The 56,375-nt window shown below is 73.1% G+C and carries 50 protein-coding genes and 3 pseudogenes; 28 read left to right on the forward strand and 25 right to left on the reverse strand.

What is annotated here, in order from left to right; translation table 11 throughout:
- Positions 1–1,017: 1,017 nt before the first annotated feature.
- Both ACFZAU_RS37470 and ACFZAU_RS37475 read right to left on the reverse strand, forming a co-directional pair.
- Positions 1,018–3,819, reverse strand: a complete 2,802-nt coding sequence (locus ACFZAU_RS37470) for a helix-turn-helix transcriptional regulator (RefSeq protein WP_500555918.1) — start codon at positions 3,817–3,819, stop codon at positions 1,018–1,020.
- Between the two features lie 485 nt (positions 3,820–4,304).
- Positions 4,305–5,153 (reverse strand): helix-turn-helix transcriptional regulator, encoded by an 849-nt coding sequence (locus tag ACFZAU_RS37475; RefSeq protein ID WP_500555919.1) that lies wholly within the window; start codon positions 5,151–5,153, stop codon positions 4,305–4,307.
- Positions 5,154–5,247: 94 nt separating this feature from the next.
- Here ACFZAU_RS37475 and ACFZAU_RS37480 point away from each other — a divergent pair, with 94 nt between their 5' ends.
- The 3 genes and pseudogenes from ACFZAU_RS37480 (at position 5,248) to ACFZAU_RS37490 (ending at position 8,374) form a co-directional block, all read left to right on the forward strand.
- Positions 5,248–6,924, forward strand: a complete 1,677-nt coding sequence (locus ACFZAU_RS37480; protein WP_500555920.1) for an AMP-binding protein — start codon at positions 5,248–5,250, stop codon at positions 6,922–6,924.
- Positions 6,921–7,643 (forward strand): annotated as a pseudogene (locus ACFZAU_RS37485) (AMP-binding protein); the annotation flags it as partial. The gene ACFZAU_RS37480 and the pseudogene ACFZAU_RS37485, both read left to right, overlap by 4 nt.
- 467 nt (positions 7,644–8,110) lie before the next feature.
- Positions 8,111–8,374 (forward strand): hypothetical protein, encoded by a 264-nt coding sequence (locus tag ACFZAU_RS37490; RefSeq protein WP_500555921.1) that lies wholly within the window; start codon positions 8,111–8,113, stop codon positions 8,372–8,374.
- 667 nt (positions 8,375–9,041) lie between these two features.
- Here ACFZAU_RS37490 and ACFZAU_RS37495 read toward each other — a convergent pair.
- The gene (locus tag ACFZAU_RS37495) at positions 9,042–9,587 is read right to left on the reverse strand and encodes a hypothetical protein (protein WP_500555922.1); all 546 of its coding nucleotides are present in this window, start codon (positions 9,585–9,587) and stop codon (positions 9,042–9,044) included.
- Between the two features lie 236 nt (positions 9,588–9,823).
- Positions 9,824–11,239 carry a recombinase family protein gene (locus tag ACFZAU_RS37500; RefSeq protein WP_500555923.1) on the reverse strand — a complete coding sequence of 472 codons (1,416 nt, stop codon included), beginning with the start codon at positions 11,237–11,239 and terminating at the stop codon, positions 9,824–9,826.
- A gap of 33 nt (positions 11,240–11,272) precedes the next feature.
- Here ACFZAU_RS37500 and ACFZAU_RS37505 point away from each other — a divergent pair.
- Positions 11,273–11,555 (forward strand): annotated as a pseudogene (locus ACFZAU_RS37505) (AMP-binding protein); the annotation flags it as partial.
- 78 nt (positions 11,556–11,633) lie between these two features.
- On the opposite strand, the gene ACFZAU_RS37510 reads toward ACFZAU_RS37505, so the two are convergent.
- A complete protein-coding gene (locus tag ACFZAU_RS37510) occupies positions 11,634–12,155 on the reverse strand; it encodes an AAA family ATPase (RefSeq protein WP_500555924.1) in 522 nt (173 codons plus the stop codon).
- 71 nt (positions 12,156–12,226) lie between these two features.
- Between ACFZAU_RS37510 and ACFZAU_RS37515 the strand changes: the two genes are divergently transcribed.
- Both ACFZAU_RS37515 and ACFZAU_RS37520 read left to right on the forward strand, forming a co-directional pair.
- Positions 12,227–12,751 (forward strand): hypothetical protein, encoded by a 525-nt coding sequence (locus tag ACFZAU_RS37515; RefSeq protein WP_500460424.1) that lies wholly within the window; start codon positions 12,227–12,229, stop codon positions 12,749–12,751.
- Between the two features lie 225 nt (positions 12,752–12,976).
- On the forward strand, positions 12,977–14,068 hold the full coding sequence (locus ACFZAU_RS37520) for a ricin-type beta-trefoil lectin domain protein (protein ID WP_500555925.1): 1,092 nt from the start codon (positions 12,977–12,979) through the stop codon (positions 14,066–14,068).
- Positions 14,069–14,099: 31 nt separating this feature from the next.
- On the opposite strand, the gene ACFZAU_RS37525 is transcribed toward ACFZAU_RS37520, so the two are convergent.
- Complete coding sequence (locus tag ACFZAU_RS37525) at positions 14,100–14,726, reverse strand: LppU/SCO3897 family protein (protein ID WP_500555926.1); 627 nt, start codon at positions 14,724–14,726, stop codon at positions 14,100–14,102.
- Positions 14,727–15,119: 393 nt separating this feature from the next.
- Between ACFZAU_RS37525 and gcl the strand changes: the two genes are divergently transcribed.
- On the forward strand, positions 15,120–16,907 hold the full coding sequence (gene gcl, locus ACFZAU_RS37530) for a glyoxylate carboligase (RefSeq protein ID WP_500555927.1): 1,788 nt from the start codon (positions 15,120–15,122) through the stop codon (positions 16,905–16,907).
- A gap of 112 nt (positions 16,908–17,019) precedes the next feature.
- Here the strand turns inward: gcl and ACFZAU_RS37535 are convergent, their stop codons facing one another.
- The 4 genes from ACFZAU_RS37535 to ACFZAU_RS37550 form a co-directional block, all read right to left on the reverse strand.
- Positions 17,020–17,565 (reverse strand): EF-hand domain-containing protein, encoded by a 546-nt coding sequence (locus ACFZAU_RS37535; protein WP_500555928.1) that lies wholly within the window; start codon positions 17,563–17,565, stop codon positions 17,020–17,022.
- 127 nt (positions 17,566–17,692) lie between these two features.
- Positions 17,693–18,421 (reverse strand): hypothetical protein, encoded by a 729-nt coding sequence (locus ACFZAU_RS37540; protein WP_500555929.1) that lies wholly within the window; start codon positions 18,419–18,421, stop codon positions 17,693–17,695.
- Positions 18,422–18,759: 338 nt separating this feature from the next.
- Entirely contained in the window at positions 18,760–19,659 is a 900-nt protein-coding gene (locus ACFZAU_RS37545; protein ID WP_500555930.1) for a 2-hydroxy-3-oxopropionate reductase, read from the reverse strand.
- A 15-nt stretch (positions 19,660–19,674) separates the two neighbouring features.
- Entirely contained in the window at positions 19,675–20,505 is an 831-nt protein-coding gene (locus tag ACFZAU_RS37550; protein WP_500555931.1) for a TIM barrel protein, read from the reverse strand.
- Positions 20,506–20,624: 119 nt separating this feature from the next.
- Here ACFZAU_RS37550 and ACFZAU_RS37555 point away from each other — a divergent pair, with 119 nt between their 5' ends.
- From ACFZAU_RS37555 to ACFZAU_RS37590, 8 genes are all read left to right on the forward strand, one after another.
- The gene (locus ACFZAU_RS37555) at positions 20,625–20,876 is read left to right on the forward strand and encodes a YkoF family thiamine-binding protein (RefSeq protein ID WP_499601523.1); all 252 of its coding nucleotides are present in this window, start codon (positions 20,625–20,627) and stop codon (positions 20,874–20,876) included.
- Entirely contained in the window at positions 20,873–21,253 is a 381-nt protein-coding gene (locus ACFZAU_RS37560; RefSeq protein ID WP_499601521.1) for a helix-turn-helix domain-containing protein, read from the forward strand. Before ACFZAU_RS37555 ends, ACFZAU_RS37560 begins: the two co-directional genes overlap by 4 nt.
- A gap of 130 nt (positions 21,254–21,383) precedes the next feature.
- Positions 21,384–21,896: a 2-oxo-4-hydroxy-4-carboxy-5-ureidoimidazoline decarboxylase gene (gene uraD, locus ACFZAU_RS37565; RefSeq protein WP_500555932.1), complete on the forward strand. Its 513-nt coding sequence runs from the start codon at positions 21,384–21,386 to the stop codon at positions 21,894–21,896.
- Positions 21,893–22,285: a hydroxyisourate hydrolase gene (gene uraH, locus ACFZAU_RS37570; RefSeq protein WP_500555933.1), complete on the forward strand. Its 393-nt coding sequence runs from the start codon at positions 21,893–21,895 to the stop codon at positions 22,283–22,285. The genes uraD and uraH overlap by 4 nt, the downstream gene beginning before the upstream one ends.
- Positions 22,286–22,292: 7 nt before the next feature.
- Complete coding sequence (pucL, locus tag ACFZAU_RS37575; RefSeq protein WP_500555934.1) at positions 22,293–23,180, forward strand: factor-independent urate hydroxylase; 888 nt, start codon at positions 22,293–22,295, stop codon at positions 23,178–23,180.
- An 11-nt stretch (positions 23,181–23,191) separates the two neighbouring features.
- The gene (locus ACFZAU_RS37580) at positions 23,192–24,577 is read left to right on the forward strand and encodes an 8-oxoguanine deaminase (RefSeq protein WP_500555935.1); all 1,386 of its coding nucleotides are present in this window, start codon (positions 23,192–23,194) and stop codon (positions 24,575–24,577) included.
- Between the two features lie 276 nt (positions 24,578–24,853).
- Positions 24,854–26,296, forward strand: coding sequence for a hypothetical protein (locus ACFZAU_RS37585; RefSeq protein ID WP_500555936.1), 1,443 nt, complete (start codon positions 24,854–24,856; stop codon positions 26,294–26,296).
- Positions 26,293–27,438, forward strand: a complete 1,146-nt coding sequence (locus tag ACFZAU_RS37590) for an ARPP-2 domain-containing protein (RefSeq protein WP_500555937.1) — start codon at positions 26,293–26,295, stop codon at positions 27,436–27,438. The genes ACFZAU_RS37585 and ACFZAU_RS37590 overlap by 4 nt, the downstream gene beginning before the upstream one ends.
- A 3-nt stretch (positions 27,439–27,441) precedes the next feature.
- Here the strand turns inward: ACFZAU_RS37590 and ACFZAU_RS37595 are convergent, their stop codons facing one another.
- Entirely contained in the window at positions 27,442–28,431 is a 990-nt protein-coding gene (locus ACFZAU_RS37595) for a hypothetical protein (protein ID WP_500555938.1), read from the reverse strand.
- Between the two features lie 279 nt (positions 28,432–28,710).
- Here ACFZAU_RS37595 and ACFZAU_RS37600 point away from each other — a divergent pair, with 279 nt between their 5' ends.
- Complete coding sequence (locus ACFZAU_RS37600) at positions 28,711–29,802, forward strand: LacI family DNA-binding transcriptional regulator (RefSeq protein ID WP_500555939.1); 1,092 nt, start codon at positions 28,711–28,713, stop codon at positions 29,800–29,802.
- A gap of 41 nt (positions 29,803–29,843) precedes the next feature.
- Here the strand turns inward: ACFZAU_RS37600 and ACFZAU_RS37605 are convergent, their stop codons facing one another.
- Entirely contained in the window at positions 29,844–30,935 is a 1,092-nt protein-coding gene (locus tag ACFZAU_RS37605; RefSeq protein WP_500555940.1) for a PP2C family protein-serine/threonine phosphatase, read from the reverse strand.
- A 187-nt stretch (positions 30,936–31,122) separates the two neighbouring features.
- Between ACFZAU_RS37605 and ACFZAU_RS37610 the strand changes: the two genes are divergently transcribed.
- On the forward strand, positions 31,123–31,443 hold the full coding sequence (locus tag ACFZAU_RS37610) for a nuclear transport factor 2 family protein (RefSeq protein ID WP_499601505.1): 321 nt from the start codon (positions 31,123–31,125) through the stop codon (positions 31,441–31,443).
- A 31-nt stretch (positions 31,444–31,474) separates the two neighbouring features.
- On the opposite strand, the gene ACFZAU_RS37615 is transcribed toward ACFZAU_RS37610, so the two are convergent.
- The 4 genes from ACFZAU_RS37615 to ACFZAU_RS37630 all read right to left on the reverse strand — a co-directional run bounded on the left by ACFZAU_RS37615 (position 31,475) and on the right by ACFZAU_RS37630 (position 35,228).
- Complete coding sequence (locus tag ACFZAU_RS37615) at positions 31,475–32,080, reverse strand: class I SAM-dependent methyltransferase (protein WP_500555941.1); 606 nt, start codon at positions 32,078–32,080, stop codon at positions 31,475–31,477.
- Entirely contained in the window at positions 32,070–32,681 is a 612-nt protein-coding gene (locus ACFZAU_RS37620) for a 3'-5' exonuclease (protein ID WP_500555942.1), read from the reverse strand. The genes ACFZAU_RS37615 and ACFZAU_RS37620 overlap by 11 nt, the downstream gene beginning before the upstream one ends.
- Positions 32,682–32,788: 107 nt before the next feature.
- Positions 32,789–34,411, reverse strand: a complete 1,623-nt coding sequence (gene aceB, locus ACFZAU_RS37625) for a malate synthase A (protein ID WP_499601501.1) — start codon at positions 34,409–34,411, stop codon at positions 32,789–32,791.
- 172 nt (positions 34,412–34,583) lie between these two features.
- Positions 34,584–35,228: a nucleotidyltransferase family protein gene (locus tag ACFZAU_RS37630; protein ID WP_500555943.1), complete on the reverse strand. Its 645-nt coding sequence runs from the start codon at positions 35,226–35,228 to the stop codon at positions 34,584–34,586.
- A gap of 44 nt (positions 35,229–35,272) precedes the next feature.
- Between ACFZAU_RS37630 and ACFZAU_RS37635 the strand changes: the two genes are divergently transcribed.
- Both ACFZAU_RS37635 and ACFZAU_RS37640 read left to right on the forward strand, forming a co-directional pair.
- A complete protein-coding gene (locus ACFZAU_RS37635) occupies positions 35,273–35,926 on the forward strand; it encodes a histidine phosphatase family protein (RefSeq protein WP_500555944.1) in 654 nt (217 codons plus the stop codon).
- 149 nt (positions 35,927–36,075) lie between these two features.
- The gene (locus ACFZAU_RS37640; protein ID WP_500555945.1) at positions 36,076–36,411 is read left to right on the forward strand and encodes a DUF5955 family protein; all 336 of its coding nucleotides are present in this window, start codon (positions 36,076–36,078) and stop codon (positions 36,409–36,411) included.
- Positions 36,412–36,433: 22 nt separating this feature from the next.
- Here the strand turns inward: ACFZAU_RS37640 and ACFZAU_RS37645 are convergent, their stop codons facing one another.
- Positions 36,434–37,315 (reverse strand): LLM class F420-dependent oxidoreductase, encoded by an 882-nt coding sequence (locus tag ACFZAU_RS37645; RefSeq protein WP_500555946.1) that lies wholly within the window; start codon positions 37,313–37,315, stop codon positions 36,434–36,436.
- A 782-nt stretch (positions 37,316–38,097) separates the two neighbouring features.
- Positions 38,098–38,862, reverse strand: a complete 765-nt coding sequence (locus ACFZAU_RS37650) for an IclR family transcriptional regulator (protein ID WP_499601491.1) — start codon at positions 38,860–38,862, stop codon at positions 38,098–38,100.
- 260 nt (positions 38,863–39,122) lie between these two features.
- On the opposite strand from ACFZAU_RS37650, the gene allB reads away from it, so the two are divergent.
- Entirely contained in the window at positions 39,123–40,484 is a 1,362-nt protein-coding gene (gene allB / locus ACFZAU_RS37655) for an allantoinase AllB (protein ID WP_500555947.1), read from the forward strand.
- Positions 40,481–41,590, forward strand: coding sequence for an allantoicase (gene alc, locus ACFZAU_RS37660; protein WP_500460455.1), 1,110 nt, complete (start codon positions 40,481–40,483; stop codon positions 41,588–41,590). The genes allB and alc overlap by 4 nt, the downstream gene beginning before the upstream one ends.
- Here the strand turns inward: alc and ACFZAU_RS37665 are convergent.
- From ACFZAU_RS37665 to ACFZAU_RS37690, 6 genes and pseudogenes are all read right to left on the reverse strand, one after another.
- Positions 41,494–42,025 (reverse strand): annotated as a pseudogene (locus tag ACFZAU_RS37665) (Imm21 family immunity protein). The gene alc and the pseudogene ACFZAU_RS37665 sit on opposite strands and share 97 nt — an antisense overlap.
- A gap of 112 nt (positions 42,026–42,137) precedes the next feature.
- A complete protein-coding gene (locus tag ACFZAU_RS37670; protein WP_500555948.1) occupies positions 42,138–44,093 on the reverse strand; it encodes an RICIN domain-containing protein in 1,956 nt (651 codons plus the stop codon).
- Between the two features lie 44 nt (positions 44,094–44,137).
- Positions 44,138–45,496, reverse strand: a complete 1,359-nt coding sequence (locus tag ACFZAU_RS37675) for a GH1 family beta-glucosidase (RefSeq protein WP_499601484.1) — start codon at positions 45,494–45,496, stop codon at positions 44,138–44,140.
- Between the two features lie 41 nt (positions 45,497–45,537).
- Complete coding sequence (locus ACFZAU_RS37680; protein WP_499601483.1) at positions 45,538–46,398, reverse strand: carbohydrate ABC transporter permease; 861 nt, start codon at positions 46,396–46,398, stop codon at positions 45,538–45,540.
- Positions 46,391–47,401, reverse strand: coding sequence for a carbohydrate ABC transporter permease (locus ACFZAU_RS37685; protein WP_499601994.1), 1,011 nt, complete (start codon positions 47,399–47,401; stop codon positions 46,391–46,393). Before ACFZAU_RS37685 ends, ACFZAU_RS37680 begins: the two co-directional genes overlap by 8 nt.
- A 14-nt stretch (positions 47,402–47,415) precedes the next feature.
- Positions 47,416–48,732: an ABC transporter substrate-binding protein gene (locus tag ACFZAU_RS37690; protein WP_500555949.1), complete on the reverse strand. Its 1,317-nt coding sequence runs from the start codon at positions 48,730–48,732 to the stop codon at positions 47,416–47,418.
- A 139-nt stretch (positions 48,733–48,871) separates the two neighbouring features.
- Here ACFZAU_RS37690 and ACFZAU_RS37695 point away from each other — a divergent pair, with 139 nt between their 5' ends.
- Both ACFZAU_RS37695 and ACFZAU_RS37700 read left to right on the forward strand, forming a co-directional pair.
- The gene (locus ACFZAU_RS37695) at positions 48,872–50,143 is read left to right on the forward strand and encodes an ROK family transcriptional regulator (protein ID WP_500555950.1); all 1,272 of its coding nucleotides are present in this window, start codon (positions 48,872–48,874) and stop codon (positions 50,141–50,143) included.
- 34 nt (positions 50,144–50,177) lie between these two features.
- Positions 50,178–50,990, forward strand: a complete 813-nt coding sequence (locus tag ACFZAU_RS37700) for an AIM24 family protein (protein ID WP_500460463.1) — start codon at positions 50,178–50,180, stop codon at positions 50,988–50,990.
- Between the two features lie 141 nt (positions 50,991–51,131).
- On the opposite strand, the gene ACFZAU_RS37705 is transcribed toward ACFZAU_RS37700, so the two are convergent.
- The gene (locus ACFZAU_RS37705) at positions 51,132–51,734 is read right to left on the reverse strand and encodes a TetR/AcrR family transcriptional regulator (protein WP_500555951.1); all 603 of its coding nucleotides are present in this window, start codon (positions 51,732–51,734) and stop codon (positions 51,132–51,134) included.
- Between the two features lie 168 nt (positions 51,735–51,902).
- Between ACFZAU_RS37705 and ACFZAU_RS37710 the strand changes: the two genes are divergently transcribed.
- From ACFZAU_RS37710 to ACFZAU_RS37730, 5 genes are all read left to right on the forward strand, one after another.
- Positions 51,903–52,385, forward strand: coding sequence for a peroxiredoxin (locus tag ACFZAU_RS37710; RefSeq protein ID WP_500555952.1), 483 nt, complete (start codon positions 51,903–51,905; stop codon positions 52,383–52,385).
- 248 nt (positions 52,386–52,633) lie between these two features.
- Positions 52,634–53,662, forward strand: a complete 1,029-nt coding sequence (tdh, locus tag ACFZAU_RS37715; protein ID WP_499601474.1) for an L-threonine 3-dehydrogenase — start codon at positions 52,634–52,636, stop codon at positions 53,660–53,662.
- Positions 53,663–53,729: 67 nt separating this feature from the next.
- The gene (locus ACFZAU_RS37720) at positions 53,730–54,923 is read left to right on the forward strand and encodes a glycine C-acetyltransferase (RefSeq protein WP_500555953.1); all 1,194 of its coding nucleotides are present in this window, start codon (positions 53,730–53,732) and stop codon (positions 54,921–54,923) included.
- 4 nt (positions 54,924–54,927) lie between these two features.
- The gene (locus ACFZAU_RS37725) at positions 54,928–55,851 is read left to right on the forward strand and encodes a LysR family transcriptional regulator (RefSeq protein WP_500555954.1); all 924 of its coding nucleotides are present in this window, start codon (positions 54,928–54,930) and stop codon (positions 55,849–55,851) included.
- Positions 55,852–55,935: 84 nt separating this feature from the next.
- Positions 55,936–56,367: a guanyl-specific ribonuclease gene (locus ACFZAU_RS37730; protein ID WP_500555955.1), complete on the forward strand. Its 432-nt coding sequence runs from the start codon at positions 55,936–55,938 to the stop codon at positions 56,365–56,367.
- The last annotated feature ends 8 nt before the right edge of the window (positions 56,368–56,375 follow it).

Genomic DNA, 56,375 nt, shown 5'->3' on the forward strand with positions numbered 1-56,375 from the left:
GTCCTCGGAGACCAGTTCCGCCTACCCCTACGACTTCGCGGTGCTGAAGGTGACCAACCCCGACTCCGGCACCTCGCTGGAGGAGACGGTCGGGGGGGGGGGGGGGGGGGGGGGGGGGGCGGCCCCCCCCCCCCCCCCCCCCCCCCCCCCCCCCGGCTCGGCCTGACCCGCCGGGTCAGGAGTTCGTCCGGACCGGGCCCTGCGCGCGCACCCGGCCGGCGGTGGGCTTCCTCACGCGGGGGTGAGCCCTGACGCGGGCCCCTCAGGATGCCGGTGGGGGGAACGCACGGGTCGCCGGTGGGGGCGGCGCTGCATCCCGCGCGTGACGGCACGGTCCGGGCCGGCGTCTTCGCCGGCGACCGCTGACGAGGGGCGAGTTGGCGCACGTGCACTCGAGGGACGGGGCAACCTGCTTGCTCTGTGCGGGACCCAGGCTAGGGACGCGGCCCGGGCACCCCAATGAGGGAAAGCCCCTGAGCCGGTTGCGTAGGGAAACCCCTCGGTCACATCCCGTGCCCGCCCGCGAGCCGATGCCGACCCTGCAGTGGGCCCGGGCCGGGGCCGGACCGCGTTCGTCTGCGGGCTGTGGCGCCGGCTGGGCGGCGGAGGATGTGCGCCCCGGAGGTGTGTGGTGCGGGCTCGCGGCTGGTGGCGTGCTCGGGGAGGGGTGCGGTCCTGGGTGGTGGGGTCCGGCTCCGGCGGGCGCCTGAGCCCGCGCGCCGTCCGCGGGTCCGACGACACGGCCGGTCCGGGCTGCCTCGACGGTTCCGTCCGCCGGTGTGGGGCGTGGCGGACGCGGGGTGCGTTCTCCGGCGGTGAGTTCGCTGTTGCCTCCGTGGTCCTTGATGCCGTGCGGTCGGTGGCGCTTTCCGGGACGGGTCTGGGTGCCCGGTGTGCTGCCGGGGCCGGTCCGTCCGGTTCGGCGGGTGCTTGAGTGGGCGTGCCGGGGGCGCGTCCGCCCGCCGGCGTGGGGCAGGGGGGACGCGGAGTCCGGGTCCCGGGGGCGCTTCCGGCGGCTCAGCCGGCGCGGCGGCCCGCCGCGAGGCGGACGATGTCGACGCGCGAGCGGATGCCTAGCTTGCGGTAGACCCGGGTCAGGGTCGCCTCGACCGTCTTGACGCTGATGAAGAGCGTGGCGGCGATCTCCCGGTTGGTGGCGCCCTCCAGGACGAGCGCGGCCACCTGGCGTTCCATCGAGGCCAGCCCGTCCAGCTCCGGCGCCGCCGCCGCGGGGGGCGCCGGGGCCGGGCCCACCAGTTCCAGCCAGGGCAGGGCCTTGGAGCGCCGGAACAGCCGGGCGGCCTCGTCCAGTGCCGCGCGAGCCGCGCCGCGGTTGCGCCGGTCCGCCTCGACCTGGGCCAGCGCGAAGACGGCGCGGGCCTCCTCCAGGCCGTAGCCGAGCGCCGCGAGCCGCTGCCGGGCCCCGGTCAGCACCGCCACCGCGCCGTCGCTGTCGCCGCGGGCGGCGAGCAACATCCCCTCGGCGCGCTCCAGGACGGCCAGGATGCTCTGCCGTCCCAGCCGCAGGGCGTGCCGGCGCGTCTCGTCGACGACCTCCCGCGCCTCCCCGAGCGCGCCGGTCAGGACCAGCGCCTCGGCGAGGTCGCCCTGCCAGCGGCCGCGCGCGGGCTCCGTCACGCCCATCTCGCGTTCCAGCGCGCGCACCCGGCGCAGCGCGTCCACCGCGCCCTGCGGGTCGGCGCCGACCAGCCGCGCGTGCCCGAGCGCGTACAACGCCCGTGTCATGTACGGCATGTCGCTGTCGGCCTCGGCCCGTCGCACCGCGTTCCCGGCCAGCGACAGCGCGCGTTCCACCGTGCCGCCGGCCGCCTCGGTCAGGGCCGCGATCTGCAGCGCGAAGCCCTCGCCGATGCCGATGTCCTCGGCCAGCCGCAGGCTCTCGCGGGCCAGGTCGAGCGCCGTGCCGCAGCGCCCGGAGCGCAGCTCGATCTCGGCGAGGCTGCGCACCGAGTAGACCTCGGTCTCCACCGCGCCCCGCTGCCGTGCCTCACCGGCAAGCCACGTCAACGCGGTGCGTGCCTCGTCGAGCTGATCCTTCATCAGCAGGTAGCGGGAGCGGATGTAGACCGGGCCGTTGTGGTTCATGGCCACGTGCGGGTCCTGCGGTTCCGCGGAGGCCAGGGCAAGGGTCGCGGGCGCGTCGGGGTGGCCCATGGTCGTCTCGTTGAGCGCCTTGAAGGACAGCGCCAGCAACTCGGTGCGCCGGTCACCGGCCTGCGCGGCGAGCGCCGCCGAGCGGGCGGCCTCGGCGCGCGCCTCGTGCATCTGGCCGTCCACCAGGGCCCGCCAGGCGAGCTGGTAGCGCACCAGGCCCTGCAGCCGTGGGTCGTCGCCGGCGTCCGCCAGGGCCTGCGGGAAGACGTCGTCGACCTCGGAGAGGGCCTGCCCCACCGAGTCGATCACCACGCTCCACGCCCGCACCCGGTCCGCCGGGATCGTGGCGTGGGCCAGCACCTCGCGGGCGGTGGCACGGGCGAGTTCGGGTTCCGCGGCGGTCAGTGCGTCCTCGGCGGCGCGCAGCCGCCGCTCGTCCGCGGTGGGCACCGCGTCCTCGGGGGTGTGCCGGGCGGCCAGCAGGCCGAGTTGGGCGGCCACCGAGGGGGCGCCGCGGGCCCGGGCCTCGTCCGCGGCCTCGGACAGGCTCGCCGCGACCCGTTCGTCCTTGCCGCTGGTCGCCAGCGCCAGGTGCCGGGCCCGCTCGATCGGGTCGCCGGCGGCCGCGGCCAGCGCGGCGTGCGCGCTGCGCCGGTCCTCCGGCGTGGCCTCCGCGTACAGCGCCGCGGAGATCAGCGGATGCGCGAACCGCACCAGTTCGGTGCCGTCGTGGTGGTCCATCTCCACCAGGCCGAGGGAGGCCGCCACCCCCGTCTCGCTCTCGGCGTTGGCGCGGCCGGCGCTGCGCAGCGTGGCGAGGGTCGGACGGGCCCCCGCGCTGGCGATGAGCAGCGTGCGGCGGGTCTCCGCGGAGAGCATCTCCAGCCGGTTGAGGACCAGGGCGCGCAGCGAGGTCGGCACGGGCAGCGGCTCACCGGGACGCGGCGGGGTGCGGCTCTCGGCGAGGGCACGGCCGAGCTCCAGGGCGAAGAGCGGATTGCCGCCGCTGGTGCGGTGGATGTCCCGGACGACCGCGCGCGGCAGGCCCGTGTGCCCGCGCCCGTCGAGGAGTTCGGAGACGTCCGGCCGGGACAGCGGCGTCACCCGCAGCGTGAGCACGTCCTGGGGGAAGGCGCGCAGGTAGCGGTCGTGCTGGTCCTGCGGATCGGAGTCGGTGCGTACGGCGCCGAGCACCCGCACCGGCAGCTCGGCGACCCGGCGGGCCGCGAAGGCGAGCAGTTCGGCGCTGGCGGGGTCCATCCACTGCAGGTCGTCCACGACGATCAGCACCGGGCCGTCGGCCGCCAGCGCCCGCAGCACCGACAGCACCGCCAGGCGCAGCGCGAGCCCGTCCCGTTGCAGCGAGGACTCCCCGCGGCCGGTGAGCGCGGATTCCAGCGCGGCCCGCTGCGGTGCGGGCAGGCGGTCGGACACCCGGTCGGCGACCAGGCCGAGCAGATCGACCAGGGCGAGGAAGGGGAGGTGCGATTCGGATTCGGTCGCGGAACAGCGCAGCACCGTGGGCTCGGCGCCGTATTCCTCGGCGAGTGTCCGCAATACGGTGGACTTCCCGATTCCGGCCGGTCCGTACAGCAGCAGGCTGCCCCCCTGGACGAGGTGTCCGCGGGCCCGCGCGAGCACCTCACCTCGCCCGATCACCTGGTCGGGTCGGGGTCTGGCCGGCACGTCGAAGACCTGCTCCACGGTCGCCGCTCCCCTCGTGTCGTGTCCGGGACAATGTTATGCAAAGAGCCGTGGAAATCGCGGGGTACAAGCGCGGCTCTTCGACCCACGTCCGGTACGGGGAAATGCACCGCCGCCGCCGAATTGTCGTCGTGCGGAGGCGGCGGACCGGGAAATGCGCGGGGGCAGCGGCCTGTTGAACACCGGACCGTTCGTCAGGCCGGCCCCCGTCCCGTGTGTGCCGGTGGACACACCCCGAATGATCGGTCCGATCCCGCCGGCGGTCAAACCCCGAAATGGCCCAGGACGAGGTGAACACGACGGCATGTCCGTACTTCCGCTGCTGCCCGTGATCAGGGTGCTTTGCGGGTGAACGCGGTACCGGGACGCGGCCGGCGGGGCCGTTCCGCCGCCGACGTCCCCCGCGGCCGGCGGCGTTCCGGCAGGTCGTTCCGTACCCGGTCCGCACGCCGGGCCGGGCCGCCTCGAAGGTGCGGCCCGGCGTATCAGGGGAGCAGGCCGGCGCGGCGCGCGGCGACGACGGCCTCCAGCCGGGTGTGGGCGCCGAGCTTGCGCATGGCCGAGCGCAGATAGCTCTTCACCGTCTCCGGACGCAGCCCCAGCCGGTCGGCGGCAGCGGCGTTGGTGGCCCCCGTGGCCACGCACGCCAGGACGTCCAGTTCACGGGAGGAGACGACGACCGCCCGCCCGGTGGGGGAGCGGTCCCGGCCCCCCGCGGCCCCGGTCGCCGCCGCGAGCCGGCCGCACGCGGCGAGCAGTTCCTGCCGCAGCAGCGGATCGGCGACCCGGCCGGCCAGCGCCCGCAGCTCGCCGTGTGCCTCGCGGACCTCCTCCCAGGCCGCCGGGTCCCCGGCCGTCGGCTGCCGGCACGTGGACAGCAGGCGGTCGGCCTCGTCCCGGACGGCCAGGCGCTGTTCCAGCTCGCGCGCCGCCTCCACCGCGGCGCTGACCGGACGGTCGCCGAGCGCCAGCGGACGGCGCAGCGCGCCGTAGAGCACCCCGCGCACCCGGCGACGCACCACCACCGGCACCGCCAGGACCGAACGCAGGCCCTCGGCGGCCACCGCCGCGTCGTACTCGTGGCTGATCACCCGGGACGTGCTGTAGTCGGTGACGGCCAGCGGCCGGGAGAGGGCGATCGTCTTGCCGCCCAGGCCGTTGCCCGTGGCGATGGTGAGCCCCTGCAGCGAGGCGGTGGCCGTGCCGGACAGCTCGCTGATCCGCAGCCGGCCCGGTTCCGGGAGCAGCCCTCCGAAGGCCACCGGCAGACCGCTGGTGCGCCTCATCCGCAGCAGTGCCGCCCGCAGCTCCGCCGCCTCGCCCGATCCCGTCACGCCCTCGCCGCTCCTTCACCCCCGTCCGGGGGTAGTGAGAGCCTCGTCACTGACAACAGGATGCTATCGAGGGGGCCGGCGACGAGGAGGACACATGACGGCAACCAGCGGGACGGACGAGTTCCGGGCGGCCCGGGACTTCCTGCTGCGCCACCGCGAGGACTACAAGGCGGCGTACGAGGGCTTCCGCTGGCCGCGGCCGGAGCACTTCAACTGGGCGCTGGACTGGTTCGACGCCATCGCCCGCGGCAACGACCGGCCCGCCCTGCACATCGTCGAGGAGGACGGCACCGAGTCCGTCGTCTCCTTCGCCGCGATGTCCGAGCGCTCCTCCCGGGTCGCGAACCGGCTGCGCGCCCTCGGAGTGGCCGCCGGCGACCGGATCGTGGTCATGCTGGGCAACCAGACCGAGCTGTGGGAGACGGCGCTCGCCGCCATGAAGCTGCGGGCCGTGGTCATCCCGGCCACCCCGCTGCTCGGTCCCGCCGACCTCACCGACCGCGTGGAGCGCGGCCGGGCCCGCCACGTGGTCGTCCGGGCCGCGGACACGGAGAAGTTCGAGCAGGTGCCGGGCGGGTACACCAGGATCGCCGTCGGCGGCGCCCCGGCGGGCTGGCACGCCTACGAGGACGCGTACGACGCCCCGGCGGACTTCACGCCCGACGGCGACACCCGCGGCGACGACCCGCTGATGCTGTACTTCACCTCGGGCACCACCGCCAAGCCCAAGCTGGTCGAGCACACCCACCTGTCCTACCCGGTGGGCCACCTGGCGACGATGTACTGGATCGGCCTGCGCCCCGGCGACGTCCACCTCAACATCTCCTCGCCCGGCTGGGCCAAGCACGCCTGGTCCAACCTCTTCGCGCCGTGGAACGCCGAGGCCACGGTCTTCATCCACAACTACACGCGCTTCGACGCGGGCCGGCTGATGGCCGAGATGGACCGGGCCGGCGTCACCAGCTTCTGCGCGCCGCCCACCGTCTGGCGGATGCTGATCCAGGCCGACCTCGGCCTGCTGCGCACGCCGCCGCGTGAGGTCGTCGCCGCAGGCGAGCCGCTGAACCCCGAGGTCATCGAGCACGTGCGGCGCGCCTGGGGCCTCACCGTCCGGGACGGCTTCGGCCAGACCGAGACCGCCGTCCAGGTCTCCAACGCGCCGGGACAGCCCCTCAAGCCGGGCTCCATGGGCCGCCCCAGCCCCGGCTACGTCGTGGAGCTCGTCGACCCGGTCACCGGCGAGCCCGGCGACGAGGGGGAGATCTGCCTCGACCTGTCCACCCGCCCGGTGGGCCTGATGACCGGCTACGCGGGCGACCCCGAGCGCACCGCCGAGGCCATGGCCGGCGGCTGGTACCGCACCGGCGACATCGGCTCCCGCGACGCCGAGGGCTACATCACCTACATCGGGCGCGCCGACGACGTCTTCAAGGCCTCCGACTACAAGATCTCCCCCTTCGAGCTGGAGAGCGCCCTGCTGGAGCACGATTCCGTGGCCGAGGCCGCCGTCGTCCCGGCGCCCGACCCGCTGCGGCTGGCCGTGCCCAAGGCGTACGTCGTCCTCGCCGAGGGGTGGGAGCCGGGACCGGAGACCGCCGCCGCGCTGTTCGCCCACTCGCGGGCCGTGCTCGCCCCCTACAAGCGGGTGCGGCGCATCGAGTTCGCCGAGCTGCCCAAGACCGTGTCCGGCAAGATCCGCCGCATCGAGCTGCGCCGGCGCACCGCCGAGGGCGCCGTCGGCACCGAGTACCGCGAGGAGGGCCACCGGTGAGCACCCCCGCGAGCCCCGTCGAGCCGTCCTACGCGAGCGGCACGGGCACCACCGCGCTGCTCGGCGACACCATCGGCCGCAACCTGGACCGGGCGGTCGCCGCCTGGCCGGAGCGCGAGGCGCTGGTGGACGTGCCCAGCGGCCGCCGCTGGACGTACGCCGAGTTCGGCGCCGCCGTCGACGACGTGGCGCGCGGCCTGCTCGCCAAGGGCGTCGGCAAGGGCGACCGGGTGGGCATCTGGGCCGTCAACTGCCCCGAGTGGGTGCTCGTCCAGTACGCCACCGCCCGCATCGGCGCGATCATGGTCAACATCAACCCGGCCTACCGCGTCCACGAGCTGGCGTTCGTCCTCGACCAGGCCGGCATCGAGGTGCTGGTCGCCTCGACCGCCTTCAAGGCGAGCGACTACCGCGCGATGGTCGAGCAGGTCCGGGGGCAGTGCCCCGCGGTCTCGGAGGTCGTGTACATCGGCGACCCGACGTGGGACAGCCTCGTCGCGGCCGGGACCCACGTCCCGCACGAGCGGCTCGCCGAGCGCGCGGCGGAACTGTCCTCCGACGACCCGGTCAACATCCAGTACACCTCGGGCACCACGGGCTTCCCCAAGGGCGCGACCCTCTCCCACCACAACATCCTCAACAACGGCTACTTCGTGGGCGAGCTGGTGGGCTACTCCGAGCAGGACCGGGTCTGCCTGCCGGTGCCGTTCTACCACTGCTTAGACTTTTACCGCTTTAGGACACATGATTTTGCCTGGTCAGAGCTCATGGCCGGACTAGGCCAGACTCCCACAGCACAGACGTAGGCCCCCGACCCGGACAGTCATCGGCTCGGGGGCCACCTCATACGGTGTGCGGCCAGTTCCATGCTATTTCGGCAGGGGGGCTGCGCTGTGCCACTGCGCGATTGCAGGGAATGCTGCGAGTCCATCCGATCGATCGCAGCAACGGCCTTCCCAGGCAGTCCGGAAGTCCCCCCAAAGCAAGGAACAGCATGTTCAGGGCCGCCACCCCCGGCTGGGGGGATGCAATCCAGCCGTGAGGTCTAAGAGCTGAAGGACTGGAAGCTCGACGATCTCGACCATTCGGGTCGCGCTGGAGTACGACAGGCGCGCGCTCGGGAAGTTACCCGTTCGCTACTGGTAGCTGGTCGAGGCGTCGGCGCACTCACTAGCACCGTAGGTTCTTGGAGTTGTTGGTGAATCCGATCAGCATCCTGATCTTCGGTTCCGTCCTGTCTGTCTGCGTGGCCGAGGCCGTGTGGATCATCTATGCCCATGGCGGCGAGCCGTGGCGCGACTGCCTGAAGATCTTCGGCAAGGTCCTGGCGGGGTGCATGGTCGTCGTCCTCGGCGCCGCCGGCGTCAAGGTGGCTACAACAACGCCCCCGACTCGCACTGAGACCGGCGCGCATGAGCTGGTGGAGCCGAGCGCGGGCATCCATGCGTGAGGTGACGAGGCGTCAAAGTAGCTATTCAACGCACCTAGCCTCCTTGTCAGTTCGGCAGGGGGGCTTCTGTGTGTTATGGTCCGTTTATAGCCCGTGGCCCGTCAGTCGGATTTGGCGAGGTAGGGGCTCGGCTGTGTCGGGTTAGGGAACGACCAGCCACATTCGCCGCCTCCAGCAGTCCGGAGGTGTGCTGCGCTTGGGCCTATCCATGTGCCAATGCAGGGGCACGCGACCTTGGGAAGATCCCCCTGGCTGGAGGGGGTAGTGACAATCCAGCCTTGAGGTCTAGGGCCCTTTGGGCTGCGGCTCGACGATCTCGACCACCCCGAATGGGGGGTTGTCCTTGGACGACTCCTCAGAGGCGGGGAGTTACCTGATGGCTAGGTACTGGTCGAGGCGGTCGAGCTCTCACCAGCACCGTGTAGGTATAGGAGTAGCTGGTGAGCGCGATCGAGATCCTGCTCTTCGGTTCCCTGCTGTCCCTCATTCTGGCGCAGCTTGCATGGATCATCTTCAGTCACAACGGCAAGACCTGGATGGAGTGCGCGAAGATCGCTGGCGCTGTCCTGGTGCCGTGTCTCGGCTTCGCCATCGCGGTTGCCACGCTCCTCAAGGAGGACGCGACGACGCCCCCGCCTCGCAATGAGACCGGGGCGCACGTGGTGGACTACCGGACGGGGCAGGCGCCGGTCGCGCAGTCCTCGTCGGTGCCGTCCTCCACGGAGGTCAGCTCGTACTCGGCGAACTCCTCCGCGGTGATCCGCTCGCACGGGGCCTGGGCGCGGGTGCCGTCCGGCATCAGGGTGGTGCCCTTCAGCTCGGGCAGCCAGCCCTTGATGATGTCGGCGGCCTCGTCGACCGAGTACTTCCCTTCAGGGAAGTTGACGGTGAAGCTTACAGCGTTATCGGCGTAGCACTCCTGGTACGTCGCCTGGAAGGCGAGCATCTGGCCGAGGCCGATCTCCCTGGTGTGCGGGGTCGCGCACGAGGTGGATCTCAAGCGCCGGCGCGGTGCCCGGTACTTGGCGAGGTACTTCGAGCTGTAGTTGGCGCCGACACCGCCGCCCTCCATCAGGCGCATGAAGGTGAACTCGAAGTGCCGGGACAGGCGGTCGCCCCAGGGTGCGACGTGGCAGTTGTAGAGGAACTGGCGGCCCTGGACGCCGGTCGCCCACAGGCGCCGGCCTGCGGGGATGATGGCGAACTGGCCCATCAGGGCAACGAGTTCGTCGTGCTCGGCCTTGGCGTCCTGCGGCCAGCTCTGTATGTCCTTGCCGTGGACGAGGGCGTGGTTGCCACGAAGCGCCGATCAGATGGAGAAGGCCCTTGCCGAGTACATGCCGGTCACCTACGAAACCCCCAACAACAACAGGCGTGTCGCTCTGATCCACTACAGACCAAAGCCCCGGCACCCCCGAAAGGGGGTAGCCAGGGCCTTGTCGTATCCGCTTACGCGAGTAGCTCACGCCACTCGATCGTGAGGTGGTCGTCCACGGTCATGCTGGACAGGTGTCGGCCTCGCTGAGGGTTCAGCGTGACGACGAGGCAGAAGTCCACCCACGCTCGCCGCGTCGGAAGCGGGAGATTGTTCCATCCGGAGATGATCCCATCCACGCCCGCCTCCGAATCGAACGGAGGCAGGCCCGTCGAGCTCACCAGCTCCGACTCGATCGTCTCCAGCTTCTTCTGGATGGCAGCCGAACCCGCGGTCATCTGGGACAGGTTGATCGCGCCCTCCGCGAAGGCCGTAGCCAGCCCGTCGAGCCGCTCGCGAAGCGTCTGGGCCTCCGCGTGCAGCCGGGCGGATGACGCGGCGTCCTGACCCTGTTCAGGGCCCATGATCGACGGCAGGAAATCCGGGAACATCATCCGGGCCAGCGTCGCAGTGCGCGCCCGCTCATCGGCGATGCTCCGGGGCGTCCGGGTGTGGGCCAGGTGGCATCCGTAGACCGGGACTCCCCGGTATCCGCGTGCACCAACCGCCACGCCGCACTCACCGCACAATGCGATGCCCGATAGCAGGTTGTCGGGCGTTCGCCCGGTCCGCTTACCCCCGCTGAACCGCTCCGGGTTGTTCAGGATGGCCACCACGCCGTAGTGGGACTTCGCGTCGAGAATGCTGGGCCACTGCCCTTGGCCCAGCACCTCGCCGTGGTAGGTGGACTGCCCGATGTACCGCGGAGACGTCAGTACCTTTTTCACGCCCCGCAGAGTCCACGCCTTTCCGCCTGCTGCGACAGCGCGAGGAGACAGGAGATCGAGCTCCGTCCAGTACCGGGCGACGGCCGACAGGGACCAGCCGTTGAGTACCATCTTGGCGCCCTCGCGGATGGCCTCGGCCTCCTCCTCCATGATCGTCATGAAGTCGTCGGCGTACCCGAAGGGGCGGATGCCCGCGGTGTACGGGCGGCCAGCCTGGGCGGCCTGCTGGTTGGCCAGCTTCTGCCGCTCGGCCTTCTGCTCGCCTTCGTAGGTGGCCCAGGCGGTGATCGTACGGGCGACGGCTCGACCGGCCGGGGTGGACAGGTCGAGGTTGCCGGCCATGACCGCGTGGACGTTGACCCCGAGGGAGATCACGCGCTCCAGGTCTCGGGTCACACGGATCAGCCGGTCGGTGTGCCAGCAGAGGATCGCCTCGGGTTCGCTGACGAGCAGTGCCTCGAAGTCCGGACGGACCACGCTCTCTTTTGTGGCGCTCAGGTCGTTGTCGACCCACACGTGCCGGATCTCGTAGCCGAGTTGGGCGGCGAGCTTGCGGCACTGCTCTTCCTGGCGCTCGACGCCAGCCTCCACGCCCGTGAGATCCTTACTCATTCGGACGTATATGTCGGCCTTCACGATGTGGCCAGGCTGTGTTGTCTTCACATCGAAAACTGTACCCAAAAGCTGGACCGCTCATTTGGCATAGTAATGGGAAACCTGGCCCACCTCGCACGGTGCCTGCATCGTTATTCCGGCGCCCGGCTTCAACCCGGCGGCGACGCTGCGCGCGGTCGAACAGGAGCGCTGCGCCTCGTTGTACGGGGTGCCGACGATGTTCATTGCCGAGCTCAACGTGCCGGACTTCGCGACGTACGACCTCTCCTCGCTGCGCAGCGGCATCATGGCGGGTTCCCCCTGCCCGGTCGAGGTGATGAAGCGGGTCGTCGCTGAGATGCACATGGAGGAGGTTTCAAGGTGCCGCGCCACCTGCGGCTGATGGACGCCATCCCGATGACCGTCAGCGGCAAGGTCCGCAAGGTCGAACTGCGGGAGTCCTTCAGGCCCGCGTGAGGTCCGCGACCCGCCGCGCCACCGCCTCCGGGGGCGCGGCGGTCGTGTCGACCACCGTCGCCGCGGCCCGCAGCCAGGGCAGGGCCTTCGCGTACTCCTCCAGGTGGTCCAGCCGCCACTGCCGGGCGCCGGTCTCCACCGTGTCCTGCTCGATCCTGCGGGTGAGGGTGGCCGGGTCGGTGTGCAGCACGAAGTGCCGTACGGGCAGCCCGGACTGCTCCAGCCCCCGCGCGATCTCCCGCCAGTACTCCTCCACCAGCACGGTCTGCGGCACGATCAGCGTCCCGCCGAGGTAGCCGTGCAGCTGCGCGAGCGAGGCCACGGTCAGCGCCCGCCAGGGCGGCCACTCCTGGAAGTCCCGTACGGGCACGGCCCGGGCGAGCGTGTGCCGCAGCATGAAACCGACCTGTTCGGTGTCGAAGACGTGCGCTCCGGGAACGAGCCGTTCCAGGTGCGCGCACGTCGTGGTCTTGCCCGCACCGAAGGTGCCGTTGAGCCAGATGATCACGCACGCCACCGTAGCCGCCGCCGTTACCCTGGCAACACGGCTGACACGTACGGGAGATGGGGGCGACGGGGATGGGTCACTGGGAGGACGTCCGGCCGGGCAGCGGTGACCAGTCCGCCATTCCGGAGCTGGTGTCCGCCGTGGTCGGCGCGGGCGGGGTGGTGCTGCTGAGCTCGTTCATGCAGGCCATGGGGACCAAGCTCGGCGAGATGACCGCGGCGCGCATGGGCGGCCGGGGCTTCTGGCGGCGGCGCGCGACCACCGAGGAGGAGCAGACGGCGGCCGCCTTCGTCGCGGCGGTGAAGAAGCTCGGCTCGGTCCGGCGCGAGGGCGGCGGGGTGCTGCGGCTGGTGGACGAGGCCTCCAGGACCCGGGTGCAGGTGCATCCGCTGCTTCCGGTGGAGGCGGTCGCCCAGTTCCAGCGACTCGACCTGAGCCACCCGGAGGTCGTGGGCCTGGAGATCGCCTGGACGGGCACCCTCGGCGACCACCCGCAGGGCGTCTGGGCCACCACGGGTGGTGCCGAGGGCGCCGGCACCCGCTACCTGTGGAACGACGTCCGCCGTACCTGGGAGCCCCACCGCCGCAGTTCCTGAGGAACACCGCCGTCCGCGCGGAACCGGCCGTTCACCCGGCGGACACCGGGCCGCCATGACGTGCGTCCCGGCCGCCGGGAGCGGTTGCTAGGGTGCGAGCTGCGCTGCCGCGGAAGCCCCGTTGCGGGGGACGCCGCGGCGCGGATGCCCCGGGGGACGGGTGTGCCCGAGCCCCGGCCCATGCGGCGGGGCTGCACTCGGCACATCCTGGGTTTGGAAGGTTTCATGACGGCTTCTCCCGACGAGCCGGCGCCGGCGGCCGGCGAGAGCCCGGCGGTGGGCTCCCCCGCCGGTGCGGGGCTGCCCCGGCGGACCCGGAGGACGTCCGCGATCGCCGACGCCTCCTCCACCACCAGCCGGACCCCCACGGACTGGAGCGGCGACGCGTCGACGCCGCGCGCCAAGCAGGCCGCCGCCGCGCTGCCCGGGCCGCAGGACGGGTCCGCGCAGCCGGAATCCGCCTACGCGGACGGCTTCGCCGCCGGCCTCGCCTTCGCCACCCGTTCCGCACCCGCCCCCGACCGGGAGCGCGCACCGGCGGCGGACGCGGGCGCCGTCCCGCAGGCGCCTCCCGCGGCTCCCGCCACCGGACGGCGCGGCTGGTCGCGTCCGCTCCTGCTGGTCGGCGCGGGCCTTGCGGTGGGCGTGCTCGCCTGCGTGCCGTTCCTCGTGCGGGGTGCGGGCACGCAGGAGCGCGGCCCGGCCGCCGTCACCCTCACGGACGAGGACCCCGTCGGCGGTGCGACACCCGGCGCGGGCGCGGACACGGCGAGCCCCGACGGCAGCCGGTCGCCGTCCGCCGGGAACAGCCCGCGGCCGTCGGAGTCCGGTTCGCCGGACGGGCCGGCCGCCACCTCGAGCGCCACCGACGGGGCCGGCTCCGGCGCCGCGAGCGGCGTGCCGGCGCAGCGTCCCGCCGTGGGCCCGTCGCACTCCGCCGCCCTCGGCACGGCGATCCGCAGCCACGACTCGGGCCGCTGCATCGACGGCAGCATTCCGTGGGGCGAACCGCTGCAGCTGTGGGACTGCACGGGCGGCGCGGCGCAGTCCTGGCGGATCAGGCCCGACGGCAGCATCCGCTCCCAGGGCAAGTGCATGGACGTCGTGGACGGTTCGCGGGAGGACGGCGCGGCCGTCCAACTGGTCGACTGCAACGGCACCGGTGCCCAGCGCTTCCGTCTCAACGCCGCCCACGACCTGGTCAACGTCCAGGCCGACAAGTGCGTCCAGGCGGAGGACTCGCCGGCGGTCAACGGCACCAGGCTGCGGCTGCGGAGCTGCAGCGGCGCGGACGACCAGAAGTGGAGCCGCGCCTGACGGCCGGTCCGCGAGGAAGCACGGACGGCGGTCAGGAGTTGTCGTTCCGCGCCAGGCACAGCACGTACTTGGTCGAGCCGTGCTCCGCCAGGAACGCGGCCACCGTGCGGGGGTAGACGTCGCAGCGGCCGGTGTCGGTGGTGTCCTCGAAGCGGCCGACGACCTCGTACTGGGCCTCCGCGGAACCGCAGTCGACGACCTTCACGTCCGGGTAGAAGGTCTGCCCGTTGCTGTGGACGCAGTTGCCGGCCTCGGCGAAATCGGGGTCGTCGTGGAGCACCAGCCACCCCGCGCCGATCAGGAGCACGGGTATCAGCAGGCCCAGGGCGGTGGGGCGGAGCAGGATCGGCCGGCCGGGGTCGGCGGGCGTGCCGGGGGCACCGGGGACCGGCTCGGCCAGGCGGTTGATCCTCCAGCGCTGGAACAGGTTGACCAGCAGCGTGAGCGGGTTGACCAGCATCGAGGCCGGGCTCCACCAGCCCTGCACCAGGCTGTTGGAGACCATCTCGCGGTGCTTGGCGATGCCGCAGCGCCGGCAGAACGGGGCCCGGACCTTCAGGAAACGCATCATCACGACCATGCCCTGGTGGCCGCGGACGGTCGCCTGGACGGCCGGCACGGAGCCGCAGAACAGGCAGGAGCGTCCGTAGCCCGGCACCTCCTGCCCGAACGGCGGCAAGGGTCTCGGCCGCGCGGGCGGGGGCACCGCCGGTGCCTGCGGCTGCGGTTGGGGTCCTGAGGGGGGCTGGGACTGCGAGGGCGAGGGCGTGGGCGTGGGCGTGGGCGTGGTCAAGGGGATCACCTGGGGTCCGTGTGAAGCCGATGTGAAGGGCGAGCGGAACCCTAGTGGGTGGTACCGACATCCATCGACCCCGTTCCCGGACGGCTTTCGTACCTCCTTCTTGACCCGCGCGCCAGGGTCGCCCTATGTTCACAGTAGTTCCGCATGATAAAAGAAGACTTCCGCTATGTGGAATGTCGCAAGGTCGTGGGGAAGTGTGGAGCACCGGGCGCGACAACCTGGCCAGCAGGACGACGCAGGAGTGACCGAATGCCTCGAATGACCGCCGCCCGAGCGGCAGTGGAGATCCTCAAGCGCGAGGGCGTGGACACCGCGTTCGGCGTGCCCGGCGCCGCGATCAACCCCTTCTACGCCGCCCTCAAGGCCTCCGGCGGCATCCAGCACACGCTGGCCCGGCACGTGGAGGGGGCCTCCCACATGGCCGAGGGCTACACCCGTACCGCCCCCGGCAACATCGGCGTCTGCATCGGCACCTCGGGTCCGGCCGGCACCGACATGATCACGGGCCTCTACTCGGCCACCGGCGACTCGATCCCGATCCTCTGCATCACCGGTCAGGCGCCCACCGCCGTGATCCACAAGGAGGACTTCCAGGCCGTGGACATCGCGTCCATCGCCGCGCCCGTGACCAAGGCGGCCACCACCGTCCTGGAGGCGGCCCAGGTCCCCGGGGTCTTCCAGAAGGCGTTCCACCTGATGCGCTCCGGCCGTCCCGGCCCGGTCCTGATCGACCTGCCGGTCGACGTCCAGCTGACCGAGATCGAGTTCGACCCCGAGACGTACGAGCCGCTGCCGGTGTGGAAGCCGGCCGCCACCCGCCGTCAGATCGAGAAGGCGCTCGCCATGATGACCGCTGCCGAGCGGCCGCTGATCGTGGCGGGCGGCGGGGTGATCAACGCCGACGCGGCCGGCCTGCTGGTGGAGTTCGCCGAGCTGACCGGCACCCCGGTGGTGCCGACCCTGATGGGCTGGGGCGCCATTCCGGACGACCACGACCTCAACGCGGGCATGGTCGGCCTGCAGACCTCGCACCGCTACGGCAACGCGACCTTCCTGGAGTCGGACTTCGTCCTCGGCATCGGCAACCGCTGGGCCAACCGCCACACCGGCCGGATCGACGTCTACACCAAGGGCCGCACCTTCGTGCACGTCGACATCGAGCCCACCCAGATCGGCAAGATCTTCGCCCCCGACTACGGGATCGCCTCCGACGCCGGCGCCGCGCTCGAGCTGTTCGTCGAAGTGGCCGAGGAGCTGAGGGCCGCCGGCGAACTGCCCGACCGCTCCGCGTGGGCGGCCTCCGCCCGGGAGCGCAAGGCGACCCTGCACCGCCGTACGCACTTCGACGACATCCCGATGAAGCCCCAGCGCGTGTACGAGGAGATGAACCGCGCCTTCGGCCCCGACACCCGGTACGTCACCACGATCGGCCTGTCCCAGATCGCGGGCGCGCAGATGCTGCACGTCTACCGGCCGCGGCACTGGATCAACTGCGGACAGGCCGGGCCCCTCGGCTGGACCGTGCCGGCGGCCCTGGGCGTGGCGAAGGCCGACCCGTCGACTCCGGTGGTGGCCCTGTCGGGCGACTACGACTTCCAGTTCATGATCGAGGAGCTCGCGGTCGGCGCGCAGCACCGGATCCCGTACGTCCACGTCCTGGTGAACAACGCCTACCTGGGCCTCATCCGCCAGGCGCAGCGGGCCTTCGACATCGACTTCGAGGTCAACCTGGAGTTCGAGAACGTCAACTCGCCCGAGCTGGGCGCCTACGGCGTCGACCACGTCAAGGTCGCCGAGGGCCTGGGCTGCAAGGCGATCCGGGTCACCGACCCGGCCGGGCTCGGTGCCGCCTTCGAGCAGGCGAAGAAGCTCGCGGCCGAGTACCGGGTGCCGGTGGTCGTCGAGGCGATCCTGGAACGGGTCACCAACATCGCCATGAGCGTCACCAACGACATCGGCAACGTGGTGGAGTTCGAGGAACTGGCCACCGAACCCGGCCACGCGCCCACCGAGATCATCCCGCTCGCGGGCTCCTGAGACCGGCTCGCCCGACGTGCCACCGGCCGCCGCGTCCTGACCTCCCGGGCGCGGCGGCCGGACTCCACGCGCGGTCGACCCGGGAACCGCGGCGGGTCCCGGGACAGCAGGCTCAGAGCGGCCCGAACAGCCAGTTGCCGGGGGCCTCGGGGTCGGTGCCGATGTAGTAGGCGCGGATGGCCACCACCAGTTCGGCCGTGCTCACACAGCCGTCGCCGTCGGTGTCGATGCGGTTGAAGGCGGCGGCGATGTCGGTCAGCGGGGTGTTGAAGGCCCGCTGCAGGACCTCGAACTCCCCGCGCACGACGTGTCCGTCGCCGTCGGTGTCGCACAGGAGGGCGACGGCCTCGGCCGCCGGATGGAAGACCGGGTCGAAGGCGGGTCCCTCGATGAAGGCCTTGGTCATCCCGTGGTGGTACTCCGCGGAGGACAGCCGCCCGTCGCGGTCTCTGTCGGCGTACGCCGCCAGCTCCGCCCAGACGGCGTCCAGCCGCACCGCCACCGCCTTGCCCTTGGGTGAGGTGGGGGACATGCCGAAGCCGTGGATCAGCCGCGCGCCGACGTCCTGGAAGTCGGCGCGCTCGGCGTACCCGTTGCCGTCCGTGTCCAGACGGCGGAAGGATTTGTCGAGCTTGCGCTTCAGAAGGGCCGTAGACATCGCTGCGTCCTTGACGTAGTCCTGGGGTGCCGTACGGAGGGGAACCTCTCGATACTCCCCCGGGAGCGGCGGTCGCGCGACCCGAGTGACCACGGACGGTGAAGGGCGGCCCTGAGCTCGTCCCGGCTCAGGGCGTGGCGTGCGGGCCCGTCCTGATCAGTACGTCGGCGGCGTCGTTGACCGGCTGGGGCGTGCCGGTGAGGTCCATGACGAAGAGCGGCACACCCAGCCGGTCCGCGCGCAGCCGCGCCTCGTGGGCGTAGCCCGCCAGGGAGAAGAAGGCCCCGGTGGAGTCCTCGTTGAGGCAGTTGAGCCAGAGGGTCTCCACGTCCCGCAGCGGCGTCGGCCGGGTCGTCGGGTCGACCTGGGCCACGACCCCGTCGCCGCGCAGGTCGATGCCGTTCGCCGTGCGGTCCCCCGCGGTGCGCACCCCCCCGAAGCCGAGCCACTTCAGGTACTGCGCGGCGGCGGTGACCGCGTCCCTGGCGGTACGGATGGTCACCGGCCGGAACGGCGGCCGGGACGTCGGCGCGGAGGCCCCCGGGCCGTCCTGCCGCAGCGGGGGGACCGGGCGCCGCTCGGGCACCCGCAGCGCCCGGGTGTCCACCGGCAGCCGGACCACCGCCCCGCAGTCGCAGCCCAGTTCGGGCTGCGGCCACTGGTCGTCGCGTCCGCAGTCCGGGCAGCGCATGGCCACCCAGGAGTCGTCCCACGACCGGTGGCGGATCTGCAGCGGGACGCCGCCGCGCAGGATCGGCAGGGCCAGCGGCGTGCCGCAGGCGCAGGGGAAGGTGGGTGCGGTGTAGGCGTGCTCCCGGCGGCAGGCCGGACAGCGCACGGGCACGCTCTCTGCCATGGTTCGCGACTCCTGGGCGGTACGACGGTACGGCGTTGCGGGCGGCGCGGCGGGACGGCGGTGCTCGCCGGAACGGTCCTGCCCTCCATGGTCCCGCAAGCGGAGCCCGTCGCGCACCCGTCTTGCCGTCCCCGGTCTCCGCGGGCACGCACCACCGCCCGGGCACCCGGTCCGCGTCCGGCCCGGCCGCGGTACGGGTCCCCGGGCGGGGCCCGGTCCGCGCCGCCTCGACCTACCCCTCAGAAGTTCTCGGCGGCGCGGACGTTCGTGGTTCCGGGCGGCGGCGCCCCGTCGGGCGCGACGGGACGTGTCGGGGCGCCGCCGCCCGGAAGTCGGGGTCAGCCGCCGGCCGGCAGGCCGGACAGCCGCTCCACACCGCGCAGCAGGGCGGAGTGGTCCAGGCCGCCGTCGCCCTGCGCCCGCAGGGAGGCGACGAGGTTCGCCACCACCGAGCCGACGGGCAGGGCGGCGCCGACGTTGCGGGCGGCGTCGGTGACGATGCCCATGTCCTTGTGGTGCAGGTCGATGCGGAAGCCCGGGGCGTACGCGCGGTCGAGGAAGTTCTGCTTCTTGCGGGTCAGCACCGTGGAACCGGCGAGGCCGCCGTTGAGCACCTCCAGGGCCGCGGGGAGGTCGACACCGGACTTCTCCAGGAAGACCACGGCCTCGGCGCACGCCTGGATGTTCACCGCGACGATCAGCTGGTTGGCCGCCTTGACGGTCTGCCCGGCGCCGTGCGGCCCGCACAGGACGACGGTCTTGCCGAGGGCGTCGAACAGGGGCCGCGCCTCGTCGAAGTCGGCCTGCTCGCCGCCCACCATGATGGACAGCACCGCCTCCACGGCGCCGGCCTCGCCGCCCGAGACGGGGGCGTCCAGGACCCGGATGCCCTTGGCGGCCGCGGCCTTCGCGAGGTCGACCGAGGTCTGCGGGGTGATCGAGGACATGTCGATCAGGAGCGTGCCCGGCCGGGCGTTCGCCAGGATGCCGTCCTCGCCGTAGGCGACGGCCTCCACCTGGGGGGAGGCCGGGACCATGGTGACGACGACGTCGGCGTCCTTCACGGCCTCGGCGATCGAGGCCGCGGGCGTGCCGCCGGCCGCGGCCAGGCGGTCGAGCTTGTCCTGCTCCAGCGTGTGGCCGGTGACGGAGTACCCGGCCTTGATCAGGTTCTCCGACATGGGGGAGCCCATGATGCCGAGGCCGATCCACGCGACCGTGGGAAGTGTGCTGGTCATGATGTCCTCTCCGGATTACTTGTCGGCGTCGGCGAGCCAGCCGAAGGACGCGGCGCTGCCCTCGGGACCCGGCTTGTACTCCAGGCCGACGAAGCCGTCGTAGCCCGCGTCGCGCAGCCGGCCCAGGAGGGCGGCCAGCGGCAGGGAGCCCGTGCCGGGGGCGCCCCGGCCGGGGTCGTCGGCGATCTGGACGTGACCGGTGCGGTCCGCGTAGGCGTCGATCACGGCGGGCAGGTCCTCGCCGTTCATCGACAGGTGGTAGAGGTCGAGCAGGAACCGGGCGTTGCCCAGCCCCGTCTCGGCGTTGACCTTGTCGACCACCTCGACCGCGGCGGCCGCGCTCACCAGCGGATAGCGCGGCGACTCCGGCGCGTTGAGGGCCTCGACCAGCAGGACCGCGCCGACCCGGTCGGCCGCGTGCGCGGCCCGGACCAGGTTCTCCAGGGCGAGTTCGTCCTGCGCCTCGGGGCTCACGCCGTCCACCCGGTTGCCGTACAGCGCGTTGAGGGCCGTGCAGCCCACCGAGCGGGCGAAGTCGGCGGCGACGTCGATGTTGGCGCGGAAGCGGGCGGACTCCTCGCCCGGCAGGGACAGGGCGCCGCGGTCGGGGCCGGGGAGCTCGCCCGCGTAGAAGTTCAGGCCCACCAATTGGGTGCCGGCCTCCTGCAACGCGTCGCGCAGGGCGTCGAGTTCCGACTGCGGAGGGGTCGGCATCCGAGTCCACGGCCACCACAGCTCGACCGCGGAGAAGCCGGCCGCGGCGGCCGCCGCGGGGCGCTCCAGGAGCGGGAGTTCGGTGAAGAGGATCGAGAGATTCACATCGAAGCGCGTGGAGTCGAAGCCCATCACATGCGCCCTTCCGTAATACGGAAACTAGTTTCTACTTAACGGAAGACTCCCGGAGCCGGACGGCGGCTGTCAAGAGGGATGTCCCGGAAAGCCGCTGACCAGCTAGGTTGAGGGGCGTGCGCTTGAGACTCGAATTCACCACCGAGCCCTTCGACCTGGACGAGCCCCCGCGGCACGCCGTGGTGGGCCGCGAGGTCCTGGAGACGGCCGGGCTGGACGCCGTCGACGTCGGGCCCTTCGGCAACTCGGCCGAGGGTGGTACGGAGCAGGTGGTCGCGGTGGTCGGCGATCTGCTGCGGCGCACCCTCCAGGCCGGTGCGACCCGAGTGTCGCTGCAGGTCAACGTCGTGGGTGAGGCGGACCGGTGAGCGAGCCGGTCGAGCACCCGCTCCGTGCGGCGATCAAGCCGCTCGCCGACGCCATGGGCGCCGAACTGGTGCCGCCGGGCGAGGCGCGCGGTGACGACGTCGTGCTCAGCTGGGAGGGTGCGGAGGTCGTCGCCGTACGGCTGCCGCACCTCGCGGACTCGCTCGACCACATCCTGGCCGACCTCGAGCGCCGCCACGGCAAGGCGCTGTCGGAGCTGGGGCGCAAGGAGAAGCAGACGGTCGTCCGCATCCTGGAGGAGCGCGGCGCCTTCTCGGTGCGCCACGGCGTGGAGACGGTCGCCTCGGCGCTCGGCGTGAGCCGCTTCACCGTCTACAACTACCTCAACAGGGAGAACGCGGCGAAGGAAGGCCGGTAGCCCCCGGCCCGCGGGCCGGCGCACGGTCCGCGCGCGGAGAGGCTGGTGGCGGCGGCCGTCCGGGCGTCGTGGGCCGCGACTTTTCAACAAACTGTTGACGTCGTGTGGTGGACGCTCCTAGCGTGCCCTTGTGACTTCCAGCCCATCCCCGGGCCTGGCCCGGTTCAACGCCGCCGGCGGACCGGAGGCGGCAGCGCTGCTGCACGAGGTCTGCGCGAGCCGCTCCTGGGGTGCCGCCGTCACGGCGGCCCGCCCGTACGACACCCTCGACGCGCTGCTCGCCGCCTCCGACGCCGCGACGGCCCGCCTCGGCCCCGACGACCTGGCCGAGGCGATCGCGGGCCATCCGCCGATCGGCCGGCCCCGGCCCGGCGACCCGGTGTCCGCCCGCGAACAGAGCGGGGTACGGGACACCCAGCGCGCGGAACTGCTCGCCCTGAACCTCGCCTACCAGGAGCGGCACGGCCACGTCTTCCTCATCTGCGCCACCGGGAGGACCGGCGACCAGATGCTGGCCGCGCTCCAGGAGCGCATCGGCAACGACGCGGGCACCGAGCGCGAGGTCGTCCGCACCGAACTGGGGAGGATCAACCGCGTACGGCTCACCCGGCTCGTCGCGACCCCGCAGGAGGACCCCTCATGACCTCCGTGTCCACCCACGTCCTGGACACCAGCGCCGGCCGCCCCGCGCGCGGCGTCGCCGTCACCCTGGAGGTGCGCGCCGGGAGCGCGGCCCCCTGGGCGCCGCACGGCACCTCCTGGACCGACGCCGACGGCCGCTGCAAGGACCTGCCCGACCCGCCGGCGGGCACGACCCACGTACGGCTGGAGTTCGCCACCGAGCCCTACCTCACCCGTCAGGGCACCGACCACCGCAGTCGAGCCGAGGACCAGCAGGACGCCCCCCGCACCGGGGACAGCGGAGCCTTCTTCCCGGAGGTGGCGATCGTCTTCGCCGTCGAGCCGGGCGAGCACTACCACGTACCGCTGCTGCTCAACCCGTTCGGCTACTCCGTATACCGAGGGAGCTAGCACCGACATGTCGCCCACCCGACTCGGCCAGAACCAGTACGGCAAGGCGGAGACCCGCGTCGTCCACGTCACCCGCGACGGCGCGACCCACCACGTCAAGGACCTCAACGTCTCCGTCGCCCTCTCCGGCGCCATGGACGACGTCCACACTTCCGGCAGCAACGCCGCCGTGCTGCCCACCGACACCACCAAGAACACCGTCTTCGCCTTCGCCAAGCAGCACGGCGTCGCCTCCGCCGAGCAGTTCGGCATCCACCTCGCCCGGCACTTCGTCACCGGCCAGGAGTCCATCGCCCGGGCCAGGATCCGCATCGAGGAGTACGGCTGGGAGCGGATCGCGCGGGAGCACTCCTTCGTCCGGGGCGGCGGCGAGACCCGCACCACCGAGGTCACCTTCGACGGCACGCGGTGGCAGGTCGTCTCCGGCCTGAGGGACCTCGTGGTCATGAACACCACCGACTCCGAGTTCTGGGGCTTCGTCAAGGACCGGTACACCACGCTGCCGGAGACCCGCGACCGCGTCCTCGCCACCGAGGTCCGCGCCCGCTGGCGGTTCCACTGGACCCGGGACGAGGACCCCGCCCCGCCCTGGGAGGAGTCGTACGCCGAGGTCCGCCGCCACCTCCTCGACGCCTTCGCGGGCACCTACTCGCTCTCCCTGCAGCAGACGCTGTACGCGATGGGCGACCGGGTCGTCGAGCACCGTCCGGAGGTCGACGAGGTGCGGCTCTCGCTCCCCAACAAGCACCACTTCCTCGTCGACCTCGAGCCCTTCGGCCTGAAGAACGACACCCCCGACAGCGCCGTGTACTTCGCGGCCGACCGCCCCTACGGCCTCATCGAGGGCACCGTCCTGCGCGACGGAGCCGAGCCCCGCATCCCAGTGACGGACTGAGAGGCCCCGCCATGACCGCCCCAGCAGAGCGCACCGTCATCGAGAACTGCGCCGTCGCCACCGTCGACGCGGACGGCACCGAGTACCCGGACGGCCACGTCGTCGTCGCCGGCGACCGCATCGAGTCCGTCGGCCCGGGTCGCGCCCCCGCCGGACTGGACGGGGTCGTCAGGAGGGTGGACGGCACCGGCCACCTGCTCACCCCCGGCCTGGTCAACACCCACCACCACTTCTACCAGTGGCTCACCCGGGGCCTGGCCACCGACCACAACCTCTTCGACTGGCTCGTCGCCCTCTACCCCACCTGGGCCCGCATCGACGAGCCGATGACCCACGCGGCGGCCCAGGGCTCCCTGGCCATGATGGCCCGCGGCGGGGTCACCACCGCCATGGACCACCACTACGTCTTCCCCCGCGGCACCGGAGACCTGTCCGGCGCCATCATCCGGGCCGCCGCCGGCATGGGCGTGCGCTTCACCCTCGCCCGCGGCTCGATGGACCGCGGCGAGTCCGACGGCGGACTGCCCCCGGACTTCGCCGTCGAGACCCTCGACGACGCCCTCGCCGCCACCGAGGAGACGATCGACAAGCACCACGACGCCTCGCCCGGCGCCATGACGCAGATCGCCGTCGCCCCCTGCTCGCCGTTCTCGGTCTCCACCGAACTGCTGCGCCAGGGCGCCGTACTCGCCCGGCGCAAGGGCGTGCGGCTGCACACCCACGGCAGCGAGACCGTGGAGGAGGAGCAGTTCTGCAAGGAACTGTTCGGCATGGGGCCGACGGACTACTTCGAGTCCACCGGCTGGCTCGGCGAGGACGTGTGGATGGCGCACTGCGTCCACATGGCCGACTCCGACGTCGCGGCCTTCGCCCGCACGCGGACCGGCGTCGCCCACTGCCCGTCCTCCAACGCCCGCCTGGCCGCGGGAATCGCCCGCGTCCCAGACATGCTCGCGGCCGGCGTCCCGGTCGGCCTCGGCGTGGACGGCAGCGCCTCCAACGAATCGGGCGAGCTGCACACCGAGTTGCGCAACGCGCTGCTCATCAACCGCCTCGGCGCCCACCGCGAGGCCGCGCTGACCGCCCGTCAGGCCCTGCGGCTGGGCACGTACGGCGGCGCCCAAGTGCTCGGCCGGGCCGCGGAGATCGGTTCCCTGGAACCGGGCAAGCTCGCCGACCTCGTCCTGTGGCGGATGGACACCCTCGCCCACGCCTCGATCGCCGACCCGGTCGCCGCCCTGGTCCTGGGCGCGGCGGCCCCCGTCACCCTCTCCCTGGTGAACGGCCGCCCGGTGGTGGAGCAGGGCCGCCTCGTCACCGTCGACGGGGAGGCCGTCGCGCGCGCCACCCGCGACCAGGCCCGGCGGCTCGCGCGGATCGCGGGCCTGACGGGCTGACCGCCGCGGTCCCGCGCAGACCCCGGCCGGGGGAGGGACGGCCCCCCGGCCGGTGCCGGGTCCCGCCCTGCCCGGGGCGGGACCCGGCGTTCGCCCGCGTCCGGCGCCGGACGGGCCGGGGCGGGAATCGGATGGAGCGCCCCGCACCGGCTCTGTTACGGTCGCCGTGCCGGCCGCGGGACTACGGTGCGACTTCCGGAACCTGCCTCTGAAGCAATGATTCGCTGCTCGTGCCCCCATTCCCCGGCCGGCGTCCACACGGGGGGAGCCGACGCCATGGGCGAGCGGGAAGCGGCCGTCGCCGCCGAGGACGTGCTGCTGTTCGTCAACGCGGCGATCACCGCGACCGGTCAGCGCGAGTTCCGTTCCGGCGCCCGGGAGCAGCGGCTGTCGCTGGACTTCCTCCACGCGTACATGCTGGGCAACTACCGCGACCTGTACGCCGGGGTCCTCGCCCTCGACGTCAACGACCACAACGCGGCGCTGATCATCCGCCGGTTGCTGGAGACCGCCGCCGAGGCCACCGCCGAACAGCGGCGCAGCGAGGGCCGGCTCATCGCCGGCCGGCTGGCCCTGCTCCCGCCCCAGCGGGTGTACGGGCTCTTCGGCGCCCTGCGCCGGGCCGGGGTCAACAACCGGCGCACCCGGGCGATCATCCGCGACTGGCTCGCCGCCCGCCCCGACCAGGCCTTCGACGCGGTGAAGTACCGCAGCGGGTTCAAGCGGGCACTGAGGCACGCCCATCTCGCCCCCACGGGTGAGGAACTGGGCACGTTCGTGTTCCGGCCGCTCAGCCGGGGCCGCTACGACACACCGCTGCTGGAGGCCTGGCGCCGCGCGCACTTCGCGCAGGACGCCCTCTACGAACTGCCCTACACCGTCGCCGAGGGCTTCGCCGCCAAGTACAAGGTGCCCCGCGAGGTGTTCCTCGAGCGCATCGCCCCGCGCCTGACCCGCCTGGAGACCCTGCGGCTCCAGGAGTCCGCCCACCGGCACGCGGCGGACTCCGTGCCGACCGCCCTGGACCGCATGCCGCTGACCCGTCTCGCCTCCTACGTGCTCTCGCTGCCCGCCGAGGAACGCCTGCGCAGGCGCCGCGAACTGACCGGCGCCCTGGACGCCGCCGCCGTACGCATGGCCGGAGCGCGCCGCGGGAGCTGGGGCCGGGTCACCGCCGTCCTCGACGACAGCTTCTCCGCGTCGGGTTCGGGCACCAAGCGCCGCCGGCCGCTGGCCGTCGCCCTGGCCTGCCACCACCTGCTCGCGGCGCTCGCCGGCGAGTACACCGGGCTGTGGACGTCCGGGCGGACCGACGCCCTGCTCGTCCACCCGTACGGGGCGACGCCGCTGGGCCGGCGGATCCTCGACGCGCTGGAGACCGGGCCGTCCCGGCTGGTCGTCGTCTCCGACGGCTGGGACAACGCACCCCCGGGCCTGGCGGGCGAGGTGCTCCGGGTCTGGCGCGAGCGCGTCGACCCCGGCCGCCGGACCGAGGTCGTGCACCTCAACCCGGTCTACGACGCGGACGACTTCGACGTGCGCCGGCTGTCCCCGGCCGTGGCCACCGCCGGCATCCGCGACGCCGAGGACCTGCCCGCGCTCGTCGAACTCGCCCAGTTCGCCGAGGGCCGCACCGGCCCGGCCGAACTGGCCGCCTACCTCGACGCCCGCGCGCAGCGACTGTTCGACCGGACCGACCGGGGGGAACCCGCCCGATGACCGCACTCGACCTGACCGGCCTGGACACTCGCCCCTCCCAGGTCTGGGGCGCCGTGCGCCTGGTCCCGCTGGTGCGCGAACAGCCCGTCGAGGACCTCCGGCTGCACCCGCGGCTCCTCGGCGACGGGCCGTCCGTCGTCCAGACCAGCCGGCGGCACGACTACGTCGCGTACGTCCCGCACGCGTTCGTCGCCACCTGGACCGGTGACGGCACCCCGGCCGCCGCCTACGGCACGCAGCTGGCCGCGGGCGACGACGACGCGCGCCCCGCGACGGCCGGCCTGCGCATGCACCGCCGGATGGCCCGGCGCGAGGCCAAGGGCAGGCTGCGCTTCCTCCCGCTGCACCTGGCGCTGGAGGGCTATCTGGCACTGCACTTCGGCGGCCCTTCGATCGCCTGGGAGGAGTGGTCGCAGCGCGCGCTGCGCCGGGGCCTGTCCCCGCGGGCGGAGGAGGCGTACACGGGGGCCGACGTGCGCGGACTCGCCGACGCGCTCCGGATCTTCGAGATCCACCCCGGTCAGTGCGGCGTCCTGCTCTACGTCGCCGACGCCCTGGCCGCGGCCTTCGTCGTGCCGCACCCCGAGGACTACCGCGCGCTGCACCCGACCGTCGTGCGGGACCTGTACGGCGAACTCGTCCACCACTACGCCACGCTGATGCCGCCCGTCCAGGAGTTCCGCGCCCGCATCCCCGGCGCGGGCATCGACTCCCTGGCGGAGCTGCGGGCCGCGGCGGCGGGACAGGAGCGGGCCTGGGCGCGGTTCCACGACACGACCATGGCCGCCGCGCTCCTGGAGCAGCCCCGCACCTGGCGGAAGGTGTACCGGATGGGCCCCTTCACGCTCTCCCGGTTCCTGCCGGAGTTCCGCCCCGGGCAGGAGAACCACATCGGCGAGGCCGTCACGGACCGCCGGGGCCGGACCGTCTACCTCAAGACGTTCCGGCTCTCGGAGAACCAGGTGCGCCGCGGCCACCTGCTCGACCGCCTCGCCGCCCACGACTGGCACCTGGCCCGCACCGCGGCGGCCCTCGGCGTCGACGAGGCGCAACTGGGCCGGCGCCTGGAGTCGGCCGGCTTCGGCCCACTGCTGCGCCAGGACGTCCTCGACGGCCACCGGGCGCGGACCCGCACCGGCTGATCCCTACCGGTGGCCCGGGCCCCGGCCCTGGGAACGGCCCTGGGCCTCACGCAGCACCGCGCCCCCGCGGGAGACGGTGTACAGGTCGGTCGGCACCGGCCAGCCCTTCTGCCCCGCGTGGTCGCCGTTGAGCCCGCGCGCCCACTTGCTGTAGTCGGTCTCCAGACCGTTCCCGGTGATGCGGATGCCGGGCGGCACCATCCGGGCGGCGCCCGACGCCGGTTCGGCCACCGTGTGCCGCAGGGTGACGAACAGGGCCTGGTTGGCGGGATGGTCGGGTCCCGCGTCCAGGTGCCGGGCGACGACCTCCCGGCGCACCGGCAGCCACAGCCGCAGCGCGGTCCGCGCCGACCGGGGGAGCGCGAACTCCTGCCGGGTCGCGGTCGTCCGGCCGGGCAGGTTCACGGTCAGCCGGATGCGGGACTCCCCGGCCGACAGGTCGGTGACGTCGGCGGCCACCAGTCCCTCGCGGGGCACCGCCGTCGCCCACAGCACCTCCAGCGCCGCCAGCAGCCGCAGCCGGTACGGCTCGCGGCGCGGCTCCACGGGGCTGGCGAGCGCCCGGCGCAGCACGATGTGCCCGGTGAAGTCCAGGGGTTCCTTGGTGTGCTTGGACCAGGGGCGCATCCCGCGGGCCTGCCACCCGAAGGGGGCCCGCCCGGCGGCCCGGTTGAGGTCGGCGATGCCGTCCATGATGTCGCGCTGGCTGGCGGGGGTGAGCTGCCGGCCCAGCTGCCCCGCCCGGGTGCGGTACCGGCCGGCCGCGATGCGGCCGAGCACGGTGTCGGGCCGCCCCGGGTGGCCCAGGACGGCGTCGGAGAACAGGTCGTCGAGGCTGCCCAGCGCCTGCGGCGGGACGTCGGCGGCCGCGCGCTCCAGCACCGCGGTGGCCTTGCGGAGCCGTTCCTCCCGGGAGCGGGAGGTGGCGATGCCCGGGTCGGCGAGGGCGCGTTCCAGGGCGGCGCGGAGCTGGCGGAGGGCGGGCGCGTTCACGGCAGCAGGGTAGGGGCAGGCACCGACAGCCGGGGGACGCGTCATGGGAAGGACGAGTAATGCGGGGGTCGAGACCGCCCGGCGGTCACCTGCCCCGCGCCCCGCGCCGTGCCCGCGGGCCACCGGGCGTCCCCGCGGATCCCCACGTCGGGACCGCTGCCGCCCGCACCGCCTCCTCCCCGGCGCGAACCTGTGGATCAACGTCGTGCACGCAGTGCGTACAGTGCGGGGCAGCAGTGGTTCACGACACCGCCCGCCCGGAGCACCGAGGGGAACACCGTGCGACTCCACGTCGACCAGCGCCACGAACGGGTACTGGAGTTGGTCCGCCAACGGGGCACCCTGCGGGTGACCGACCTCGCCGACGAACTGGGCGTGTCGACCGTGACCGTGCGCCGGGACGTGGAGACGCTGGCCGAGCAGGGCCGGCTGCGCCGGGTCCACGGTTCCGTCCTGGCGCCCACCGCCGGTGGCGCCGCGGAGCCCGCCCGTGCGGGGGCGCGGGACGCCGAGGGGCTCGTGGTCGGCATGGTGGTGCCCACCCTCGACTACTCGTTCGGCGAGATCGTGCAGGGCGCCCGGGAGGCCGTGGAGGCGCGCGGGGGGCGGCTGGTCCTGGGCCTGTCCGGTTACCTGCCGGAGGGCGACGAGGAGCAGGCCGGCCGGCTGGTCGCCTCCGGGGTGGACGGGCTGCTGCTGACCCCGGGCTGGACGCCCGCGCCCGGGGGCGGGGCCCGGATCGCCGAGCGCGCGGTGCCCCTGGTGCTGGTGGAGCGGCTGGCGCCGCCCGGGAGCCAGGCGGCGGAGCTGGACCGGGTGCGGACGGATTCCGCGCAGGGGGCGGTGATGGCGGTGCGGCACCTGGCGGCGCTGGGGCACCGGTCGGTCGCGCTGGTGCTCCAGGAGACGGCGCACGCCGGGCAGTTGCGGTCCGGGTACGCGGCCGCGGTGGCGGCGCTGGGACTGGCCCCGGCGCCCGGGTCGCCGTTCACCGCGGCGGCGGACCTGCCGGAGGCCGAGCGGGTGGACGTGGCGGTGCGGCACGTGCGGGCGCTGGTGGAGGAGCACGGGGTGCACGCGGTGCTGATGCACGGCGACGAACTGGCGGTCATGGTGGTCTCGCGCCTGCGGGCGCTGGGGCTGCGGGTTCCGCAGGACCTGGCGGTGGTGGTCCACGACGACCAGGTGGCGGGTCTCGCGGATCCGCCGCTGACGGCGGTCGCGGCGCCCAAGCGGGCGGTGGGGGAGGCGGCCGTCGCGCTGCTGCTGGAGCGTGTCGCGGCAGGCGGTGGGTCGTCGCCGCGGCGGCACGTGGATCTGCTGCCCTCGCTTCGGGTGCGGGCTTCGTGCGGGGCGGCGCAGGGGGTCTGACGGGGCGGACGGGGGCGGGCGGCACGGGCGCGGCCGCGGGGTCAGAAGTGGCAGACCGCCAGGAGTGCCATGTCGTCGCTGCGCGGGCCGCCGGTGTGCGCGTGGACGTCGTCGAGGAGGGCGTCGAGGAGTTCGTCGGGGCCGTCGAAGGGCACGGTGGCCAGCCGGGCGACGGGGTCGTAGAAGGTGCCGTCGGCGTCGCGCGCCTCGGTGACGCCGTCGGTGTGCATGAGCAGGGCGGCGCCGGGTGGGAAGGGGAGCGTGTCGACCTCGTCGGTGACGTCGTCGAGACCCATTCCGAGGGGCAGGGCGTGGGCCGCGGGTTCGGCGCAGCGCACGGTGCCGCGGTGCAGGACCAGTGGGGGCGGGTGGCCGCGGTTGACCAGGCGCAGTCTGCTGTCGCCGGGCGGGAACTCGGCGAGGACGGCGGTGACGAACCATTCCAGGCGGTCCATGCCCTCGCGGCGTTCGGCCGCGCGCGACAGTGCCCGGTCCATGCGGTTCGTGACGCCGGCGAGGGTGGGTTCCTCGTCGGCGGCCATGCGGAACGCGCCGAGCACCACGGTGGCGGCCTCGACGGCCGCCATGCCCTTGCCGCGTACGTCGCCCATGATGCAGCGCAGTCCGTAGGGCGTGTCCTGGACGGCGTAGAGGTCGCCGCCGATCTCGGCCTCGGCCTCGGCGGTCTCGTAGCGGGCGGCGATGCGGTAGGGGCCGACGCGTCGCGGCGGTACGGGCAGCACGGCGCGTTGGACGGCGGCGGCGACGCCGCGTGCGGAGCGCAGCCGGACGTCGCGGACGTGGAGGAGGCGGTTGATGAACACGGCCACGACGGCGACGGCGGTGATCGAGAGCAGTTCGCTGATGCCGCCGGGGCCGCCGAGGTAGCCGAAGTGGCTGAGGATGCCCGCGTCGGCGGCGATGGCGCCGGCCCCGACCAGCGCGGTGCCGGGCAGGGACATCAGGGGGGCCGCGAGCATGGGGGCGACGGAGTAGAAGGCGGTGGCGCTGAACTGGGCGGGGGTCAGGTAGTCGACCATGAAGCCGCCGACCAGCAGCACGACGGGGAGCATGCGGACGTACCGCAGTACGTCGCGTCCTTCGTCGGTGAGGTCCTCGCCCCCGCTCGCCACGCGTGTGCTCCTGCCGTCGCTGTCGGGCCGCCGGACTGGATCCCAGGGTCCCCGGGGTCGGGTCGGGGGGCCAGTGGTGGCGGTCCCGGCGGGTGAACGGCGGGCGGGCCGTGCGGTCCCGGGTAGCGGGGCGGGGCCGCTCGGGCGAGGCTGGTGGCACGATCCGTGAGCACAGGGAGCAGCAGCGATGATCCGCACCGACGCCCTCAACGAGCCGGCCGTCCGCGCCTTCGTCTCGGCGGTGAACGCCGGGGACCGCAAGGCCTTCGAGGCCGCGCTCACCGAGAACGCGACGATGTCCGACGACGGCTCCGACCGCAACCTCAAGGAGTGGGCGGACCGGGAGATCTTCGAGTCGCACGGTCACATGGACGTGCAGTCCCAGGATTCGGCGGGGCTCACCCTCATCGCGGACTACCGCAACGACGCGTGGGGCGAGATGCGCACGAAGTGGCGTTTCACGGTGGACGACGGCAAGATCAGCCGCTTCGACACCGGGCAGGCCTGAGCGCGGACGGCGCGTCGTCCGGCGGGGCCGGTCAGCCGGCCCTGCCGTCGCGGTACTCCAGCAGGTAGCGCCAGAACAGCAGGCGCCTGATGCGGCTGCCGGGCAGCAGGTGTGCGGCGTCGGCGCGGATCTGCGGCAGGGGTGTGTCCGGTGGGCGTACGGGGGCCCGGACGGGTCCGGGGGTGCGGCCGCGGATCCGGTCGGTGACGGCCGCGACCGTGCGGACGGCGGCGTTGACGGGGACGGCGGTCAGGCTGACGGCCCAGTCGGCGGGGGTGCGTTCGGGGTAGCAGCCCAGGACGAGCAGGACGCCGCCGGGCGCGAGGGCGGCGCGCAGCGCGGTGACCGTGCCGAACGGCATGTGGTGCAGGGCGGCCAGGCAGGTGATGAGGTCGTAGTGGCCCCGGGGGAGGTCCACGCGGGTGACGTCGGCGACGCGGAAGGTGACTCCGGGGGCGGTTCCGGCGGCGGCGACGGCCTCGGGGGAGGCGTCGACGGCGTCGACGCGCAGTCCTCGGGCGGCCAGGCGCCGGGCGAAGCGGCCGGTGCCGCAGCCGACGTCGAGGGCGGTGAGTGCGCCGGGCGGGACCTTGCGCAGCAGCAGGCGGTGGTAGTGGTCGTTGTGGTCAAAGGGCATGCGGGGTGCCCTTCCAGGCCATGAGGTTGGCGAAGAGCTCTGCCTGTTCGACGGCGTCGTCGAGGGCGTGGTGGGTGTGCCGGCGGCGGGAGAGCAGTTCCGGGGGCATGGTGCCCTTGGCGACGGCGCGCAGCGGTACGCCGGCCTTGGCGGCGTAGAGGGTCTTCATGTCGAGGCAGCCGGAGTGCCCGAAGGGGCTGGATCCGGTGTAGCGGATCAGGTACCAGTACAGGAACATCCAGTCGTAGGCGGCGGGGTAGCCGGTCATGACGGGCTGGGCGCCTTCGCTGACGGTGTGCACCCAGGTGGTGAACTGGGCCATGGCGGCTGCCGGTTCGCTTCCCTCGGCGGCCAGGCGTGCCCGGTCGAGGCCGCTGACGGCGAGTGCCCGCGGGTCGGTCTCGGTTCCGGCCGGGCGCAGTTCGCGGTAGAAGGTGTCGCGCTCGGGGTCGGCGGCGGTGAATCCCGTGGCGTCCTGCCGTCCCGCGACGGCTGCTCCGAGGCTGAGCATCGAGTACGGGCCGGGGATGGGCCCGTCCGCCTCGACGTCGACCGAGATGTACAGGCTGGGCCTCGCGGCGCGTGGTCGTGCTGCTGGCATGCCGACGATCATGCCAGTGCCCCCGTGCCCGTCGGGTGTCTTTTCCCGGTGCGGGCCACGCGGGGCGGTGGCCCCCGGCCGGGGTGGCCGGGGGCCGGGTGGGTGGTTCAGTCGAGCAGTTCGTAGGCGGGCAGGGTGAGGAAGTCGACGTAGGTCTCGTCGAGTGCCGTCTTGAGCAGCAGGTCGTGGGCCTGCTGCCAGCGGCCGGCGGCGAAGGCCTGCTCGCCGGTCTCCTCGCGGATGGCGGCGAGTTCGCGGTCGGCCAGGGTGCGTACGAGGTCGGCGGTGGCCTTCTCCCCGTTGTCGGCGAGGACGACGCCCGCGTTGACCCACTGCCAGATCTGGGAGCGGGAGATCTCGGCGGTGGCGGCGTCCTCCATGAGGTTGAAGATGGCGACGGCGCCCATGCCGCGCAGCCATGCCTCGATGTAGCGGGTGCCGACCTGGACGGCGTTGCGCAGTCCCTCGTAGGTGGGCTTGGCGTCGAGGGAGTCGACGGCCAGCAGGTCGGCGGCGGTGACGTGGACGTCCTCGCGCAGCCGGTCCTTCTGGTTCGGCCGGTCGCCGAGGACGGCGTCGAAGGAGGCGCGGGCGATGGGCACGAGGTCGGGGTGGGCGACCCAGGAGCCGTCGAAGCCGTCGTGGGCCTCGCGGTCCTTGTCGGCCTTGACCTTCTCGAAGGCGACCGCGTTGACCTCGGCGTCGCGCCGGGAGGGGATGAAGGCGGCCATGCCGCCGATGGCGTGGGCGCCGCGCCTGTGGCAGGTGCGGACGAGCAGTTCGGTGTAGGCGCGCATGAAGGGCGCGGTCATCGTCACGGCGTTGCGGTCGGGCAGGACGAAGCGCTCGCCGGCGTCGCGGAAGTTCTTGACGATGGAGAACAGGTAGTCCCAGCGGCCGGCGTTGAGGCCGGAGGCGTGGTCGCGCAGTTCGTGGAGGATCTCGTCCATCTCGAAGGCCGCGGTGATCGTCTCGATGAGGACGGTGGCGCGGATGGTGCCCTGTGCGATGCCGAGGTGGTCCTGGGCGAGGACGAACACGTCGTTCCACAGGCGGGCTTCGAGGTGCGACTCGGTCTTGGGGAGGTAGAAGTAGGGGCCCTTGCCCTTGGCGAGCAGACGGTGCGCGTTGTGGAAGAAGTACAGGCCGAAGTCGACGAGGGCGCCGGGGACGGGTTCGCCGTCGACGGTCAGGTGGCGTTCGTCGAGGTGCCAGCCGCGGGGGCGCACGACGACGGTGGCGAGTTCGGCCTCGTCCTTGAGCGCGTAGGACTTGCCCTCGGGGGAGGTGAAGTCGATGCGGCGCTCGTAGGCGTCGATCAGGTTGACCTGGCCGCCGACGACGTTCTCCCAGGTGGGGGCGGAGGCGTCCTCGAAGTCGGCGAGCCAGATCCGGGCGCCGGAGTTGAGGGCGTTGATGGTCATCTTGCGGTCGGTGGGGCCGGTGATCTCCACCCTGCGGTCGTCGAGGGCGGCGGGGGCGTCGGCGACGCGCCAGTCGCCCTCGCGGATGTGGGCGGTCTCCGGGAGGAAGTCCAGGGTGCCGGTGCGGGCGATCTCGGCGCGGCGTTCGCCGCGTTTGGCGAGGAGTTCGGCGCGGCGGGGAGCGAACCGGCGGTGCAGCTCGGCGAGGAAGGCGAGCGCCCCGTCGGTCAGTACTTCCTCCGCGCGCTCGACGGGGGGTGCGGTGGCGGCGACGACGGCGTGCGGTGCGGGCCCTGGTGCGGACATGAACCTGACTCTCCTCTTGCCGGTGAGGGGTACCGTGCGACCGGGAGAGCCGGGCGGCCACCGGGCCCCGGCCCTGGCACGGGGTGCCGGACCGGGCGGGTTGCGGCTGCGAGGCGCGCCGATCGTACGGGCGCTTCTGCTGGGTGGAGCATAGTTTTTGCATTGCGGAAGTTCAACGTTCTGTGGCACCCGGTGCAGGGGGCTCCGGCGGGTCCGCCAGCAGCCGCAGGTCATCCGGGGTGTCGATGTCGGCGGGGAACGCGACGTCCCCGCACTCGACGCGTGCGATCGCCTCCTCGTGCCGCCTCAGGTAGGAGCGTGCCCCCTGGTCCCCGACCGCACTCGCGGCGATCGCCGCCCAGTGGGCGGCGCCCAGCAGGATCGGGTGGCCCCGTCTGCCGCCGTACGTGGCGGACGCGAGGGTGCGCGGCGAGGCGTAGGCGGCCACCACCCGGGCCACCGCGGTGGCCCCGATCCCGGGCTGGTCCACCAGTGCCACGACCACGGCCGGCGCGCCGGTGTCCGCCAGCGCCTCCAGGCCCGCGCGCAGCGAGGAGCCCATGCCCTGCTCCCAGTGCGGGTTCACGGTGACGGCGTAGCCGTCCAGCGCGGCCCGTTCGCGCACCTGCGCCGCCGCCGCGCCCAGCACGATGTGGACGGGGCCGCAGCCGCCGGCGCGCAGCGTCCGCGCCGCGTGCTCGACCAGCGGCCGGCCGCCGTACTCCAGCAGTGCCTTCGGGCGGCCGCCCAGCCGCCTGCCCCCGCCGGCCGCCAGCAGCAGCCCGGCGACGGCGCTCGTGCCCGCGTCGCTTCCCATGCTCCCTGGATACCGTGGACGGGGGGCGGGGGAAAGGACCGGCCATGACGCGCTGGATCATCGCCGTACGCCACGGGGAGAGCGAGGCCAACGTGGCCTTCGCCCGCGGCAGGTCCCTGCACGGGGTCCGGGACGCCGCTGTGGCGCTGACGGCGCTCGGGCGGGAGCAATCGGCGCGCCTCGGCCGCGACCTGCTCGCCCTGCCCGCCGCCGAGGCGCCCGCCCGGGCCGGCTGCTCGCCCTTCGAGCGGGCCCGGCAGACCCTCGACGCCGTCGAGGCGGTCCGTACGGCCGCGGGGCGCGCGCCGCTGCCCGTCACCTACGACGAACGCCTGCGGGACCGCGGCATGGGCCGGCTGGAGCTGCTCACCCCCGAAGGGATCCGTGAGCGGTTCCCCGAGGAGGCGCGGCGCCGCGAGCGCGAGGGGGAGGCCGGCTACCGCCCGCCGGGCGGGGAGTCGGTGGGCGACGTCGAGGACCGTGTCCGGGACTTCCTGGAGGAGACCGCCGCCCGCCCCGGCCCGCCGCTGCTGCTCGTCACGCACGACGCGGTGGTGCTGGCGCTGCGAAGACTGCTGGGGACCCCGCCGTCCGGCGACGTCGCCGTGGCCAACGCCTCGATGGCCCGCTGGCGACGCGACGGCGCGGGGCGCTGGCGGCTCGCGGACTGGAACCGGATCGCGGGGCCCGGACGTTAATGTCGGCAAGTCGTCACGTGCGAAGAGAAGTTGCGGCGGATTTCGCTCTCCGTATAGCGGGGGAAGCGCTCCGTCGCGTTTACTGTCCTCCCCGATGCGGCGGACCGGATGGGGCCGGCCGTCCAGGGGGAATCACCGGGGGCCTACCTGTGGGGGACGTATCAGTGGTGAAGGACGTGGCCGCCCGTGCGGCGGTCGACGACGGCGGGACCCTCGACCCGAGGGTGACCGCCCTGCGGGCCGCGGTCGCCCGCTGTCGCCGTGAACTCGCCGGGTACCGGGGCAACTTACCGGACCGGCACATCGCCGAGGACGAGCTCTCGGCGCTGGCCGCCGCCGCGGCCGCCGGCGTCCCGGACGTCCCGCGGCTGCGCCGCGGCCTGCTCGTGATCGCCGGGGCGCTGGGCTCCGTCAGTGCCCTGGCCGGTGCCCTCACCGAGGTCCGGCGGGCGATCGAGCTGTTCGGCACCCCGCGTCCCGAATGACGCGGGGTGCCCGCCGGGCCGGTCAGCCGAGTTCGGCCAGCCGGGGGACGGCCGGAGCGCAGTGGCTGTCGATCCAGGCGGCCGGCTCGGCGTCCGGCGGCACCACGATGACCGTCTCGACACCGAGCTTGGCGTAACCGGCCATGTCGGCGACGAAGGCGTCGGTGCCGCCTTCGCGGATGGAGGCCCCGGCGAACAGCACGGTCTTGCGGATCCCCTCGTAGTCGCGTCCGGCCTCGTCGCAGTGCGCGCGCAGCACGTCCAGTTTGTGCGCGACCTCGGCGGTCGAGGAGGCGAAGAGGTTGCAGGCGTCCGCGTACCGGGCGACCAGGCGCAGCGTCTTCCGCTCGCCGCCGCCCCCGATCATGATCTCCGGACGGGGCGTGCTCACCGGGGCGGGGGTGCTGCGGGTCTCCGCCAGCGAGTAGTGCGTGCCCTCGAAGGCGCCGTCGTCGCTCTGGTCCCACATCTGCAGGCAGATCCGCAGCGTCTCCTCCAGCCGCTCGAAGCGCTCCGCGAGCGGCGGGAACGGCACGCCCAGGCCCATGTGCTCCCGCTCGTACCAGGCCGCGCCGAGCCCGAGGGTGGCCCGGCCGCCGGACAGGACGTCGAGCGTGGTCGCGATCTTCGCCAGCGGTCCGGGGTGGCGGTAGGTGACCCCGGTGACCAGGACGCCGAGGCGCACCGAGGAGGTGTGGGCGGCGAGGAAGCCCAGCGTCGTGTAGGCCTCCAGCATCGCGGCCTCGGCGCCGCCGTTGTTCTCCATCTGGAAGTAGTGGTCCATCACCGACAGCCAGCCCGCGCCGGCCGACTCGGCGGCCTCACCGGCCGCGGCCAGCGCCGACGCGAGCCCGGCAGGTCCCGCGGGATGGTCGAACTTCGTGAGGTGCAGGCCCAGTTGCATGGTCCACCCGTCCGGGGTCGTGGTCGCTACGGTGACGACCGTAGGCCTTGGAGTGCGCTCCAGGTCAAGCCTCCGATTCCACCGCGACCCGAGTGCGACGCCGGAGCCGACACGGTGGGGTCGGGGGTCGGGGGTCGGGGGTCGGTTGGGGGTCGGTGGTCGGGGGTCGGGGGTCGGGGGCGGTCGTTCGGCTGTCGCGCCGTCTCGCGCCCTGCGGGCGCAAAGCGCGGGCTGCGGAGGGGAGGGTGGGGGGCCGGGGCCGGTCGGCAGTGGGGGTCGGTGCGTGGCTGAGGTTCAGGCGCCGGAGCGGGTTGCCTTTCCGGCGGTGTCGGTCTCGTTGCCGTCCGCGGGTATAGATGGTCGCTTCCACGCCATCCGTGGGTGGTGGGCGCGCCCGCCGTTACCTGCGTCTGCGGGTATTTCGGGGGTGCTGCCCGGGAGGTCGGCGGGAGATCGGGCCCGCTTTCGACGGTATATCCGGCGGAACAGAGCCCGATCCTCGGATCGGGGAATCACCCGCAGACGCCGGTTACGGCGGGCGCGCCACCCATGGACAGTGGGCGTGGTCACCGGTCATCTGCACCCGCGGACGGCAACGAGACCCGAGCCAGACGAACAACCGGCCCCGCTCCGGCGCCTGAACGCCAGCCACGACCCCACCCGCACACCGCAGACGAGGACCGCCCCCACCCTCCCGTCCGCAGCCGGCGCCGTGCGCCCGAAGGGCGCGAGACGAACCCGCACCCACCCACCGGCGCGGCCCCCAGCCCCACCGGGTGTGCTCAGGACGTCCCGTTGCTGGCCAGCGCGGACGACAGTTGCCGCGCCACGCCCTGCAGCACCGGCACGATCTTCTCCGTGGCCGCCTCGGTCACCCGGCCGGCGGGTCCGGAGATGGAGATGGCGGCGGCCGTGGGGGAGTCGGGGACGGTGACCGCCAGGCAGCGGACCCCGACCTCCTGCTCGTTGTCGTCCACGGCGTAGCCCTGTGCGCGGATGTGCTCCAGTTCCGCCAGGAAGGCGTCCGGGTCGACGATGGTCCGCTCCGTGGCCGCCGGCATCCCGGTGCGGGCCAGCAGGGCCCGCACCTCCTCCGGCGCGACGTGCGCCAGCAGGGCCTTGCCGACGCCCGTGGAGTGCGGCAGGACGCGCCGTCCGACCTCGGTGAACATCCGCATCGAGTGCCGCGAGGGGACCTGGGCGACGTAGACGACCTCGTCGCCGTCGAGGAGCGCCATGTTGGCGGTCTCGCCGGTCGCCTCGACCAGCTCCGCCAGGTAGGGGCGGGCCCAGGTGCCCAGGAGGCGGGCCGAACTCTCGCCGAGGCGGATCAGCCGGGGTCCCAGCGCATAGCGGCGGTTGGGCTGCTGGCGTACGTAGCCGCAGTCGACCAGGGTCCGCATCAGCCGGTGGATCGTGGGCAGCGGCAGTCCGCTGCTCGCGGACAGTTCGCTGAGGCCCACCTCGCCGCCCGCGTCGGCCATTCGCTCCAGCAGGTCGAAGGCGCGTTCGAGGGACTGCACGCCCCCGGCGCGGTCTGACGCCACGTTTCCTCCCCAGGCGGACGGTGGTAGTGGTGCAGCCTACCGGCCCTGACCAGGCAGGTGACCGCCGTTCGGGGCGGTCGTGGGCGCGGCGCGGGCCGACGGGCGTGGAAAACGCATTCCATTGGGTGGAATTTCCCAACTGTACTGCCGGGGTCCCGCGCGTGGGCCGGGAAGGGGTTGACGGCGGCTCGGGAGCGAGCGGAGGATGCGTTTCAACAGAACGTTGAATTTCTGTGCGACGCCGGTGGAAGGGGAACCCCGTGTCCGAGGCCGCTGACGGGATCGAGCTCGTGCTGCGATCACCACGGGTCGTCACACCGGAGGGCGAGCGCCCCGCCGACGTGGCCGTCGCCGGAGGCCGGATCGCCGCCGTGCTGCCGTACGGGAGCGAGCCCCCGGCCGGCGCCCGCCTGGTCGACCTCGGCACCGACGCCCTGCTCCCCGGCCTGGTCGACACCCACGTCCACGTCAACGACCCGGGCCGCAGCGAATGGGAGGGCTTCGCGACCGCCACCCGGGCCGCCGCGGCCGGCGGCGTCACCACCTTGATCGACATGCCGCTCAACAGCATCCCGCCGACCACCACCACCGCCCACCTGGAGGTCAAGCGAGCCGCCGCCCGCGGCCGGATCCACACCGACGTCGGTTTCTGGGGCGGCGCCGTCCCCGGCAACGGCAAGGACCTGCGGTCCCTCCACGAGGCCGGGGTCTTCGGTTTCAAGTGCTTCCTGCTGCCCTCCGGCGTCGAGGAGTTCCCGCACCTGGCCCCCGCCGAACTGGCGGAGGCGATGCGCGAGATCGCCCGCTTCGACGGGCTGCTGATCGTCCACGCCGAGGACCCCGGGCTCATCGAGGGCGCCCCGCCGGCCGCCGGCCGCGCCTACGCCGGCTTCCTCGCCTCCCGCCCGCGCGCCGCCGAGAACGCCGCCGTCGAGGCGCTGATCGACCTCGCCCGCCGCCTGGACTGCCGTGTGCACGTCCTGCACCTGTCCTCCGCCGAGGCCCTGCCCCTGATCGCCGCCGCCCGCCGCGACGGCGTACGCCTGACGGCCGAGACCTGCCCGCACTACCTGACGCTGACGGCCGAGGAGGTCCCGGACGGCGCGACCCAGTTCAAGTGCTGCCCGCCGATCCGCGAGGCGGGCAACCGGGAGGCCCTGTGGCAGGGCCTGCTCGACGGCACCGTCGACTGCGTCGTCTCCGACCACTCGCCCTCCACCGCCGACCTCAAGCACCTCGACACCGGCGACTTCGGCGCCGCGTGGGGAGGGATCTCCTCCCTCCAGCTCGGCCTGCCCGCGATCTGGACCGAGGCCCGCCGGCGTGGCGGCACGCTCGCCGACGTGGTCCGCTGGATGGCGCGCGGCCCGGCCCGGCTCGCCGGGCTCACCACCAAGGGCGCCGTCGCACCCGGCCACGACGCCGACTTCGCCGTCCTGGCACCCGACGAGAGCTTCACCGTGGACGCGGCGGCGCTCCACCACCGCAACCAGGTCACCGCCTACGCGGGCCGCACCCTCCAGGGGGTCGTACGGAGCACCTGGCTGCGCGGCGAGCGGATCGCCGACCACGGCACCCCGGCCGACCCCTCCGGCCGCCTCATCGAAAGGGAGAACGCGTGACTGCCGTACCCCGGTACACCGGCGCCGCCCAGCCGTACTCCGGAGGGGACCCCTACGCCGACTACCGCGGCGCCGACCTGCCGTTCACGGGTCTCGTCGACCTCGCCGACCGGCGCCTGGGCGCCGGGGTGACCGCCGCCAACGACGAGTTCTTCGCCGAGCGGGAGAACCTGCTCGTCCCCGAGCGGCCCGAGTTCCGGGCCGAGCACTTCGGCCACAAGGGCCAGGTCATGGACGGCTGGGAGACCCGCCGCCGACGCGGCCCCGACGCCGGCAGCCCGCACCCCGCCGACGCCGACCACGACTGGGCGCTGATCCGGCTCGCCGCGCCCGGCGTCGTACGCGGCGTCGTCGTGGACACCGCCCACTTCCGCGGCAACCACCCCCGGCAGATCGCCCTCGAGGCCACCTGCGCGGCCCTGTCCGCCGCGCCCGCGGACCTGCTGGCCGACGGCGTGGAGTGGACGGAGCTGGTGCCCCGCACGGCCGTCGGCGGGCACGCCGCCAACGGCTTCGAGGTGGCCGTCGAGCGCCGCTTCACCCACCTGCGGCTCCAGCAGTTCCCCGACGGCGGCATCGCCCGGCTGCGGGTCCACGGCGAGGTCGTGCCCGACCCCGCCTGGCTGACCGCGCTCGGCACCTTCGACCTGGTCGCCCTGGAGAACGGCGGCGCCCCCGAGGACGTCTCCGACCGCTTCTACTCCTCCCCGGTCAACCCCATCCTGCCGGGCAGGTCCCGTCGCATGGGCGACGGCTGGGAGACCCGCCGGCGCCGCGACACGGGCCACGACTGGGTGCGCTACCGCCTCGCCGCTCAGGGCACCGTCCGCGCCGTCGAGATCGACACCGGCTACTACAAGGGCAACGCCGCCGGCTGGGCCGCCCTCCTCGGCCGCGACGGGGAGGACGGCGACTGGTTCGAGATCCTGCCCCGCACCCCCCTGCAACCCGACACGGTCCACCGCTTCGTCGTCGACGTCCCGCCCGCCACCCACGTACGGCTGGAGACCTACCCCGACGGCGGCATCGCCCGCCTGCGCCTGTGGGGCTCGCTCACCGACGACGGCACCGCCCGCCTGGCCCGGCGCTGGGCCGACCTGGCCTGACGGCCCTCAGCGGACGTCCGGCACGAGCCGCACCAGGCCGAGCGAGGTGCGGTCGCCGACCGTCGTCCCGACGCCCAGCGGCCGCCCTCCTCGGCGGAGCCCATGAGCACCGCGGGCCCGTCGGTCTCCCACGTCCCGCACTCCTCCCACGCGACGGCCGGATCGGCGAGAACCGTCTCGGCCGTGGCGAGGAGTCCGGCCTCGGAGTCAGCTGCGCCCCAGCGCAGGAAGGCCCGATGCGCGGGGAGGTGACACGTCGTGGCGGGCACGGCCGCCGTCACGGCCGAGGGGGACCACGCCCGCCAGGTCGTCCACGGCGCACGCCCGGTCGTAGTCGTCGGGGGCGTCCCCGTCGCCGCCGAGCGTCCCCCGCTCCGTGCGGCCGCCCCGGACGGCCAGGGCGGAGACGGGGACGGCGGCCAGCGGGCCGCCCACTCGCGTCCGCCGCCGACAATTGAGCCCCTCCGGGGCCCCGGTGCCCCGGAGGGGTGCTGGTGCCGCGCGGCGCCGGCGGCTCCCTCGTACGCCGGCGCCGCGCGGGGTCGGGTCAGCCCGCCGGCGTCAGCCGGAAGGACTGGGCGGCGGTGCCGTTGCAGGTGTACTGCTGCAGCAGGGCGCCGTCGGACGGCGAGGCCCCCGCCACGTCGAGGCACTTGGCGCTGTGCCGAGCCGTCAGGACGTACGACCCGTCCGGCTGGAGCACCGGCCTCCACTGCTGGTTGGCGCCCGAGGACCACTGCCAGGTCTGCACCGGCACGGAGTCGCCCGTCGCGGACGCGCCGCCCGTGACGTCCCAGACCTGCTCGGTGGCGGTCGCGTTGCGGTTCACCACCCGGTAGTAGCCGCCGTCGGTGGGCCGGAACTGCCACTGCTGGTTGGCCTGCCCGGCGACGCAGCCCCACTGCTGCACCGCCGTGCCGTTGGCGGTACCGCGGTCCTTGGCGTCCACGCACTTGCCCGAGCCGGCGCCGGCCACCTGGTACCAGGCGGTGGTGCTGATGCCGTCCCCGTCGCCGCCCCCGCCGCCGGTCGGCGCGCCGGACCAGGTGAAGGTGGTCGTGGCGCGGGCCGGCAGGCTGTACGAGAAGTGCTGCCCGGCCTCGCGGACCGTCACCTGCTGCGTGGCCGACGAGGAGTTGTGGGTGACCAGCACCCGCTGCCCGTCGCTGTTGACGAAGGCCGTGTTCCACACCGGGTCGGTGGCGTTGCTGCCGATCCGCACCGCGCCCGCGCGGACGAACTTCGTCAGCTGCCCCATCGTGTAGTACTCGACGGTGTAGTCGACCTGGCCGCTGCGCGCGTCGCCGTTGTGCACCGTGATCAGCCCGCTGCAGCTGTCGCAGCCGCCCGCGTGCGGGCCCCTGGCCTGGTCCAGCGCCAGCGACCACTTCACGTAGGCGCGGGCCCAGTTGCGGGTGAAGCCGGTGATGTCCCGCAGGTCCTCCAGCTGCTGGTCGCCCACCCAGGTGCCGCCGGAGTGCTCCGTCTCGTACTGCGCCACGCCCGGGTACTGGTCGTGGACCCTGCTGCCCAGCGCGTAGTCCGGCGGGGTCGGCGTGTAGCCGTGCCAGGCGACGCCGCCGAAGAGCGGGTCGTTGCGCAGGGCGGCGTCGGCGAGCTGGCCGGCGCCGGTGGTGTTCCAGTCGCCGTGGTTCCAGTCGTGGACGAGCGCCTTGGTGGTGATCCCGGCCGAACGGAACGCCGGGAAGAGGTGGTTTCTGGTGAAGTCCAGCAGCGTGGCCGCCGTCCACTCCATGGTGGGGTAGCTGCTGTTCGCGCCGCAGCACTGCGGCTCGTTCTGCACCGAGACGTAGTCGACGTGGACTCCGCGCTGCTCGTACGCCTGCAGGTACTTCACGAAGTACTGCGCGTACATGTCGTAGTACTCGGGCCTCAGCTTGCCCATCTGGGTCAGCCTGCCGTTGTCCTTCATCCACGCCGGCGCCGACCACGGCACCGCCATGACCTTCAGGTCGGGGTTGAGCTGGCGCGCCCGCTGGGTCATCGGCAGGACGTCGGCGAGGTCCCGGGAGATGGAGAAGTCCACCAGGTCGCAGCAGGTGTCGTCGTAGGTGTAGTGGCTGCGCGCGATGTCCGAGGCGCCCATCGGGTTGCGCAGGAAGCCCAGGCCTATGCCCTCCGTGGGGGAGAACAGCTTGCGCATCGTGGCGTCACGGGTGGCCGCCGAAAGCGCGCCGGAGGAGTTCATCAGCCAGGCCGCGCTGTCGGTGAAGGAGGCCCCGCCGCCCTCGAAGGGCTGGTAGCGGGCGGCGGGGTCCACCGTGATGACCGTGCCGCCGCTGCCGTTGCCCGCCTCGAAGGCGGCCGGGGTCTGTGCCTGCAGGCCCCTGACGACGGTGCTGCCGTCGGAGGTGGTGGTCATCGTGACCTGGACGGCCGTGGCGGCGGCCGCCCCGGGTCCGGCGAGCAGTAATCCGGCGAAGGCCGCCGCGACCGCCGTGAGCACGGCGATCAGGCGTCCGACGTGGGGGGAGTGTGGCATCGCGGATCTCCTGTGTGGGGGTGGAGACGGGATGACGAGGGAGGTCAGGCCGCGTTGCGGGAGCGGCTCCGGTGGGCGGTGATGATGTCGGCGTAGCGGCGGCCGCTGCCCTTCACGGTCCGGCGCTGGGTCTCGTAGTCGACGTGGACGAGGCCGAAGCGCTTGTCGTAGCCGTACGCCCACTCGAAGTTGTCCAGCAGCGACCAGGCGAAGTAGCCGGCGAGCGGGGCGCCGCCGCGCACGGCGCGGGCGCAGGCCGCCAGGTGCTCCTCCAGGTAGGCGGTGCGCTCGGGGTCGTGGACCTGCCCGTCGGGGCCGACGCGGTCCTCGTACGCCGAGCCGTTCTCGGTGACGTAGATCTTGCGGGCGCCGTACTCCTCGGTCAGCCGCAGCAGCAGCCGCTCCAGGCCGTCGGCGTGCACCTCCCAGTCCATCGCGGTGCGGCGGACGTCCGGGACGCGTACGGCGCGGGTGTGGGGGACCGGCCCCGACGGGTCGTCGGCAACGATGTCACGGAAGTAGTAGTTGAGGCCCAGCCAGTCCAGCGGCGCGGCGATGGTCTCCATGTCGCCCGCCTGGACGGGCAGTTCGACCCCGTACAGCTCCAGCATGTCCTCGGGGTAGCCGCGGCCGTGGATCGGGTCCAGCCACCAGCGGTTGGTGTGCCCGTCGGAGCGCAGCGCCGCGGCGACGTCCTCGGGCCGGTCGGAGGCCGGCTCGCAGGGGCTGAGGTTGTTGACGATGCCGACCTGGGCGTGCGGGACCGCGGCGCGCAGCGCCTGCACCGCCAGGCCGTGGCCCAGGTGCAGGTGGTACGAGGCGCGGACGGCGGCCGTCAGGTCGGTGAGGCCGGGGGCCATCACGCCCTGCAGGTGCCCGATCCACGCGGAGCACAGCGGCTCGTTGAGCGTCGCCCAGTGCGTGACCCGGTCCCCGAGCCGCTCGGCCACCACGGCCGCGTACTCGGCGAAGCGCAGCGCGGTCTCCCGCTCCGGCCAGCCGCCGCGGTCCTGCTGCGCCTGCGGCAGGTCCCAGTGGTACAGGGTGGGGAAGGGGGTGATGCCCGCCTCCAGCAGGGCGTCCACCAGGCGGTCGTAGAAGGCCAGGCCCGCGGGGTTGACCGGTCCGCCGCCCTGCGGCATCACGCGCGGCCAGGCGAGGGAGAAGCGGTACGCGTCCAGGCCGAGCCGGCCCATCAGGCCGATGTCCTCCGGCACGCGGTGGTAGTGGTCGCAGGCGACGTCACCGGTGTCGCCGTTCGCGACCTTCCCCGGCGTGCGGGAGAAGGTGTCCCAGATGGAGGGTGCTCGGCCGTCCTCGGCCACGGCTCCTTCGATCTGGTACGCGGCCGTCGCGGCACCCCACACGAATCCGTCGGGGAGGGCGCTGAGGTCGAGGGTCACGGACTGCCTTTCGTTCGGTGGAGACTGAGGGGCGGTGGGGCTCACTTGACGGCGCCGGCGGTCAGCCCGGCGACGAGGTAGCGCTGCAGGAGCAGGAACCCGGCGACGACGGGCACGCTGACCACGAGCGAGGCGGCCATGACCTGGTTCCAGTACACGTCGGTCTGCGTGGCGTAGCCCTGCAGTCCGACGGCGAGCGTGCGGGTGGTGTCGTTGGTCATGACGGAGGCGAACAGCACCTCGCCCCAGGCCGTCATGAAGGCGTACACGCAGACCGCGACGATCCCGGGCACGGCGGCCGGGACGACCACCCGGAACAGCGCGCCCAGCGGCCCGCATCCGTCGACCATGGCGGCCTCGTCCAGGTCCCGGGGGATCGAGTCGAAGTAGCCCGCCAGCATCCAGATGGAGAAGGGGAGCGAGAAGGTGAGGTAGGTCAGGATCAGGCCGCCGCGGCTGCCGTACAGGGCGATGCCCGTCGCGTTCCCGAGGTTGACGAAGATCAGGAAGAGCGGCAGCAGGAAGAGGATGCCGGGGAACATCTGGGTGGACAGGATCGTCACCGAGAAGAAGCGGCGCCCCTTGAACTCGTAGCGGCTGACCGCGTACGCCGCGAAGACCGCCACCACGACCGAGCAGAGCGTCGCCCCGCCCGCCACGACCAGCGAGTTCACGAAGTACCGGGCGAGCGGCACGGTGTGCCAGATGTCCGCGTACGGGCGCAGGGTGAAGCCGCTGGGGAACCAGCGGAACGGGCCCTGGACGTCCTGCAGCGGCTTCAGCGACGAGACGACCATGACGAACACCGGCGCCAGCGCGAAGGCCGTCAGCACGGTCAGCACGATCCGCCGGGTCCACACGAAGGAGCGCGGCGCGGCCATGGGGCTGCGGACGTCAGACATCCTTCCTCCTCAGGGAGGTGGCGAGCAGGTAGAGCACCGTCACGACGAGCAGGAACAGCAGCAGGAGCACGGACATCGCCGAGCCGGAGCCGAAGTTCCAGGTCACGAAGGACGACTGGTAGATGTGGATGGAGATCAGGTCGGCGGCGTCCGGCGCCGCCCGCCCGAACAGCACGTAGGGCGTGTTGAAGTCGTTGAACGTCCACAGGAACAGCACCAGCACCAGCACCTGGTTGACCGGGCGCAGCGACGGCAGGGTGATCCTGCGGATCTGCTGCCAGATCCCGGCGCCGTCCATCGCCGCGGCCTCGTACAGCTCGCGCGGGATGTTCTGCAGACCGGCCATCAGGCACAGGAACGCGAACGGCCACTGCCGCCACACCGACACCGTCACCAGCGCGAAGAAGCTGTTGTCGCCGATCAGCCAGAAGGGCCGGCCGTCGGTGAGGTGCAGTTGGTCGTGGATGACGTGGTTGATCATGCCGGTGTCCCGCTGGAACATGAACGACCAGGTGATCACCGCCGCGTAGACCGGCAGCGCGTACGGCACGAGGAAGACCGCGCGCAGCAGCCCGCGGCCGCGGAAGGCGTCCTGCATCAGGATCGCGGCGGCGGTGCCGAACAGCCAGGACAGCCCGACCGCCAGCACGGTGAACTCGCAGGTGACGAGGAAGGACTTGAGCAGGTCCTCGCCGACCGGCGCGTTGAAGTCCACCGCGACGCGGTAGTTGTCCAGGCCCTTCCAGGGGGCGGCCGACCAGTCGCTGATGAAGAACTGGGTGAGCTCCTTGAAGCTCATCACGACGCCGACGACCATCGGCACCAGGTGGATGAGCAGTTCCAGCGCGAGGGCCGGGAGCAGCAGGACGTACGGGAGCGACGCGCGCCGCAGCCGCGCCGGCAGGCGCAGCCGCGACAGCGGGGCCCTCCCCCCGGCGGCCCGCCGGCCGCCGGGGGAAGGCGTCTTGGAGCTGTGCCGGACGGGCGGCACGGTGGCGGTCATCGGTTCCTTCACGCTCACGACGCCGGCATCTGCTGCTGGGCCTTTTCGAGGGCGGCCTTGACGCTGTCGGTGGTGACCGGCTTGCCGGCGGCGGCGTCGGCGAACAGGTCCTTCATCGCGGTGCCGACGGCGGTCTCGAACTGGCTCTCGTTGGCGACCTGCGGCAGCGGCGCCGCGCTCTTGGCGAGCGCGTCCGCGAGGACCTTCAGGTCCGGGGTGGCGAAGGCCGGGTCGGACTGGGCGGCCTTGACCGGCGGGAGCGAGCCGTAGGTGCTGTTGAGGAGCTTCTGCTCGTCGTCGCTGGTCATGAACTTCACGAACTTCAGGGCGCCGTCGACGTTGTCGGTCTTCTTGAAGACCGCCAGGTTGATGCCCGCGACCATCGAGTTCACGGCGGTGTCGCCGGAGGCGCCCGCGGCCTGGAACGGCACCTGGGCGACGCCGTAGTCCTCGGGCTTCATGCCGTGGGACTTCAGCGAGGAGCCGGCGGCCTGCCACAGCAGCATGGCGGCCTTGCCGGTGGCGAAGTCGGCGACGGACTGGTTGGCGGCGTACTCGGCGTTGCCGGGGGCCGCGATCTTGTCCTTGGCGATGAAGTCGATGTACTGCTTGACGGCCGCGACCGCCTCGGGCGTGGTGAAGGTCGGCTTGCCGGCGGCGTCGAAGAAGTCGGCGCCGTGCTGCTTGCCGAAGACGAAGGCGTGGTGGACGTTCTCGGAGAGGTTGCCGCCCTCGACGGCGAGGCCGTACTTGCCGCCCTTGGTGAGCTTCTTGCCGTCGGCGACGAGCTCGTCCCAGGTGGCGGGCGGGTTGGCTATGCCTGCGTCGGCGAACATCTTCTTGTTGTAGTACAGGCCGTAGGCCAGCGAGTACAGCGGCACCGCGGCCGGGTCCTTGCCCTCGGCGCCCGTGGCGCCCAGGGCGGAGGAGACGAAGCGGTCCTTGCCGCCGATGGCCTCGAACGCCTTGGCGTCGAAGGGGCGGAGGGCGCCGGTGGCCTGCAGCGAGGCGGACCAGGTGTTGCCGATGTTGAGGACGTCGGGGCCCTGGCCGGAGGTGGCCGCGGCGAGGATCCGGTTGAGCAGGTCGGACCAAGGGATGACCTCGAGCTTGACCTTGATCCCGGTCTGCTTCTCGAACTTCTCCAGCTCGGGTGTCAGGGTCGCCTTGTCGGCTTCGAGGCTGGCGCCCTGGTTGCTGGCCCAGTAGGTGAGCTCCTTGGGGCTGCCGTTTCCGCCGCCGTCGGTCGAGGAGCCGCCGCCGCACGCGGTGGCGGAGGCGATGAGCGCGGCCGCGAGCGCCGCGGCGGCCGTGGTACGGGTGATGTGCATGACCGGGGATCCCTCTCCAGGGTGGGTGCCTTCGGGAAGTGAAGAACGTCACGCCTTAATTCAAGGCGTGATTTAACGTCTGAGAAAAGCTGGCGTCAAGACTTGGCGCAGCGATAGATTCAGCCGGGGAGGGAGCACCATGGCAGACCGAGGCAAGCGGACCGTACGCGACCTGCGGCGGGGCAACCGTTCGGCGCTCTTGCGTCACCTGTACTTCGAGGGACCCCTCAGCCGTCAGGAGTTGGCCAGGGACACCGGACTGAGCACAGGTTCCATCAGCAACGTCGTGGCCGAGCTCATCGCCGACGGCGTCGTCGAGGAGGCCGGCTCCGTCGAGTCCGACGGCGGCCGCCCCCGCGTCATGCTCAAGGTCGCCCCCCGGCACGGCTTCCTCATCGGCGTCGACGTCGGCGAGACCCGCGTCCGCGTCACCCTCTTCGACCTCGCCCTCACCGAACTCTCCTCCACCGACCGCCCGCTGGCCGACAGCGGCCACGACGTCACCCTCGTCGTCCAGCTCATCCTCGACGCCCTGTCCGTCGTCCTGGAGGACACCCGGGTCGACCCCGCCCTCGTGCTCGGCGTCGGCATCGGCGTACCCGGCATCGTCGAACAGGGCACCTCCGGCGCCGGCGCGGTCGTCCACGGCCAGACCATCGGCTGGGACGCCGTCCCCCTGGGCGCGCTGCTCGCCGAGGGCACCGCGCTGCCGCTGCACATCGACAACGGCGCCAAGACCCTCGGCCAGGCCGAGATGTGGTTCGGCGCCGGCCGCGGCGCCCGGAACGCGGTGATCGCCCTGCTCGGCTCCGGAGTCGGCGCCTGCGTGGTCGCCGACGGCAAGCCGTACCGGGGCGCCAGCAGCAGCGCGGGGGAGTGGGGCCACACCACCCTCCAGGTCGGCGGACGGCGCTGCCGCTGCGGCGCCCGCGGCTGCCTGGAGGCCTACGTGGGCGCCGAGGCGCTCATCGAACGCTGGAACGCGCCCACCGGGGTCAGCGAGGAGTCCGCGATCGCCGCCCTCCTCGACGCCGCCGCGGCCGGCGACGCCACCGCCGTCGCGCTGCTCGACGAGACCGCCGAGTACCTCGGCGCCGGCATCGCCGACCTCGTCAACCTCTTCAACCCCGAGCGCATCGTGCTGTCCGGCTGGACCGGCCTCATGATCGGCCCCCTGCTGCTGGACGCCGTCCGCGAGGCCACCGCCGCGTACGCGCTGCACCACCCCTGCGCCCAGACCTCCATCGAGCTGGGCCGCCTCGGGACGGACGCGGTCACGGTCGGCGCCGCCACCCTGCCGCTGGCCCGCTTCCTCGACGCCGGCGGCCGTCCGCCCGCCCCCGCGGCACGGTCGGAGGAGCAGGCGGAACCGAATCGTCCGGGTCGTTCGTTGTCGGGTACATCAGTCTGAGCGAGAACATCCCGAGACCACCCGGAGCACCGCAGTGACCCTCCAGCAGCAGATCGTCGGCAACGCCATGCAGATGGCCGTGTGCACGCTCCAGCCCGGCCAGACCGTCTACTGCGAGGCGGGCAAGTTCCTGTTCAAGACCAGCAACGTGAGCATGGACACCCGGCTGGCCGGCCCCGGCGCCCAGCGCGACGCGCAGGCAGGCGCGGGCGGCGGCATGGGCGGCATGTTCCGCCAGGCGATGGGCACGGCCATGCAGGTCGGCCAGCGGATGCTGGCGGGCGAGAGCATCGCCTTCCAGTACTTCACCGCGAGCGGCGGCGAGGGCACCGTCGGCTTCGCGGGCGTCCTGCCCGGCGAGATGCGCGCCCTGGAGCTGGACGGGTCGCGCGCCTGGTACGCGGAGAAGGACGCTTTCGTGGCCGCCGAGTCGAGCGTCGACTTCGGCATCGCCTTCCAGGGCGGCCGCAGCGGCATGAGCGGCGGCGAGGGCTTCATCCTCGAGAAGTTCACCGGCCGCGGCACGGTGATCATCGCGGGCGCGGGCAACTTCATCGACCTCAACCCCGCCGACTTCGGCGGGCGCATCGAGGTCGACACCGGCTGCATCGTCGCCTTCGAGGACGGCGTCCGCTACGGCGTGCAGCGCATCGGCGGGCTCAACCGGCAGGGCATCATGAACGCCGTCTTCGGCGGCGAGGGGCTGTCGCTGGCGACCCTGGAGGGCAACGGCCGCGTCATCCTGCAGTCCATGACCATCGAGGGGCTGGCGAACGCCCTGAAGAAGGCCCAGGGCGGCGACAAGCAGGGCCCCACCGGCGGCTTGTTCTCCACCCACGCCGGCTGACGCCGAGCCGCGCGTCACCCCGCCCGAACGCCGCTGCCGGCCCCGTGCGGAGCCGGGCCGCCGGCGGGCGGGCCCACTCCCTGCGGGGTCCCGACCGTAGGTGGTCAGGCCGGCGTCACGGGCTGTGCGGCAGGGCCGCCCTCACAGCACGCCGGCGGTCCCCAGCACGCGCCGTACGGCCCGCTCCAGCGACGCCCGCACCGCGTCCGCGTCGCCGAGGGCGGCGGTCATCATCGCGCCGTCGCGCAGCAGCATCAGCGTCGCCGCGTCCTCGGCGGCCTCCGGGTCGCCCGCCTCCGCGAGCAGCCCGGCGACCAGCCCCCGCAGCCAGTCCCGGTGGGCCACGATCGCGCGCGAGACGGGGTCGGCCGGGTCCGGGTACTCCGCGGCCGCGTTGAGGAACGGACAGCCGCGGAAACCCGGCGAGCACAGCTGGTCGCCGAGCGCGCCGGCCACCCCGAGCAGGGCCTCCCTCGCGCCCAGCCCCGTGAGCGCGGCCGTGGTGAAGGCGCGGATCTGCTCGTCGGTGGCCTGGATGTAGCTCAGGACGAGCTGCTCCTTGCCGAGGAAGTGCCGGTAGAGCGTCGCCCTGGTCGTGGACGCCTCCGTGACGATCCGGTCCATGCCCACCGCGTGGATGCCCTCGGTGTAGAACAGCCGGGCCGCGGTGGCCAGGATGCGGTCACGCGGCGGCGCGTCCGCGGCGGCGTACGTGACGAGGGGAACGGCGGGAGGGGCACTCATGTCCTTGACGGTAGCGGACGGCACCGCGTAGCGTCCCGGCAAGAACGAACGTTCTGTATCGTCGTCTGCCTGCAGTCCGGGCACCCGGACAGCAGGAAGAACCCCGTACACCCCACCCCCGGGCCCCGGCGCGCAGCCGCCGGGCCCGCCCCCGTGAGAGGACCCCCCATGCCCGTGCCCGAGACCGGCACCCCCGCCCCCGACTTCACCCTCCCGGGCGTCCTGCTCGACGGACCGGGTTCCGAGCGCGGCGCGTACTCCCTGTCCGCGCAGCGCGGCGCCCCCGTCGTGCTCGCCTTCTACCCCGGGGACGACACGGCGGTGTGCACCAAGCAGCTCTGCTCGTACACCTCCGACCTGGACCGCTTCCGCGACCTCGGGGCGACGGTCTGGGGCATCAACTTCAGCGACCTCGACAGCCACGAGCGGTTCGCCCGCAAGCGCGACCTGCGCTTCCCGCTGCTCGCCGACACCGAGCGCACGGTCGCCAAGGCCTACGGCATCACCATGCCGGGGCTCGGCCTCAAGCGCTCGGTCTTCATCGTGGACGCGGAGGGCATCGTGCGCTGGAAGCACGTCGCCCGCCTCGGGCTGAGCTTCCAGGACACCGACACGATCACCGCGCAGCTGGCCGCGCTCGCCCCGCGCTGAGCGGCCCCGGCGCCGGTGCGGCGGCGGTCCGCGTCGCCCTTCCGGCCGAGCGTGAAGCTGCGCTGTTGCCGAGCTTAAGAAAAGATCGATGGACCGAACGCTCGAAGCCGGGCAGATTGCTGTCTGCCCGGCGCAACGCGCGAGCAGGCGCAGACGGGCGCCCTCGCTCCGCCCGGGCTCCCCTCGTGCCCGGTCCGCGTCCCCCCGCGCGGGCCGGGCCACATCGTCTGCCGGCAGGAGTTGCAAGAGTGAAGGCACTGGTGAAGGAGAAGGCCGCGCCCGGCCTGTGGCTGCGGGACGTCCCGGAGCCGGAGATCGGTCCCGGGGACGTCCTCATCAAGGTGCTGCGGACCGGGATCTGCGGCACCGACCTGCACATCCGTGCCTGGGACGGCTGGGCCCAGCAGGCCGTGGCCACCCCGCTCGTGCTCGGACACGAGTTCGTCGGCGAGGTCGCCGCCGTCGGCTCCGACGTCTCCGAGATCAAGACCGGCGACCTCGTCAGCGGCGAGGGCCACCTCGTCTGCGGCAAGTGCCGCAACTGCCTGGCCGGCCGCCGCCACCTGTGCCGCAACACGATCGGCCTCGGGGTCGGCCGCGACGGCGCCTTCGCCGAGTACGTCGCGCTGCCCGCGTCCAACGTGTGGGTCCACCGGGTCGCCGTCGACCTCGACACAGCGGCCATCTTCGACCCCTTCGGCAACGCCGTGCACACCGCGCTGTCCTTCCCCCTGGTCGGCGAGGACGTGCTGATCACCGGCGCCGGCCCGATCGGCATCATGGCCGCCGCCGTCGCCAAGCACGCCGGCGCGCGCCACGTCGTCATCACCGACGTCAGCGAGTACCGCCTGGACCTGGCCCGCAAGGTCGGTGTCAGCCTCGCCCTCAACGTGGGCGAGACCACCATCGCCGACGGCCAGCGCGAGCTGGGCCTGCGCGAGGGCTTCGACATCGGCCTGGAGATGTCCGGCCGCCCAGAGGCCATGCGCGAGATGATCGCCAACATGACGAACGGCGGCCGCATCGCGATGCTCGGCCTGCCCTCGGAGGACTTCTCCGTGGACTTCGCCAAGATCGTCACGTCGATGATCACCATCAAGGGCATCTACGGCCGCGAGATGTTCGAGACCTGGTACGCCATGTCCGTGCTGCTGGAGGGCGGCCTCGACATCGCCCCCGTGGTTACCGGCCGCTACTCCTACCGCGACTTCGACGCCGCCTTCGACGACGCCGCGAGCGGCCGCTGCGGCAAGGTCGTCCTCGACTGGACCTCCTGACCCCTCCCGGCCCCGCCCCCGCGGCACGGCCCACCGCACCACCCGCAGCCTCCCAGGGAGAACCCCGATGTTCGACTCCGTCCGCGACGACCTGCGCGGCACCCTCGAAGAGATCCGCGAGGCCGGGCTCTTCAAGCCCGAGCGCGTGATCGGCAGCCCGCAGAGCGCCTCCGTCTCCGTCACCGCAGGCGGCGTCCCCGGCGACGTCCTCAACTTCTGCGCCAACAACTACCTCGGGCTCGCCGACCACCCCGAGGTCACCGCCGCCGCCAAGGAGGCCCTGGACCGCTGGGGCTACGGCATGGCGTCGGTCCGCTTCATCTGCGGCACCCAGGAGGTCCACAAGGAGCTCGAGGCCCGGCTGTCCGCCTTCCTCGGCACCGAGGACACGGTCCTCTACAGCTCCTGCTTCGACGCCAACGGCGGCGTCTTCGAGACCCTCCTCGACGAGAACGACGCGGTCATCTCCGACGCGCTCAACCACGCCAGCATCATCGACGGCATCCGGCTGTCCAAGGCCCGCCGCCTGCGCTACGCCAACCGCGACATGGCCGAGCTGGAGGCGCGCCTGAAGGAGGCGTCCGACGCCCGCCGCCGCCTCATCGTCACCGACGGCGTCTTCTCGATGGACGGCTACATCGCGCCGCTCGACGAGATCTGCGACCTCGCCGACCGCTACGACGCCATGGTGATGGTCGACGACTCCCACGCCGTCGGCTTCACCGGCCCCGGCGGCCGCGGCACCCACGCCCTGCACGGCGTGATGGACCGGGTCGACATCCTCACCGGCACCCTCGGCAAGGCCCTCGGCGGCGCCTCCGGCGGCTACGTCGCGGCCCGCGCGGAGATCGTCGCCCTGCTGCGCCAGCGCTCGCGCCCGTACCTGTTCTCCAACTCCCTCGCGCCGGTCATCGCCGCCGCCTCCCTCAAGGTCCTGGACCTGATCGAGGACTCCGAGGACCTGCGCACCCGCCTCGCCGAGAACACCGCGCTCTTCCGCTCCCGCATGACCGAGGCCGGCTTCGAGATCCTGCCCGGCGAGCACCCCATCGCCCCGGTCATGATCGGCGACGCCGCGAAGGCGGGCCGCATGGCGGAGCTGCTGCTGGAGCGCGGCGTCTACGTCATCGGCTTCTCCTACCCCGTCGTGCCGCACGGCAAGGCCCGCATCCGGGTCCAGCTGTCGGCCGCGCACTCCACCGCGGACGTCGAGAAGGCGGTGGACGCATTCATCGCCGCGCGCGATGCCCTGGCAGGATGAATGGGTGATTGACGCACGACGGCTGCGGACCCTGCGGGCCGTGGCGGACCACCGTACGGTGACCGCCGCGGCCGCGGCGCTGTACCTGACCCCCTCCGCGGTCTCCCAGCAGCTCGCGGCCCTGGAGCACGAGACCGGCCACCGGCTGCTGGAACGCGGCGGCCGCGGCGTCCAGCTCACCCCCGTCGGCGAGATCCTGCTCGCCCATGCCAACACGGTGCTGGCGCAGCTGGAACGCGCCGAGGCCGAACTGGCCGCCTACACCTCCGGCGCCGCCGGCGAGGTGACCGTGGCCTCCTTCGCGACCGGCATCGCCCTGGTGCTCGCCCCGGCCATCGCCGCGCTCGGCGGCACCGCCCCGGGCATCCGCGTCCGGGTCCGCGACGCCGAGGGCGACGAGTCGCTGCCCATGGTGCTCGACGGCCGCGCCGAGATCGCCGTCGCCGTCGAGTACCGCGGCGCCCCCCGTGCGGACGACCAGCGGCTCGCCCGCGTCCCGCTGTACGCCGAGCCCTTCGACGCCGTCCTTCCGGCCGGGCACCGCCTCGCTGACGCCGCGACCGGTTCCGTCCGCGTCGCCGACCTCGCCGACGAGACCTGGATCGGCCCCTACCCCGGCAACCCCTGCCACGACGTGGTCGTCCTCGCCTGCGAGTACGCCGGTTTCCAGCCCCGCCTGGAGCACTCCTCCGACGACTTCCGCGCCGTCGTCGCCCTCGCGGCGGCGGGCGCGGGCGTGGCCCTCGTACCGCGCAGCGCGTTGCGCGACATGGACCTGTCCGGCGTCGCCGTCCGCCCCGTCGACGACGTGGTCGCCACCCGCCGCGTGTTCGCCGCCGTCCGCCGCGGCGCCGAGGAGCACCCCCTGCTGCGCCCGGTCCTGGAGGCCCTGCGCGAGGCGGCGGAGGGCTCGGGCGGCACGGACTGACCCGGACCGCAAGGTGTGAACTCCCGGGGAACATCCCGTGATTGTCGTTGACATGACAGGCTCTACGCGCGTCATCCTGGAGCCATGAGAATCCCCCCACGGATCCTTCGCATCGGCGCCCTGGGCGCCCTCGCCTCGGCCCTTCTCGTCGGCGGCCCCGCCGTCGCCACCGCCGCGCCGGCACCCGCCACCGCGGCCACGGTCTCCGTGCAGGCCGCTTCGGCGGCCTCGGTCGGCGACATCTGCTACTCCGACCTGCCGTCGCAGGCCTACACCACGCTCCGGCTGATCGACCAGGGCGGCCCGTTCCCGTACCCCCAGGACGGGACGGTCTTCCAGAACCGCGAGGGCGTGCTGCCCGCCCACGCGAACGGCTACTACCACGAGTACACGGTCAAGACCCCCGGCTCCTCGACCCGCGGCGCACGACGGATCGTCACCGGACAGGGCGCCGACGAGGACTACTACACCGGCGACCACTACGTGACGTTCGACCTGATCGACTACGGCTGCTGACGCGGCCC

This window comes from Streptomyces sp. NPDC008238, from assembly GCF_042956445.1.
In the GTDB taxonomy this organism is placed as follows: Bacteria; Actinomycetota; Actinomycetes; order Streptomycetales; family Streptomycetaceae; genus Actinacidiphila.

What these genes read in the sequence shown, in the direction of transcription:
- ACFZAU_RS37480 (WP_500555920.1), top strand. Translation starts at nt 5,248, where the DNA reads ATGACGGCAACCAGCGGGACGGACGAGTTCCGGGCGGCCCGGGACTTC.
- ACFZAU_RS37495 (WP_500555922.1), bottom strand. Translation starts at nt 9,587, where the DNA reads ATGGGCCAGTTCGCCATCATCCCCGCAGGCCGGCGCCTGTGGGCGACC.
- ACFZAU_RS37515 (WP_500460424.1), top strand. Translation starts at nt 12,227, where the DNA reads ATGGGTCACTGGGAGGACGTCCGGCCGGGCAGCGGTGACCAGTCCGCC.
- ACFZAU_RS37520 (WP_500555925.1), top strand. Translation starts at nt 12,977, where the DNA reads ATGACGGCTTCTCCCGACGAGCCGGCGCCGGCGGCCGGCGAGAGCCCG.
- gcl (WP_500555927.1), top strand. Translation starts at nt 15,120, where the DNA reads ATGCCTCGAATGACCGCCGCCCGAGCGGCAGTGGAGATCCTCAAGCGC.
- ACFZAU_RS37535 (WP_500555928.1), bottom strand. Translation starts at nt 17,565, where the DNA reads ATGTCTACGGCCCTTCTGAAGCGCAAGCTCGACAAATCCTTCCGCCGT.
- ACFZAU_RS37540 (WP_500555929.1), bottom strand. Translation starts at nt 18,421, where the DNA reads ATGGCAGAGAGCGTGCCCGTGCGCTGTCCGGCCTGCCGCCGGGAGCAC.
- ACFZAU_RS37545 (WP_500555930.1), bottom strand. Translation starts at nt 19,659, where the DNA reads ATGACCAGCACACTTCCCACGGTCGCGTGGATCGGCCTCGGCATCATG.
- ACFZAU_RS37550 (WP_500555931.1), bottom strand. Translation starts at nt 20,505, where the DNA reads ATGGGCTTCGACTCCACGCGCTTCGATGTGAATCTCTCGATCCTCTTC.
- uraH (WP_500555933.1), top strand. Translation starts at nt 21,893, where the DNA reads ATGACCTCCGTGTCCACCCACGTCCTGGACACCAGCGCCGGCCGCCCC.
- pucL (WP_500555934.1), top strand. Translation starts at nt 22,293, where the DNA reads ATGTCGCCCACCCGACTCGGCCAGAACCAGTACGGCAAGGCGGAGACC.
- ACFZAU_RS37580 (WP_500555935.1), top strand. Translation starts at nt 23,192, where the DNA reads ATGACCGCCCCAGCAGAGCGCACCGTCATCGAGAACTGCGCCGTCGCC.
- ACFZAU_RS37585 (WP_500555936.1), top strand. Translation starts at nt 24,854, where the DNA reads ATGGGCGAGCGGGAAGCGGCCGTCGCCGCCGAGGACGTGCTGCTGTTC.
- ACFZAU_RS37590 (WP_500555937.1), top strand. Translation starts at nt 26,293, where the DNA reads ATGACCGCACTCGACCTGACCGGCCTGGACACTCGCCCCTCCCAGGTC.
- ACFZAU_RS37610 (WP_499601505.1), top strand. Translation starts at nt 31,123, where the DNA reads ATGATCCGCACCGACGCCCTCAACGAGCCGGCCGTCCGCGCCTTCGTC.
- ACFZAU_RS37615 (WP_500555941.1), bottom strand. Translation starts at nt 32,080, where the DNA reads ATGCCCTTTGACCACAACGACCACTACCACCGCCTGCTGCTGCGCAAG.
- ACFZAU_RS37620 (WP_500555942.1), bottom strand. Translation starts at nt 32,681, where the DNA reads ATGCCAGCAGCACGACCACGCGCCGCGAGGCCCAGCCTGTACATCTCG.
- aceB (WP_499601501.1), bottom strand. Translation starts at nt 34,411, where the DNA reads ATGTCCGCACCAGGGCCCGCACCGCACGCCGTCGTCGCCGCCACCGCA.
- ACFZAU_RS37630 (WP_500555943.1), bottom strand. Translation starts at nt 35,228, where the DNA reads ATGGGAAGCGACGCGGGCACGAGCGCCGTCGCCGGGCTGCTGCTGGCG.
- ACFZAU_RS37635 (WP_500555944.1), top strand. Translation starts at nt 35,273, where the DNA reads ATGACGCGCTGGATCATCGCCGTACGCCACGGGGAGAGCGAGGCCAAC.
- ACFZAU_RS37645 (WP_500555946.1), bottom strand. Translation starts at nt 37,315, where the DNA reads ATGCAACTGGGCCTGCACCTCACGAAGTTCGACCATCCCGCGGGACCT.
- ACFZAU_RS37670 (WP_500555948.1), bottom strand. Translation starts at nt 44,093, where the DNA reads ATGCCACACTCCCCCCACGTCGGACGCCTGATCGCCGTGCTCACGGCG.
- ACFZAU_RS37680 (WP_499601483.1), bottom strand. Translation starts at nt 46,398, where the DNA reads ATGTCTGACGTCCGCAGCCCCATGGCCGCGCCGCGCTCCTTCGTGTGG.
- ACFZAU_RS37685 (WP_499601994.1), bottom strand. Translation starts at nt 47,401, where the DNA reads ATGACCGCCACCGTGCCGCCCGTCCGGCACAGCTCCAAGACGCCTTCC.
- ACFZAU_RS37690 (WP_500555949.1), bottom strand. Translation starts at nt 48,732, where the DNA reads ATGCACATCACCCGTACCACGGCCGCCGCGGCGCTCGCGGCCGCGCTC.
- ACFZAU_RS37695 (WP_500555950.1), top strand. Translation starts at nt 48,872, where the DNA reads ATGGCAGACCGAGGCAAGCGGACCGTACGCGACCTGCGGCGGGGCAAC.
- ACFZAU_RS37705 (WP_500555951.1), bottom strand. Translation starts at nt 51,734, where the DNA reads ATGAGTGCCCCTCCCGCCGTTCCCCTCGTCACGTACGCCGCCGCGGAC.
- ACFZAU_RS37710 (WP_500555952.1), top strand. Translation starts at nt 51,903, where the DNA reads ATGCCCGTGCCCGAGACCGGCACCCCCGCCCCCGACTTCACCCTCCCG.
- ACFZAU_RS37720 (WP_500555953.1), top strand. Translation starts at nt 53,730, where the DNA reads ATGTTCGACTCCGTCCGCGACGACCTGCGCGGCACCCTCGAAGAGATC.
- ACFZAU_RS37730 (WP_500555955.1), top strand. Translation starts at nt 55,936, where the DNA reads ATGAGAATCCCCCCACGGATCCTTCGCATCGGCGCCCTGGGCGCCCTC.